Annotated in this window: 52 protein-coding genes, 3 tRNA genes, 1 other RNA gene and 1 pseudogene (2 of these 57 only partly in view); 27 read left to right on the plus strand and 30 right to left on the minus strand. The window is 69.9% G+C overall.

All coding sequences use genetic code 11. The annotated features are described in order from the left end of the window. Window positions 1-279, plus strand: the final stretch of a protein-coding gene (locus BCF44_RS40725) for a tyrosine-type recombinase/integrase (RefSeq protein ID WP_116179843.1). Its footprint begins 1,125 nt before the window's first position; only the last 279 of its 1,404 coding nucleotides appear in the window; its start codon lies off the left edge, out of view; the stop codon is at window positions 277-279. A 109-nt stretch (window positions 280-388) separates the two neighbouring features. On the opposite strand, the gene BCF44_RS40730 is transcribed toward BCF44_RS40725, so the two are convergent. From BCF44_RS40730 to BCF44_RS40740, 3 genes are all read right to left on the minus strand, one after another. After that, window positions 389-461: transfer RNA gene (locus tag BCF44_RS40730), tRNA-Ala, on the minus strand. A gap of 153 nt (window positions 462-614) precedes the next feature. Continuing rightward, on the minus strand, window positions 615-1,454 hold the full coding sequence (locus BCF44_RS40735) for a DsbA family protein (protein ID WP_170218023.1): 840 nt from the start codon (window positions 1,452-1,454) through the stop codon (window positions 615-617). Window positions 1,455-1,532: 78 nt separating this feature from the next. Beyond that, complete coding sequence (locus BCF44_RS40740) at window positions 1,533-2,432, minus strand: alpha/beta hydrolase (RefSeq protein ID WP_211353454.1); 900 nt, start codon at window positions 2,430-2,432, stop codon at window positions 1,533-1,535. Window positions 2,433-2,500: 68 nt separating this feature from the next. Between BCF44_RS40740 and BCF44_RS40745 the strand changes: the two genes are divergently transcribed. From BCF44_RS40745 to BCF44_RS40770, 6 genes and pseudogenes are all read left to right on the plus strand, one after another. Beyond that, on the plus strand, window positions 2,501-3,223 hold the full coding sequence (locus BCF44_RS40745) for a VIT1/CCC1 transporter family protein (protein WP_246016092.1): 723 nt from the start codon (window positions 2,501-2,503) through the stop codon (window positions 3,221-3,223). 4 nt (window positions 3,224-3,227) lie between these two features. Continuing rightward, window positions 3,228-5,593: pseudogene (hrpB, locus tag BCF44_RS40750) on the plus strand (ATP-dependent helicase HrpB). 19 nt (window positions 5,594-5,612) lie between these two features. Next, complete coding sequence (locus BCF44_RS40755) at window positions 5,613-6,113, plus strand: DUF2127 domain-containing protein (RefSeq protein ID WP_116179845.1); 501 nt, start codon at window positions 5,613-5,615, stop codon at window positions 6,111-6,113. 131 nt (window positions 6,114-6,244) lie between these two features. Then, a complete protein-coding gene (locus tag BCF44_RS40760; protein ID WP_116179846.1) occupies window positions 6,245-7,078 on the plus strand; it encodes a glutamate ABC transporter substrate-binding protein in 834 nt (277 codons plus the stop codon). A 209-nt stretch (window positions 7,079-7,287) separates the two neighbouring features. After that, window positions 7,288-8,121 (plus strand): glutamate ABC transporter substrate-binding protein, encoded by an 834-nt coding sequence (locus BCF44_RS40765; RefSeq protein ID WP_116179847.1) that lies wholly within the window; start codon window positions 7,288-7,290, stop codon window positions 8,119-8,121. Between the two features lie 19 nt (window positions 8,122-8,140). Beyond that, window positions 8,141-9,103 carry an NAD(P)-dependent oxidoreductase gene (locus BCF44_RS40770; RefSeq protein ID WP_116179848.1) on the plus strand — a complete coding sequence of 321 codons (963 nt, stop codon included), beginning with the start codon at window positions 8,141-8,143 and terminating at the stop codon, window positions 9,101-9,103. On the opposite strand, the gene BCF44_RS40775 is transcribed toward BCF44_RS40770, so the two are convergent. Further along, complete coding sequence (locus BCF44_RS40775) at window positions 9,071-10,528, minus strand: glycosyltransferase family 39 protein (protein ID WP_246016093.1); 1,458 nt, start codon at window positions 10,526-10,528, stop codon at window positions 9,071-9,073. The two genes, BCF44_RS40770 and BCF44_RS40775, sit on opposite strands and share 33 nt — an antisense overlap. Before the next feature lie 192 nt (window positions 10,529-10,720). Between BCF44_RS40775 and BCF44_RS40780 the strand changes: the two genes are divergently transcribed. After that, entirely contained in the window at window positions 10,721-11,905 is a 1,185-nt protein-coding gene (locus BCF44_RS40780) for a sensor histidine kinase (protein WP_246016094.1), read from the plus strand. A 1-nt stretch (window position 11,906) separates the two neighbouring features. Beyond that, window positions 11,907-12,557 (plus strand): response regulator, encoded by a 651-nt coding sequence (locus tag BCF44_RS40785; protein ID WP_116179850.1) that lies wholly within the window; start codon window positions 11,907-11,909, stop codon window positions 12,555-12,557. On the opposite strand, the gene BCF44_RS40790 is transcribed toward BCF44_RS40785, so the two are convergent. Then, window positions 12,547-13,080, minus strand: a complete 534-nt coding sequence (locus BCF44_RS40790; protein ID WP_116179851.1) for a TetR/AcrR family transcriptional regulator — start codon at window positions 13,078-13,080, stop codon at window positions 12,547-12,549. The two genes, BCF44_RS40785 and BCF44_RS40790, sit on opposite strands and share 11 nt — an antisense overlap. Window positions 13,081-13,158: 78 nt before the next feature. Between BCF44_RS40790 and BCF44_RS40795 the strand changes: the two genes are divergently transcribed. Further along, a complete protein-coding gene (locus tag BCF44_RS40795) occupies window positions 13,159-14,007 on the plus strand; it encodes a TIGR03620 family F420-dependent LLM class oxidoreductase (protein ID WP_116179852.1) in 849 nt (282 codons plus the stop codon). Here BCF44_RS40795 and BCF44_RS40800 read toward each other — a convergent pair. Next, window positions 13,985-15,586, minus strand: coding sequence for an ABC transporter permease (locus tag BCF44_RS40800; RefSeq protein WP_116179853.1), 1,602 nt, complete (start codon window positions 15,584-15,586; stop codon window positions 13,985-13,987). The genes BCF44_RS40795 and BCF44_RS40800 overlap by 23 nt on opposite strands. Continuing rightward, window positions 15,583-16,470 carry an ABC transporter ATP-binding protein gene (locus BCF44_RS40805; protein WP_116179854.1) on the minus strand — a complete coding sequence of 296 codons (888 nt, stop codon included), beginning with the start codon at window positions 16,468-16,470 and terminating at the stop codon, window positions 15,583-15,585. The genes BCF44_RS40800 and BCF44_RS40805 overlap by 4 nt, the downstream gene beginning before the upstream one ends. Before the next feature lie 69 nt (window positions 16,471-16,539). Here BCF44_RS40805 and BCF44_RS40810 point away from each other — a divergent pair, with 69 nt between their 5' ends. Further along, window positions 16,540-17,010 (plus strand): GbsR/MarR family transcriptional regulator, encoded by a 471-nt coding sequence (locus tag BCF44_RS40810; protein ID WP_246016095.1) that lies wholly within the window; start codon window positions 16,540-16,542, stop codon window positions 17,008-17,010. A gap of 51 nt (window positions 17,011-17,061) precedes the next feature. Continuing rightward, window positions 17,062-17,490, plus strand: a complete 429-nt coding sequence (locus tag BCF44_RS40815) for a DUF3761 domain-containing protein (RefSeq protein WP_116179855.1) — start codon at window positions 17,062-17,064, stop codon at window positions 17,488-17,490. Window positions 17,491-17,548: 58 nt separating this feature from the next. Here BCF44_RS40815 and BCF44_RS40820 read toward each other — a convergent pair whose 3' ends face one another. Together BCF44_RS40820 and BCF44_RS40825 are read right to left on the minus strand one after the other, a co-directional pair. Next, window positions 17,549-18,001: a DUF309 domain-containing protein gene (locus BCF44_RS40820; RefSeq protein ID WP_116179856.1), complete on the minus strand. Its 453-nt coding sequence runs from the start codon at window positions 17,999-18,001 to the stop codon at window positions 17,549-17,551. Between the two features lie 10 nt (window positions 18,002-18,011). Then, window positions 18,012-19,592: an FMN-binding glutamate synthase family protein gene (locus BCF44_RS40825; RefSeq protein WP_342775704.1), complete on the minus strand. Its 1,581-nt coding sequence runs from the start codon at window positions 19,590-19,592 to the stop codon at window positions 18,012-18,014. A gap of 86 nt (window positions 19,593-19,678) precedes the next feature. Here BCF44_RS40825 and BCF44_RS40830 point away from each other — a divergent pair, with 86 nt between their 5' ends. Further along, window positions 19,679-20,068 carry a helix-turn-helix domain-containing protein gene (locus BCF44_RS40830; RefSeq protein WP_116179858.1) on the plus strand — a complete coding sequence of 130 codons (390 nt, stop codon included), beginning with the start codon at window positions 19,679-19,681 and terminating at the stop codon, window positions 20,066-20,068. Here the strand turns inward: BCF44_RS40830 and BCF44_RS40835 are convergent. Further along, on the minus strand, window positions 20,065-20,433 hold the full coding sequence (locus tag BCF44_RS40835) for a VOC family protein (RefSeq protein WP_116179859.1): 369 nt from the start codon (window positions 20,431-20,433) through the stop codon (window positions 20,065-20,067). The two genes, BCF44_RS40830 and BCF44_RS40835, sit on opposite strands and share 4 nt — an antisense overlap. A 16-nt stretch (window positions 20,434-20,449) precedes the next feature. Continuing rightward, the gene (locus BCF44_RS56055; protein ID WP_170217994.1) at window positions 20,450-20,653 is read right to left on the minus strand and encodes a hypothetical protein; all 204 of its coding nucleotides are present in this window, start codon (window positions 20,651-20,653) and stop codon (window positions 20,450-20,452) included. An 82-nt stretch (window positions 20,654-20,735) separates the two neighbouring features. Here BCF44_RS56055 and BCF44_RS40840 point away from each other — a divergent pair, with 82 nt between their 5' ends. Genes BCF44_RS40840 through BCF44_RS40850 form a run of 3 tightly spaced genes read left to right on the plus strand, consistent with a single transcriptional unit; the run spans window position 20,736 to window position 23,551 of the window. Further along, complete coding sequence (locus tag BCF44_RS40840; RefSeq protein ID WP_116179860.1) at window positions 20,736-21,656, plus strand: hypothetical protein; 921 nt, start codon at window positions 20,736-20,738, stop codon at window positions 21,654-21,656. Beyond that, window positions 21,643-22,884, plus strand: a complete 1,242-nt coding sequence (locus BCF44_RS40845) for an adenylosuccinate synthetase (protein WP_116179861.1) — start codon at window positions 21,643-21,645, stop codon at window positions 22,882-22,884. Before BCF44_RS40840 ends, BCF44_RS40845 begins: the two co-directional genes overlap by 14 nt. A gap of 4 nt (window positions 22,885-22,888) precedes the next feature. After that, window positions 22,889-23,551, plus strand: coding sequence for an NUDIX hydrolase (locus BCF44_RS40850; protein ID WP_116179862.1), 663 nt, complete (start codon window positions 22,889-22,891; stop codon window positions 23,549-23,551). A gap of 327 nt (window positions 23,552-23,878) precedes the next feature. Here the strand turns inward: BCF44_RS40850 and ssrA are convergent. The 7 genes from ssrA to BCF44_RS40885 form a co-directional block, all read right to left on the minus strand. Beyond that, window positions 23,879-24,253: a transfer-messenger RNA gene (gene ssrA / locus BCF44_RS40855) on the minus strand. A gap of 58 nt (window positions 24,254-24,311) precedes the next feature. After that, the gene (locus tag BCF44_RS40860) at window positions 24,312-25,166 is read right to left on the minus strand and encodes a DMT family transporter (protein WP_246016104.1); all 855 of its coding nucleotides are present in this window, start codon (window positions 25,164-25,166) and stop codon (window positions 24,312-24,314) included. A 302-nt stretch (window positions 25,167-25,468) separates the two neighbouring features. Next, the gene (smpB, locus tag BCF44_RS40865) at window positions 25,469-25,948 is read right to left on the minus strand and encodes an SsrA-binding protein SmpB (protein WP_116179863.1); all 480 of its coding nucleotides are present in this window, start codon (window positions 25,946-25,948) and stop codon (window positions 25,469-25,471) included. A 33-nt stretch (window positions 25,949-25,981) separates the two neighbouring features. Then, the gene (gene ftsX, locus BCF44_RS40870; protein WP_116179864.1) at window positions 25,982-26,884 is read right to left on the minus strand and encodes a permease-like cell division protein FtsX; all 903 of its coding nucleotides are present in this window, start codon (window positions 26,882-26,884) and stop codon (window positions 25,982-25,984) included. 63 nt (window positions 26,885-26,947) lie between these two features. After that, window positions 26,948-27,637 carry a cell division ATP-binding protein FtsE gene (ftsE, locus tag BCF44_RS40875; protein ID WP_043718920.1) on the minus strand — a complete coding sequence of 230 codons (690 nt, stop codon included), beginning with the start codon at window positions 27,635-27,637 and terminating at the stop codon, window positions 26,948-26,950. Between the two features lie 107 nt (window positions 27,638-27,744). Beyond that, the gene (gene prfB, locus BCF44_RS40880; protein ID WP_211353462.1) at window positions 27,745-28,848 is read right to left on the minus strand and encodes a peptide chain release factor 2; all 1,104 of its coding nucleotides are present in this window, start codon (window positions 28,846-28,848) and stop codon (window positions 27,745-27,747) included. 143 nt (window positions 28,849-28,991) lie between these two features. Further along, window positions 28,992-29,492 carry a PadR family transcriptional regulator gene (locus BCF44_RS40885; RefSeq protein WP_116179866.1) on the minus strand — a complete coding sequence of 167 codons (501 nt, stop codon included), beginning with the start codon at window positions 29,490-29,492 and terminating at the stop codon, window positions 28,992-28,994. 269 nt (window positions 29,493-29,761) lie between these two features. Between BCF44_RS40885 and BCF44_RS40890 the strand changes: the two genes are divergently transcribed. The 4 genes from BCF44_RS40890 (at window position 29,762) to BCF44_RS40905 (ending at window position 35,794) form a co-directional block, all read left to right on the plus strand. After that, window positions 29,762-30,742, plus strand: coding sequence for an ABC transporter permease (locus tag BCF44_RS40890; protein WP_116179867.1), 981 nt, complete (start codon window positions 29,762-29,764; stop codon window positions 30,740-30,742). Window positions 30,743-30,756: 14 nt separating this feature from the next. Next, on the plus strand, window positions 30,757-31,704 hold the full coding sequence (locus BCF44_RS40895; protein ID WP_116179868.1) for an ABC transporter permease: 948 nt from the start codon (window positions 30,757-30,759) through the stop codon (window positions 31,702-31,704). After that, window positions 31,701-33,875: an ABC transporter ATP-binding protein gene (locus BCF44_RS40900; RefSeq protein ID WP_116179869.1), complete on the plus strand. Its 2,175-nt coding sequence runs from the start codon at window positions 31,701-31,703 to the stop codon at window positions 33,873-33,875. Before BCF44_RS40895 ends, BCF44_RS40900 begins: the two co-directional genes overlap by 4 nt. Before the next feature lie 224 nt (window positions 33,876-34,099). Then, complete coding sequence (locus BCF44_RS40905) at window positions 34,100-35,794, plus strand: ABC transporter family substrate-binding protein (protein WP_246016096.1); 1,695 nt, start codon at window positions 34,100-34,102, stop codon at window positions 35,792-35,794. A gap of 208 nt (window positions 35,795-36,002) precedes the next feature. Here the strand turns inward: BCF44_RS40905 and BCF44_RS40910 are convergent, their stop codons facing one another. Beyond that, the gene (locus BCF44_RS40910; RefSeq protein WP_170218024.1) at window positions 36,003-37,694 is read right to left on the minus strand and encodes an ABC transporter family substrate-binding protein; all 1,692 of its coding nucleotides are present in this window, start codon (window positions 37,692-37,694) and stop codon (window positions 36,003-36,005) included. A 123-nt stretch (window positions 37,695-37,817) separates the two neighbouring features. Between BCF44_RS40910 and BCF44_RS40915 the strand changes: the two genes are divergently transcribed. Both BCF44_RS40915 and BCF44_RS40920 read left to right on the plus strand, forming a co-directional pair. Next, window positions 37,818-38,729 carry a hypothetical protein gene (locus BCF44_RS40915; RefSeq protein ID WP_170218025.1) on the plus strand — a complete coding sequence of 304 codons (912 nt, stop codon included), beginning with the start codon at window positions 37,818-37,820 and terminating at the stop codon, window positions 38,727-38,729. Window positions 38,730-38,956: 227 nt separating this feature from the next. Further along, window positions 38,957-39,145 carry a hypothetical protein gene (locus tag BCF44_RS40920; RefSeq protein WP_246016105.1) on the plus strand — a complete coding sequence of 63 codons (189 nt, stop codon included), beginning with the start codon at window positions 38,957-38,959 and terminating at the stop codon, window positions 39,143-39,145. Between the two features lie 338 nt (window positions 39,146-39,483). On the opposite strand, the gene BCF44_RS40925 is transcribed toward BCF44_RS40920, so the two are convergent. The 4 genes from BCF44_RS40925 to BCF44_RS40940 form a co-directional block, all read right to left on the minus strand. After that, window positions 39,484-39,557, minus strand: a tRNA-Met gene (locus BCF44_RS40925). A 36-nt stretch (window positions 39,558-39,593) separates the two neighbouring features. Further along, entirely contained in the window at window positions 39,594-41,105 is a 1,512-nt protein-coding gene (locus BCF44_RS40930) for a purple acid phosphatase family protein (protein ID WP_116179874.1), read from the minus strand. A 545-nt stretch (window positions 41,106-41,650) separates the two neighbouring features. Further along, window positions 41,651-41,724 (minus strand) — tRNA-Met (locus tag BCF44_RS40935). 68 nt (window positions 41,725-41,792) lie between these two features. Next, entirely contained in the window at window positions 41,793-44,759 is a 2,967-nt protein-coding gene (locus tag BCF44_RS40940) for a UPF0182 family protein (RefSeq protein WP_116179875.1), read from the minus strand. 155 nt (window positions 44,760-44,914) lie between these two features. On the opposite strand from BCF44_RS40940, the gene BCF44_RS40945 reads away from it, so the two are divergent. Continuing rightward, window positions 44,915-45,466 carry a PPA1309 family protein gene (locus BCF44_RS40945; protein ID WP_116179876.1) on the plus strand — a complete coding sequence of 184 codons (552 nt, stop codon included), beginning with the start codon at window positions 44,915-44,917 and terminating at the stop codon, window positions 45,464-45,466. Between the two features lie 69 nt (window positions 45,467-45,535). Here the strand turns inward: BCF44_RS40945 and BCF44_RS40950 are convergent, their stop codons facing one another. After that, entirely contained in the window at window positions 45,536-46,630 is a 1,095-nt protein-coding gene (locus tag BCF44_RS40950; RefSeq protein ID WP_246016097.1) for a YlbL family protein, read from the minus strand. 277 nt (window positions 46,631-46,907) lie between these two features. Here BCF44_RS40950 and BCF44_RS40955 point away from each other — a divergent pair, with 277 nt between their 5' ends. Further along, window positions 46,908-48,254: a zinc-dependent metalloprotease gene (locus BCF44_RS40955; RefSeq protein WP_116179878.1), complete on the plus strand. Its 1,347-nt coding sequence runs from the start codon at window positions 46,908-46,910 to the stop codon at window positions 48,252-48,254. A gap of 160 nt (window positions 48,255-48,414) precedes the next feature. On the opposite strand, the gene BCF44_RS58110 is transcribed toward BCF44_RS40955, so the two are convergent. Continuing rightward, window positions 48,415-48,945, minus strand: coding sequence for a M48 metallopeptidase family protein (locus BCF44_RS58110; RefSeq protein WP_116179879.1), 531 nt, complete (start codon window positions 48,943-48,945; stop codon window positions 48,415-48,417). A gap of 327 nt (window positions 48,946-49,272) precedes the next feature. Here BCF44_RS58110 and BCF44_RS40965 point away from each other — a divergent pair, with 327 nt between their 5' ends. From BCF44_RS40965 to BCF44_RS40975, 3 genes are all read left to right on the plus strand, one after another. Then, window positions 49,273-50,361 (plus strand): TOMM precursor leader peptide-binding protein, encoded by a 1,089-nt coding sequence (locus BCF44_RS40965; RefSeq protein WP_147328827.1) that lies wholly within the window; start codon window positions 49,273-49,275, stop codon window positions 50,359-50,361. Between the two features lie 63 nt (window positions 50,362-50,424). Continuing rightward, on the plus strand, window positions 50,425-51,735 hold the full coding sequence (locus tag BCF44_RS40970; RefSeq protein WP_116179881.1) for an ABC1 kinase family protein: 1,311 nt from the start codon (window positions 50,425-50,427) through the stop codon (window positions 51,733-51,735). A 120-nt stretch (window positions 51,736-51,855) separates the two neighbouring features. Continuing rightward, on the plus strand, window positions 51,856-52,812 hold the full coding sequence (locus BCF44_RS40975) for a hypothetical protein (protein ID WP_246016098.1): 957 nt from the start codon (window positions 51,856-51,858) through the stop codon (window positions 52,810-52,812). 44 nt (window positions 52,813-52,856) lie between these two features. Here BCF44_RS40975 and BCF44_RS54930 read toward each other — a convergent pair whose 3' ends face one another. The 5 genes from BCF44_RS54930 to BCF44_RS41000 all read right to left on the minus strand — a co-directional run. Beyond that, window positions 52,857-53,042 carry a hypothetical protein gene (locus BCF44_RS54930; RefSeq protein WP_147328828.1) on the minus strand — a complete coding sequence of 62 codons (186 nt, stop codon included), beginning with the start codon at window positions 53,040-53,042 and terminating at the stop codon, window positions 52,857-52,859. A 744-nt stretch (window positions 53,043-53,786) separates the two neighbouring features. Continuing rightward, entirely contained in the window at window positions 53,787-54,020 is a 234-nt protein-coding gene (locus tag BCF44_RS40985) for a hypothetical protein (RefSeq protein WP_116179883.1), read from the minus strand. Beyond that, complete coding sequence (locus BCF44_RS40990) at window positions 54,017-54,400, minus strand: WhiB family transcriptional regulator (RefSeq protein ID WP_116179884.1); 384 nt, start codon at window positions 54,398-54,400, stop codon at window positions 54,017-54,019. Before BCF44_RS40990 ends, BCF44_RS40985 begins: the two co-directional genes overlap by 4 nt. A 169-nt stretch (window positions 54,401-54,569) precedes the next feature. Continuing rightward, window positions 54,570-54,791, minus strand: a complete 222-nt coding sequence (locus tag BCF44_RS40995) for a hypothetical protein (protein WP_116179885.1) — start codon at window positions 54,789-54,791, stop codon at window positions 54,570-54,572. A gap of 145 nt (window positions 54,792-54,936) precedes the next feature. Next, on the minus strand, window positions 54,937-56,616 hold the 3' portion of the coding sequence (locus BCF44_RS41000) for an ATP-dependent DNA helicase UvrD2 (protein ID WP_116179886.1). It continues 411 nt past the right edge of the window; 1,680 of the gene's 2,091 nt are visible here — the last part of the coding sequence; its start codon lies off the right edge, out of view; the stop codon is at window positions 54,937-54,939.

Below are 56,616 nucleotides of genomic sequence, written 5' to 3' on the forward strand. Positions count from 1 at the left end.
CGCCGCTGGCACAAGGCCAGGAGCCTCACCGAGCACACCACCCCGCCACTGCCACGAGCAGCAAGCACCGTCGCTCTGTCTGACCCCCACCGCGCCGAAGTGGTGGGAAACCAGGCGGGATCACCGCGACATGTGCAATGTTCGCTCCAGCACTCAAAAAGCGCTGAGCCAGGGTCCAAAGAGTGCTCAGCGAGGCGCGCTAACACGCCCACTATCGATCACCACCACGATCCGGCAGCAAGATCGATCCTCCAGAAATCCTCCACCCCAGCAACCTGAATCGGTTCCGAGACGATCGCCAGCGATCAACAACCATTAGCAGCCAAATACAATAAAATCCTTGGGGCCCAACGGAAATTCCGTTGGGCCCCAAGGATTTGATCACGCGTGGAGCTGAGGGGACTCGAACCCCTGACCCTCACACTGCCAGTGTGATGCGCTACCAGCTGCGCCACAGCCCCGAAACGAGAGTCGAAACCCGGGTTGGTAGGTCCCTCATCTCGTAGGGCAAACACTACACGATGGGTCCGCGGGAAGTGAAATCGGGGGGTGGGGTTGGGCGTTGCCGCAGGTCAGGCCCGCCGCGCCGGGGCGGCGCGGCGGGCCGGGGGTGATCAGTTGAGGAGCTTGTCGAGCCACTGGGGGTCGGCATTGGTGTTGATGGTGGTGTTCCCGTTGCGCACGGTAGGCGTCCCCTTGAGGGACAGCGGCGGATTGAACGCGGCGTTGTACTGCTGCTGCACGAGCTTGCCGTACGCGTTGTTGTTGACGTCGCTGGTGAACTGCGGCGAGGTGATGCCGAGGCGCTTGCCGAGGCTGAGGAGCTGGGCATTGGTGTAGCCGGGCCCGCCCTCCTCGGGCTGCTGGGCATAGAGGCTGGCGTGGAAGTCGGCGAACTTGCCCTGCTTGGCGGCGGCGATCGCAGCATTGGCGGCCTGGGTGGAGAACCCGGGCGGCACGCTGTGGGAGTCGAGCAGGTTGACCAGGTGGTACTTGATCTGGAGCTTGCCGTCGGCCATGGCCTTGGCGGTCTGCGCCCCGGTGGCCTGCTCCAACTGGTCGCAGTACGGGCAGAGGAAGTCCTCGTAGACGTCCAGCTTGACCTTGGCGGTGTCGGGACCGGCGACCACGGTGCCGTCGTCGAGCACGGTGGCGGAGTACTCGCTGGGGGCCTTGGTCACGGCGATGGCGTCGGCATTGCTGGTGTTGACGGGCGGCTTGGCCTGATTGGTGTTGCCGCTGGTCACGATCACGGCGACGATCACGGCGACCGCCACCACGATCACGACGGCGACGCCGATGGCGATGTTGCGCCGGTCGTTGCTGGCGCCGCGGGCGGCGGCGAGCGTCTTGGCGGCGTTGGCCTTGCTCTGGGTCCGCTTCTGCTGAGTGCTGGGCGTCTTGGGCGCGTCGGCCCTGGTGTGTGTCCGCTTCTTGTTCTGGGCCGCGCCCACTGAACCGTCCTCCTCGTCGCGGGGCCGGCCAACTCGGCGGCCGAGTCCTGGCGAAATGCTACCGACGGACTCTTAGCGTCAGCTGAGAAGGCCTTTTCGCAACGCCGAGAGGCACTGCTCGAGCGCCTCCGACGCCGCCGGGACCAAGGGGGCATAACCGGCGAAGGAATGCACGAGGTGGTCGAACCGGACGACTTCGGCGGACTCGAGGCGGCGGCCGTAGTCCTCGGCCTCGTCACGGAGGGGATCGCGCCACACGGTGGCGATGAACGCGGGCGGTAAGCCGGTGAGATCCGGGGCGAGCGCGGGGTAGAGCGTCGAGGGGCGGCCAGAGACGTCACCGGCGTAGTACCGCAGGTAGGTGGCGAGATCGGCGGCGCCGAGCACGGGCGCGTCAGCCTGCTCACGTTGCGAGGGGAACTCACCACCGAGGGCGGGATAGAGCAGCAGCTGGAACCGCAGCGCCGGCCCACCAGAGTCCCGAGCCAGCTGCGTGAGCACGGCGGCGAGGTTGCCGCCGGCGCTGTCCCCGGCGACGGCGATGCGCGACGGATCCCCGCCGATCTCGGCGGCGTGCGAGCCGACCCACCGCAGCACGGCGAAGGAGTCCTCGACGGCGGCGGGAAAGGGGTGCTCGGGCGCCAACCGGTAGTCGACGGCGACGACGACGGCCTGCACGGAGCGGCAGATCCGCCGGCACAGGTCGTCGTGGGTGGCCAGCCCGCCGGTGCACCAGCCGCCGCCGTGCATGAACACCACGACCGGCAGGTCGACGGCCCCGGCCACGGGTTTGTAGACCCGCACGGGCACCGGTGTTGTCATGTCGATCACGTCGCCGACCTGGATCACCGGCCGCATCCGCTGCCACCGCCGGTTCAGGTCGTCGCGGACCGCGACCACGTCGACGCCGGGATCGGAGACCCGGGCGACCGGGAAAGCCTCGAGGAACTGGTTCAGTTCTGGGTCGATGTTCGGCACGCCTCTAAGGCTAGGCAACACTTCGCAAGGCTTTCCTCAGTCCATGGTGAATCTATTACCCTCCGAACGTGACCCAGGTTGACGAAACTGCGCAGAGCGAGGTCGGCCACACCCACAACGACCTGTCGGGCGGCTGGCTGCGGCCGGCGGTGTTCGGCGCGATGGACGGCCTGGTGACCAACATCTCACTGGTCGCGGGGGTCGGCGGCGGCGGCGCGAGCGCGCACGTCATCGTGCTCACGGGCATGGCGGGCCTGGTCGCCGGCGCGTTCTCGATGGCCCTCGGCGAGTACGCCTCGGTGCAGACGCAGAACGACTCGGTGCGGGCCGAGGTGGCCACGGAGCGCCGGGAACTGCGCGAGAACCCGGCGGCCGAAAAGGCCGAGCTGGTGCAGATGTTCACCGAGATGGGCCTCGCGGAATCGACCGCGCGCCAGGTGGCGGAGGAAATCCACGCGGACGAGGAATTGGCGGTCCGCGTGCACATCGAGCAGGAACTGGGCGTCAATCCGGACGACCAGCCGTCGCCGGTGGTGGCGGCGATCTCCTCCTTCCTGTGTTTCTCGGTGGGCGCGCTGTTCCCGCTGCTGCCGTTCCTGTTCGGCTGGGAGTCGCTGCTGGCCGGCCTGGGCGTGGGCGGCGTGGGCCTGTTCGCGGCGGGCGCGGTGGTGTCCCGCTTCACGACCCGCCCGTGGTGGTCGAACGGCCTGCGCCAGTTGCTGTTCGGCGCGGTCGCGGCCGGCGCGACCTACCTGGTGGGTCTGCTGATCGGGGTGGCTGCGGCAGGCTAGCGGGGTGCGACTCCCCGATCTGCCGGTACGCGCGGTACTCGATGAGCTGACCGACGCCCTCGACCGTCACGGCACGGCGGTCCTGGTGGCCCCTCCCGGCACCGGAAAGACGACTTTGGTGCCGCTGGCGCTACGAGGGCGGGTAGTGGTGGCGGAGCCGCGCCGGCTGGCGGCGCGGGCCGCGGCGGCGCGGATGTCGGAGCTGCTGGGCGAGCCGGTGGGCGGCACGGTCGGCTACGCGGTCCGCGGCGACCGCCGCACCTCGAAGCAGACCCGGGTCGAGGTCGTCACCTCGGGCCTGCTGCTGCGGCGCCTCCAGCACGATCCGGAGCTCGCCAATGTCGACACGGTCCTGTTGGACGAGTGCCACGAACGCCACCTGGACGCCGATCTGCTGCTGGCACTGCTGCTCGACGCCCGCGCCGGCTTGCGACCGGACCTCAAGATCCTCGCCACCTCGGCGACTGTTGCCGCGCAACGACTCGCACAGCTGCTCGGCGACGACACCCCGGTCATCGAGGCCAAGGCGCGCATTTTCCCCGTGGAGACAACGTATGTCCCGCCGGCTAGAGGCGAACGCCTGGAGCAGCACGTTGCCAGAACAGTCCACAAAGCACTGTCCGAAACAGACGGTGATCTGCTGGTCTTCCTCCCCGGCGTCGGCGAGATCCGACGGGTCACCGAGCGACTCAAGGGCCTGAACGTGCTGCCGCTGCACGGAAGGCTCAGCGCCAAGGCCCAGGACGAGGCGTTGAAACCCGGGCCCCACCAAAGGATCGTGCTCGCGACGGCAGTCGCGGAGTCCAGCCTGACGGTGCCGGGCGTCCGGGCGGTGGTCGACGCCGGCCTGGCGCGCTCGCCCCGGGCCGACCACCGGCGCGGCCTCTCCGGCCTGGTCACCACGCGCGTGTCGGCGGCGGTGGCCGATCAGCGGGCCGGCCGCGCGGGCCGCGAGGCGCCGGGCCGGGTGTACCGGTGTTGGCCGGAGCACGAGCAGGCGACGCTGCCCCGCTATCCGGAGCCGGAGATCCGCACGGCGGAGCTGACCCGCCTGGCGCTGGAGCTGGCCTGCTGGGGCACCCCGGACGGCAGCGGCCTCGCCTGGTGGGACCAGCCGCCGGCGGGCGCCCTGGCCGCCGGCCAGAGCACGCTGAAGGCCCTGGGCGCCCTCGATGCCAACGGCGTCACCGATCGCGGCCGCCGCATCGCCGAGCTGGGCCTGCACCCGCGCCTCGGCCGCGCCCTCCTCGACGGCGCGCAGGAGCTCGGCGCACGGCCCGCCGCCGAGGTGGTCGCGCTGCTGGACGACGACTCCGTCGCCAGGTCCAGCGATGTCGACACGGCGCTCCGACAGCTCCGCCAGGACCGGCCGCACAGCTGGCAACGCGAGGTCCAGCGGCTCACGAAGCTCGTCACCGGCCCCGACGCGACGCGGGACGACCCTGCGCTCGTCGTCGCCCTGGCCCACCCCGAACGACTGGCCAAGCGCAGGGAACCGGGCTCCCGCAGCTACCTGATGGCCGGCGGCACCGCCGTCGAGACGGACGGCCCGAACGACAGCGAGTGGCTCGCGGTCGCCGTCGCGGACCGTGAACCTGGCCGCGCGCACGGCAAGGTCCGGTTGGCGGCCCGAGCGGACCAGGAGTTGGCCGAACGGGCCGCGCCGGCGCTGTTGTCCGAGGCGGACGAGGTGATCTGGGCCACTGGCGACATCGTCGCCCGCCACGTCCGACGGCTCGGCTCGATCGTCCTCGTCGAACGTCCGATCGCCAGGCCCGATCCCGACCAGCTACGTGAGGCGCTGACGGCCGGCCTGCACAGGGAAGGCGTCGGTCTCCTGCGGTGGACGCAGGACGCGACCCGGCAGCGCCAGCGCATGGAGTTCCTGCACGCCCACCTGGGCGATCCCTGGCCGGAGGTTTCGGATGACGCCATCATCCGAAACCTCGACCTGAGCGCCGCGCGGAAACGGGCGGATCTCGCCAACATCAGCGCCCAGCACGTGCTCCAGACGATGCTGCCCTGGCCGGCGGCCGCCCGCCTGGACGAGCTGGCCCCGGACCGGCTCGAGGTGCCCTCCGGCTCGAAGATCCGCGTCGACTACACGGCCGAGGGCCCGGTCCTGCCGGTCAAGGTGCAGGAGGCCTTCGGCTGGACCGAGACGCCCCGGATCGCCGACGGCCGCGTGCCGGTGCTGCTGCACTGCTCTCCCCCGCCGGACGCCCCGTGGCCGTCACCGGCGATCTGGCGAGTTTCTGGCGGCAGGGCTACCCGCAGGTGCGCTCCGAGCTGCGCGGCCGCTATCCGAAGCACCCCTGGCCGGAGGATCCGGTGACCGCTACGCCGACTCGCCGGACGAAACTCCGTTGACCAGGGCATCCTGGTGCGCATGTCGAACTCGACCACCACCGACAAGCTGTTCAAGGTCGCCATCGCGATCAAGGGCCTCGACGGCCTGGGCCAGCTCGTGCTGGGCATCGTGCTGATCTTCGTCCCGCCCACGCTGATCACCGGCCTGGCCAACGAGGTGGTCACGCGGGACCTGCTCGGCGACCCGAGCGGCACGCTGTCCACGCACCTGGAGACCGCCGCGCACAACTTCGCCGACGGCAGCAGCCGCGCGTTCGCCATCGGTTACCTGCTGTTGCACGCCGTCATCAAGCTGGGCCTGGTGGCGGCGCTGCTGCGCAAGATCATGCCGCTCTACCCGGTGGCCGCGGTGGTGCTGGGCGCCTTCGTGGTCTACGAGGTCTACCGGGCGATCAACACCCACTCGATCGCGCTGCCGATCTTCGCCGCGATCGACGTGGTGATCATCATCCTGGTCATCCGCGAATACCAGCAGTTGCGGCGCGAGCGCGCGGAGTCCTCGACGGACGCTCACATGTGATCAAGAACGTCGAACTGTCAAGGATCCTGGCGCGTACTGGAGTGTGACGAAGTCCGGGTCTGCCCGATTGGACTTCGCCACCTCCGGTTTGTTAGGCAGTGCAGGCCGCCTCGACCTTAAGGGGACCTCACATGCGCCTGCGGGGATCATTACGAGCGACCGCCGCACTCGCCGCCCTCGCACTGCTCGCCGCCTGCGGAACCGGCGACGGACCCGCCGGCTCGCTGACCGCGGCCGCCGGCCAGGGCAAGCTCACCATCGGCATCCGGTTCGACCAGCCGGGCATCGGCGAGAAGACGCTCAACGGCCAGTACACGGGCTTCGACGTCGACGTGGCGCGCTACGTCGCCAACGAGCTGGGCGTGGACCCCTCGAACATCACCTGGAAGGAAGCCCAGCCGGCGGACCGGGAGACGTTGCTCACCACCGGCAAGGTCGACATGGTGGTGGCCGCGTACACGATCAACGACAAGCGCAAGAAGCTCGTCGACTTCGCCGGCCCCTACTTCACCGTCGGCCAGGACCTGCTGGTGCGGATGAGTGACGACTCGATCACCGGGCCGCAGTCGCTGAACGGCAAGAAGCTCTGCTCGGTCGCCGGTTCCACGTCCGCGCAACAGGTGAAGGACAAGTTCGCACAGCAGACCACTCTGGTCGAGTACGGCCGGTATTCGGACTGCGTCACGGCGTTGCTGGCCAACATTGTCGACGCCGTCACCACCGACGACGTCATTCTCGCTGGTTACGCCGCGCAGAACCCCGAACTACTCAAGGTCGTCGGCAAACCGTTCACCAAGGACTCGTACGGAATCGGCCTGCGCAAAGGCGACGAAGGCGGCCGCGAAAAGGTCGACGCGGCGCTGCAGAAAATGGTTTCCACCGGGGCCTGGCGCTCGGCTCTCCAGAGCAACGTCGGCAGCTCGGGCTACCAGTTGCCGTCGCCGCCGGCCATCACGGAGCGCTGACCGGCGATTACTCCGGCACGACACCCCCGCCCGCAAATAGGCATGTTGATCTTCCAAAATTAACCTGGAAATTCCGGACACCGCCGTCCGGAATTTCGCTCTGGCGCGCAGAGATCTGCTGTGACAAAGTTCAAGACCCATTCGAAGGGTTCGACAGTTTCGCTTTGTCACAGCAGGCAGTCCCGACTCGACCTCGAGGGGGCCCGATCATGCGCCCGCGAAAACTATTACGAGCGGCGGCCGCACTCGCCGCGTTGGCCCTGTTCACGACGGCCTGCGGCGCGGACGGCCATCCGGGCTCGCTGAGTGCGGACGCCGCCGCCGGCAAACTCACCATCGGAATTCGCTACGACCAGCCCGGACTCGGCGAGAAGACGCTCAACGGGAAGTTCCAGGGCTTCGACGTCGAGGTGGCCAGGTACGTGGCCGGCGAGCTGGGCGTGAAGCCGGAGAACATCACCTGGAAGGAAGCCCAGCCGGCCAACCGGGAGAAGCTGCTGACCGGCGGACAGGTCGACATGGTCGTGGCCGCCTACACCATCAGCGACGAGCGCAAGAAGCTCGTCGACTTCGCCGGCCCGTACTTCCATCTCGGCCAGGACCTGCTGGTGCGGCTGGACGACAACTCGATCACCGGGCCGGAGTCGCTGAACGGCAAGCGCCTGTGCACGACGGTCGGCACCACCTCGGCCCAGGCGGTGAAGGACCAGTTCGCGCACGAGGTGACGCTCGTCGAGTACCCGCGGTACACCGACTGCATCACCGCGCTGCTGGCCGGCCTCGTCGACGCGGTCACCACCGGCGACGTGATCCTCGCCGGCTACGCGGCGCAGAACCCCGAGCTGCTCCGGGTCGTCGGCAAGCCGTTCACCAACGACTTCTACGGCATCGGCCTGCGCAAGGGCGACCCGAACGGCAAGGCGCGGGTGAACGCCGCCATCGAGAAGATGGTCTCCACCGGCGCCTGGACCGCGGCGGCGAAGGCCAATCTCGGCGCCTCCGGCTACCAGCTGCCCAAACCGCCGGCCATCACCGAGCGCTGAGCGTCGGTAGCGTGGCGGCATGCGCCTGCTGATCGGCTTCGACCAGTACCCGCTCGACCCGTTCCACGACCTGCTGCCCGGTTGGGACGTGGCCAGGACCACGCCGGACCGGTTCGCCGAGCTCGGCGTCGACGCGGACGTGCTGTGCCCGATCGCCGCGCGGGTGGACGCCGGCCTGATCGCCGCCGGCCGGTGCGGGCTGGTCCAGCAGTTCGGCGTGGGGCTGGAGAACGTCGACATCGACGCCGCCACCGCGGCCGGGGTGCTGGTGTCGCGGCTGCCCGGCGACGTCACCGGCAATGCCGACAGCGTCGCCGAGCTCGCCGTGCTGCTCGCGCTGGCGCTCAGCCGCCGGCTCGACGGGGCGCGGCAGGCCCTGCGCGACCGGCAGTGGGCGCAGCCGGTGGGGCGGGCGCTGTTCGGCGGCACGATGGCGATCGTCGGGCTGGGCGCGATCGGCGCGGCGGTGGCGAAACGGTTGGCGGGCTTCGATGTCCGACTGCTCGGCGTGCGCGAGCATCCGGAGCTGGGCGGGCCGCCGGAGGTCGGGCAGGTGGTCGGGACAGACCGGCTGCTCGACGTGCTCGGCGAGGCGGACGTCGTCGTCAGCGGCCTGACGTTCGGCGAGCACAACCGCAACTTCTTCGACGCCGCGGCGTTCGCGGCGATGAAGCCGGGGGCGCTGTTCGTGAACGTCGCGCGGGGCGGCCTGGTCGACGAGGCCGCCCTGCTGGCGGCGCTGGAGTCCGGGCACATCGCCGGGGCCGGGCTGGACGTGCACGCCGTGGAGCCGGCCGACCCGGCGAGCCCGTTGGTCAATCACCCCAACGTGATCGCCACCCCGCACGTGGCCGGCGTGACCGAGCAGATGATGCAGCGCTCGGTCATCGCCTTCACGGACAACCTCAAGCGGTACGAGGCCGGTGAGCCGCTGCTGTGGACGGTGAACTCAGAGGGTGCGCAGCGCCGGCCACAGCGCTGACCACGGCTCGTCACGGTCGGTGCACAGGTAGATCGGCGCGCCCTGGTAGCCGTTCTGGATGCCGAGCTTGTTATCCACTGTGGACACTCGGGCGACGGTGCGGAAGTGTCGGCGCATCAGGTCGGAGTTGTTGTCGCCCACGTACAGCACGTTCGTCGCGCTCTCCGGCGGCACGCCGAAGTACCAGTAGCCGCGGTTCGGACCGTAGGGCTCGGGCAGGCCGCGTTCGGGGCCGTACATGGACATCACGCTTGCCGACCAGTAGGTGTCGCCGACGATCGCCGTGTGCGCGCGGACATCATCGGGCAGCGCGCGGTAGGCGTCGGCGACCTCGTCGGCCATCTGCGGCCAGCCCACGCTCTCGAAGTCGATGAAGGACGAGACCTCGTCGGAGCCCCGGAGCGACTCCACCGGCCGGGTCGGCAGCGCAAAGACCACCAGCGCGACCGAGGCCAGGAACGCCGGCCACGCCACCCACGGCACCCACCGCTTCCGCCCCTCCAGGCCGACCGCGCCGACCGCCCACAGCACGGGCAGGATGCCGGCGGCGTAGTACGGCCGGCCGCCGGTCGCGATGAACACCACGATCAGGCCGATGGCGGTGATGCCGAGAAACCTGAGCTGCGGCAGCCGGAACGTGCGCCACAGGCCGTACAGACCGAGCGGCACACCGACGATTCCGCTGTAGAGGGCCAGGACCACCAGGAAGCCGCCCGCGCCGCCGATGTTCGCGTGCTCGTCGGCGGCGATCACGCTGCTCATCTCCAGCTGCGGCCAGCCGTTGCGGGCCTGCCAGAGCAGCGCCGGCACGGACGTCAGCACGGCGATCGCGGCGCCCAGCCACAACATGGGCCGGCGCAGCAGGTCCCGGGGCCCGGCGAGGAGGATCGCCGCGGCGGCGATCAGCCAGAAGAAGACGATCAGGTACTTGCCCTGCGACGTGACCGCCGTGACCAGGCCGGCCCAGAGCAGCAGGCGGTCCTCCCGCACCCGGATCCACCGGACCAGCAGCCAGGTGATCACCGCCCACAGGAATGGGTCCACAGTGGACGTGGCGAGCAGATGCCCGCCGCCGGCGAGGAAAGGCGCGACGGCGTAGGCGGCGGCCGTGATGACCTGGGCCCGGCGCTCGCCGCCGAGCTCCCGGGCCATCAGCGCCGCGACGAAGACGCCGGCCACCGTGGCCAGGATCGCCGGAATCCTCAGCACCACGAGGTTTCCCGGCGCAATGGTGTCCGCGATCAGCGCCAGGAACGGCACCAGCGGCGGCTGGTCGACGTAGCCGAAGTCGAGATGGTGGCCGGCGGCGACGAAGTACAGCTCGTCGCCGAAGTAGCCGTAGCGGCCGGCCGTGGCCAGCAGCGTGATGCCCAGTAGTCCAGCGATGATCGCGACCGGCCGCACGGCAAGTGCGGCAACGTCCACGGCGCTGCTGGGGACAGTGGTCGTGGTTCCCCCGGATTGCCGCACTTGCCGTTCCCCCCTCGTTTTCCCAACGAGGACCATCCAACCCGGACGGCCGCCGCCGCCGACAGCGCGGAAAGTGCCCGGCGGCTGATACTTTCGTAGGTGCCGGCGCTACCTAAGGCGGATTGTCGGACTGGGTAGGGTCGAGAGGTGACCCGACCGCGTTGGCGCGACGCCTTCTTCCTGCTGTCGCCGTTCGCCACCGTGCTCGGCGTCATGATGGTCATCTGGGCGGTCTACGGGCCACCGGAGACGTTCCACGAGTGGACCCAGACGTTCATCCAGCTGCCGTCGGCGGTCGCGCTGCTGTGGCACCGCAAGGCGCCGCTGCTCCTGCTGGCGCTGTGCGCGGCGTCCGCCATCGCCATGACGGTGTCGGCGTACACGGATCCGCAGCTGTTCGTCGGCGACCTGAACACGAACCCGCAGTGGGTGCCGCTGGCCACGCCGTTCGCGGTCGGCGTCGCGTTCAAGCGGATCCCCGGATCGTGCCGGATGTGGGCGTGCACGGCGCTGCTGATCGTGATCTCCACCCGCTGCTGGGCGCCGTCGTTCGACGCCGTCACCGGCGGCGCGTTCTTCACCCTGTTCCCCGCTCTGTTCGGGCTCTACATCGGCAACCGGGCCAGCCTGATCCGGGCGCTGACCGATCGGGCCGAGCGGGCGGAGCGGGAGCAGGAGCTGCTCGCCGAGCAGGCCCGCGCCGACGAACGCGTGCGGCTGGCCGGGGAGATGCACGACGTCGTCACGCACCGAGTGAGCCTCATGGTGCTGCAAGCGGGCGCCCTGCGGATCACCGCGCCCGACGACGCCACCCGGACCGCCGCCGAGGAGCTGCGGGAGGCCGGCTGCCAGGCGCTCGACGAGCTGCGGGATCTGGTCGGCGTGTTGCGGGCGCAGTCCGGGGCGGACGAGGAGGAGCAGACCGACGCCGTGCGGCTGCCCGATCTGGCAGAGCTGGTCGCGGAGTCCCGGGGCGTCGGCATGTCGGTGGAGCTGATCGTGGACGGCAATCCCCTGCTGACCGCGCCGGTGGTCGGCCGCACCGCGTACCGGGTCGTGCAGGAGGCGCTCACCAACGTCCGCAAGCACGCGCCGGACGCCCGCACCCGCGTGCACGTCCGCTACGGCGCCGATCGCGTGCGGCTGACCGTGCGCAACGGGCCGTCGCAGCGGACCGGCGAGCTCGGCGACAGCGGCTCCGGCACGGGCCTGCTCGGGCTGCGGCAGCGGGTCGAGCTGGTCAGCGGCCGTTTCACCGCCGCCGCGCGGCCCGACGGCGGGTTCGAGGTCGATGCGATACTGCCCGCGTTCGTGCCGACGACGGAGAGCTGACGTGATCAAGGTCCTGGTCGTGGACGACGAGCCGATGGTGTGCGCGCACCTGCGGACGATCCTCGGCTCCGCCCCCGACATCACCATCGTCGACGCCGCGCACGACGGGGCCGCCGCCGTCGAGGCCGTCGTCCGGCACCAGCCGCACGTCGTGCTCATGGACCTGCGGATGCCCGGCGTCGACGGGCTGACCGCCATCGAGCGCATCGCCGGCCTGCCGTCGCCGCCGACCGTCGTCGCCCTCACCACGTTCGACGCCGACCAGTACGTCATCCGCGCCCTGCGCGCCGGCGCCGCCGGCTTCCTGCTCAAGTCCACGCCGCCCGAGGACCTCATCAGCCTCGTCCGCGTCGCCGCCGACGGGCACACCGTGCTCTCCCCCGCCGCCGCCCGCCGCCTCGTCGCCGCCTCCGCCACCGAGCAGGCCGCCCGCGACAAGGCGTCGTCGCTGATCGCCGACCTCACCGAGCGGGAGATCGACGTGGTCACCTGCCTCGGCGAGGGCCTGTCCAACGCCCAGATCGCCGCCCGCCTGCACCTGTCCGAGGCCACCGTGAAGGGCTACGTGTCGCGGATGCTCGTCAAGCTCGACTGCGCCAACCGCACCCAGATCGGCCTGCTCGCCTACGACGCCGGCCTCGTCACCCGCTGAGCCCGGCCAGCACCACCGACAGGAGCGTGTCGAACAGCTCCGGGTCGTCCTCGGTAGCCAGGATCAGGCCCTGGACCAGGGCGACGAGGTGGGCGCGGGTGATGTCGGGGCGCACCGCGCCGGCCTCCTGGGCCCGTACGAGCACGCGGTCGCCGGCGGCCTTGGCGGCGGCGCAGGCGTCGTCGAACTCGGTGCGGTCGCCGAGCACCATCGACATGACGCCGATGGCGATGCCCCGGTAGGTCTTGCCGTGCTCGCAGCTGGCCCGGACCCAGTTGGCGAAGGCCTCGGCGGGTTCCTGGCCGGCGAGCTCGTCGATGTACGTGGTCAGCCCGCGCAGCCGCGCGGACAGCAGCGCCACGAGCAGGGCCTCGCGGTTGGGGAAGTGCCGGTAGAGGGTGCCGATGCCCAGCCCGGCGCGCCGGGCGATGTCCTCCAGCGAGGCGTCGGCGCCGTGCTCGGTGAACGCCTCGTGGGCGCAGGCCAGCAGGCGCTCGTAGTTGCGTCGGGCATCGGCGCGCATCGGAACTCCCTCGACAAACGGAGGTAGCCTCCGTATGGTCGTCGATATCCGGAGGCGACCTCAGCTTAGGGGAGAGGCATGGACACCATCGGCATCTGGACGTTCGCGTTCGACGGCCAGCCGGCGGCGCAGGTGCGGGAAGCGGCGGCTGAGCTGGACGAACTCGGCTACGGGGCGCTGTGGTTCGGCGAGGGCTTCGGTCGGGAGGCGCTGACCCAGGCGGCCCTGCTGCTGCACGCCACGAGCCGGCTCACGGTGGCGACCGGCATCGCGCAGACATCACTGCGCAGCCCGCGGGCCATGGCGATGGCCCACCACACGCTCATTGAGGCGTTCCCGGAACGCTTCCTACTCGGCCTCGGCGGCCACCGGTCGCCGGGACAACCGGGCGCCCCGACCGACGCGCGGCCGCTCGACACCATGCGGGACTACCTCGACGCGATGGACCAGGTGCCGGGGTTCGGCGTGCAACCAAGGCGGGCCCTGGCGGCGCTGGGGCCACAAGCGCTGAAACTCGCGGCGGAGAAGACCGAGGGCGCGCACTCGTACTTCGTGCCGGTCGAGCACACCGCGAAGGCCCGGGAGCTGCTCGGCCCGGAGCCGCTGCTGGCCGTCGAGCAGGCGGTGGTGCTGGGTGGCGACAAGGACGTGGCCCGCCAGCACGTCACCACCTACATGGTCGCGAAGCACCAGACGAACAACCTGCGCCGGTTCGGCTACACCGATGACGACTTCGCCGGCAGCGACCGGCTGGTCGACGCCATCACGGTCACCGGCGACGTGGACGCGGTCGCCAAGCGCGTCCAGGAGCACCTGGACGCCGGCGCGAACCACGTCTGCATCCAGGTGCTCACCTCGGACCCGGGCCGCATCCCGCTCGCGGAGTGGCGCGAGCTGGCCGACCTCATCCCACGTCACGCCGCCTGAACCCGACCAGCCCGGCGGCGGTCAGCGCGATCGTGATGGCCACCAGCCACACCAGCGGCGTCGCGGTGAACTCGCCGCCGGGCAGCTTGGGCAGGTGCGTGAACGGCGAGATGTCCAGCGCCCACTGCTTGAGCTGGAACAGCGGGCCGAGCAGCTCGATCAGCAGGAACACGACCAGCGCGGCCCACGCCAGCGAGACCAGCTTGGGCAGCAGGCCGAACAGCGCGGTGGCGATGCCGGCCAGCACCCACACGGCCGGCACCTGCACCATCGCCGCGCCGAGCAGCCGCGGCAGCTGGGCGCCGACATCGCCCTGGCTGAGCCCCACGGCCAGACCGGTCACGGTGCCGGCGACCGCCAGCAGGAAGGCGGTGCCCAGCAGCGCGAACAGCAGATGGCTTGCGGCCCAACGGATTCGCGCCACGGAACCGGCCAGCACGGGCTCGGCGCGCATCGTCGTCTCCTCGCTGCGCAGCCGCAACGCCGCCTGGATGGCGTACACGGACACGGCCAGGCCGATGATGTCCAGGATGGCCGCCATGAACGAGTCCACAAGGGACTGCTGGCCGCCGATGTGTTGCAGCGCCTCGGCAAGCTGCGGGCTGCTGTCGAGAATGCTGTTCAGGCTCTTGGAGATCCCGCCGAGCGCGCCGCCCATCACGGCGAGGCCGACGGCCCAGCCGATCAGGATTCCCCGCTGCAACCGCCAGGCCAGCCCGAGCGTGCCGAGCAGGGCCGGGCTCGCCGTGGCCCGGCCGGCCCGTTCCGGCAGCATGCCGGCGCCGATGTCCCGGCGGCCGACCAGACCGTACGCGACACCCAGCAGCACAACGGAAATCGCGACGTACAGGGCCGGCACCCACCAGCGCTCGTCGGCGAACGGACGCATCTGCTGCGACCAGCCGATCGGGCTCAGCCACGACAGCCACCGCGGCCCGTCGGAGGCGGCCGAGTCGCCGGCGGCCCGCAGCAGGTACGCCGCGCCGATGACCACGCCGCCGATCCCGTTGGCGGCACGGGAACTCGAGCTCACCTGGACGGCGACCGCGGTCACCGCCGAGAAGAACCACACGCTGCCGCCGATGCCCAGCCCCATCGCGAACGACCCGGCGGCCGGAAGCCCTTGGCCGGCAAGGGCGAGGCCGATCAGCAGCGCGTACACCACGCCCGCCCCGAAGACCACGATCAGCGTCGCGGTGAGCTTGGCGTGCCGGCCGACGACGCCGGCGCCGAGCAGCTCGTGCCGGCCGGTCTCCTCGTCGGCCCGGGTGTGCCGGACGGTCGTGAACACCGCCATCAGCCCGACCAGCACACACGCCACAGCCCCGTATTTCCACTCCGTCATGCCGCCGACGGTGTCGAGTCCCTGTGCCGGGCCGCTGAGCGCCAGCACCGACGGGTTGTTGGCGATCGACGCGGCGAACTCGACCCGTGACTGCACGGTCGGGTAGAGCTGGGCGAAGCTGGCCGCGGTGGCGGCGACGATGCCGGTGATGGCCAGGATCCACACCGGCAGCTGGATCCGCTCCCGGCGCAGCACCAGCCGCACCAGGGAACCGGTGCCCACCAGGGTGTTCACGCTTCCACCTCGTAGTGCCGCAGGAACAGCTGCTCCAGCGTGGGCGGCTGGCTGACCAGGCTGCGCACCCCGAACTCGGTGAGCTTGCGCAGCACCGCGTCCAGCTCGGCGGTGTCCACCTCGAACTGGACCTTGTTGCCCTGCGCCGAATAGTCGTGCACGCCGGTCATGGTGTCCACACCGGACAGTGGCGAGCCCAGCTCGGCGGTGATCGAGGTCCGGGTCAGGTGCCGCAGCTCGGCCAGCGTGCCGGACTCCACGGTCCTGCCGCTGCGGATGATGCTGACCCGGTCGCACAGCGCCTCGACCTCGGCCAGCACGTGGCTGGACAGCAGCACGGTCCGGCCGTCCTGGCGCTCGCGGGCGATGCAATCCCGGAACACCTCCTCCATCAGCGGATCCAGGCCCGAGGTCGGCTCGTCCAGGATGAGCAGCTCCACGTCGGAGGCGAGCGCGGCGACCAGTGCGACCTTCTGCCGGTTGCCCTTGGAGTAGGTCCGGCCCTTCTTGGTCGGGTCCAGGTCGAAGCGCTCCAGCAGGTCCTTGCGGCGCTTGGGATCCAGCCCGCCGCGCAGCCGGCCGAGCAGGTCGATCACCTCGCCTCCGGACAGCGTGGGCCAGAGCGTGACGTCACCGGGCACGTAGGCCAGGCGGCGGTGCAGCTCGGTGGCGTCCCGCCAGGGGTCGCCGCCGAGCAGCTCGGCGCGGCCGCCGTCGGCGCGCAGCAGACCGAGCAGGACGCGGATGGTGGTGGACTTCCCGGCGCCGTTCGGGCCCAGGAAACCGTGCACCTCGCCAGTGGTCACGGTGAGATCGAGTCCGTCGAGCGCCTGGGTCCGGCCGAACGCCTTGCGCAGGCCGGACACCGAGATGGCGGTTGTCATGGCGCCAAGCTACACTCATTTCACAAATTCGTGAAGACAGTGAACTCGACCGGGTGAGAGGATGATCGAGTGACCGAGCGCGACGACGAGGCCGTGTCGAAGTTCATCGAACGGTTCGCCCTGATGCTGGCCGAGGCGGGCATTCCCCGCATGCCGGCGCGGGTCTTCGTCGGGCTGCTCGCGTCCGAGAGCGGCCAGCTCACCGCGGGCGAGCTGGCCGAACAGCTGTCGGTCAGCCCGGCCGCGATCTCCGGCGCGGTGCGCTATCTCACGCAGGTGCACCTGGTCGTTCGGGAGCGCGAGCCCGGCGAGAAGCGGGACCACTACCGGGTGCGCGGCAGCAGCTGGTACGAGTCGGCGGCGGACCGGGAGCGCCTGCTCGTGCTGTGGTCCGAGGCGCTGACCGAGGGCGTCGCCGCGGTCGGCGAGGACAGCGAGGCCGGCGCCCGGCTGCGCGAGTCGGTCGAGTTCTTCGACTTCCTCCGGGTGGAAATCCCCTTGGTCCTCGACCGCTGGCGGTCACGTAACGTCGCGAACTGAGGCGGCGATCATGCGGTGGTCCACCCCGTCGAGTGGGAGAGGCCACCCCGGATGCCACGTCTTGTCGCCGCCGCCGGCGCGTTCCTGCTCGGCGCCGCCCTGCTGTCGGGCTGCGACCCGAACCCGCAGGTCACCAATACCGGCAACGGCACAGCCGCGATCACGTCGAGCGTAACGCCGGCCCCGGTCACGACGACTAGTACCACCGAGGCGACCACCACGACGACCGTCGCACCGCCACCGACGACCACCGTGGTGCCGCCACCCGCTGTAATCACGCATGCCGCCGCTGCGCCCCCGCAGACGGCGTGCGGCGCCGACCAGTACCGCAACGTGGACGGTGTCTGCGTGAACCGTCCGGTGGCCGCGCCCGGTCCCCCGCCCGGCGCGACCGCGAAGTGCAACGACGGCACGTACAGCTTCAGCCAGCACCGGTCGGGCACCTGCTCCGGCCACCACGGCGTCGCCGTCTGGCTGTAGGACCATCGAACAAGCGAGGGGCCGGTTCCCGCCCCCAGGAACCGGCCTCTCGCGCCCATCACGTCAACTTCGGCGGCGTGGCGTCTTCCCCGCCGCCGTCCGCCACCCGGTTCGCCCAGCCGACCAGGCCGGCGATGTCGATCCCGTACGGGTCCGAGTCCCGGTACGGCTCGATGTTGCCGGCTCCCCGGCGCAGCAGGCTGATCGCGCCGGCGCGGTTGCCGCGGGCCGCGTGCGTGAGGCCGACCGCCAGCTGGGCCATGCCCCGCCAGAGCTGGCGATCCGGCTCGTTGGCCGCCTTCCAGGCGTCCTCCAGCACCTCGTGGGCGTGGAACGGCCGTCCGCGATCCAGCAGGTCCTGAGCCTCCGCAAGCGTTTGCGAGGGGGTGCGGACGATGCCCTCCGGCTGTCGCTCGACCCCCGGCGCGCCGTGCGCCATCGGCCGGCCCAGCCCGTCCCGCGGCCGCGCGTTGCGGGCCTTGCCGTTCGCGTCCCTGTCCCGGTCGGCCATGGTCCGATTCTCACACGGTGAAGCGGTCGGGATCGGCCTGCGCCCAGTCGACGGCCCAACTCCGCGGCGGCTCCGCCAGCAACTGGCCCGGCGCCAGCCACTCGTACAGGTCGGCGTAGGTCTGCACGGTGACCGGATCCGTGCGGCGGCACAGCATGTGCGGGCGCAGCTCGTCGGGATGGCCCACGCCCATCGACGCCATGATCTGCACCGCGCTGTGCACCGTCGACTGCTGGAAGCGCTGCACGCGCAGGGATTTGTCCCCGACGTCCAAAGCCCGGGCCCGCTTCGCGTCCTGGGTCGCGACGCCGACCGGGCAGGTGTTGGTGTGGCAGCTCTGTGCCTGGACGCAGCCGACCGCGAACATCATCGCCCGCGCCGCGTTGGTGTAGTCCGCGCCCTGCAACAGCCTCTTGACGATGTCGCTGCCGGTCGCGACCTTGCCGCTGGCGCCGATCCGGATCCGGTCCCGCAGGCCGGTGCCGACCAGCGCGTTGTGCACGGTGATCAGGCCCTCGGTCAGCGGCGTGCCGAGGTTGTCGGCGTACTCCAGCGGCGCCGCGCCGGTGCCGCCCTCCGCGCCGTCCACGATGATGAAGTCGGGAGCCGTTCCCTCCTCCAGCATCGCCTTGCACACGGCGAGGAACTGGCGGCGCGATCCCAGGCACAGCTTGAAACCGGCGGGCTTGCCGCCGGCGAGTTCCCGCATGTGCGCGATGAAGCGGACCAGTTCCCGCGGCGTGCCGAAGACCCGGTGGTACGGCGGGGAGATCACCGTCTGGCCGACGGGAACGTCCCGCACCGACGCGATCTCCGCGTTGACCTTGCTGCCCGGCAGCACACCGCCGACGCCCGGCTTCGCGCCCTGCGACAGCTTCAGCGACACGCAGCGCACGCTGTCGTGGGCCGCTTTGTCCGCGAACTCCCTTTCGTCGAAGCCTCCATCCTTGGTGCGGCAACCGAAATACGCCGTGCCGACCTCCCACACCAGGTCGCCACCGTGCCGCAGGTGGTACTCGGACAGGCCGCCTTCGCCCGTGTCATGGGCGAATCCGCCGAGCTTCGCCCCTTTGTTCAGCGCCAGCACCGCGTTCGCCGACAGCGAGCCGAAACTCATCGCGGACACGTTCAACAGCGACATCTCGTACGGCTTCGTGCAATCCGGGCCGCCGATCCTGATTCGCGGCGCGTCGTCGGGGACCGGCAGCGGGGCCATCGAGGCGGCGAGGAACTCGTGCCCCGTCGCGTAGACGTCACGTTCCGTGCCGAACGGCTCCTCCGCGTCCGTGCCCTTGGCACGCTGGTACACGATGCTGCGGACGTCCCGGTCGTACGGGCGGCCGTCGAAGTTGCGTTCGATGAAGTACTGCTGCAACTCCGGGCGCAGATCCTCCAGCAGGAAACGCAGATGCCCGAACACCGGGTAGTTGCGCAGCACCGAATGCCGGCGCTGGATCAGGTCGTACGCGCCCAGGGCCGCCACCGCCAGCAGCGGGACCGTCAGGAAAAGCCACCACGGCGAGACCGCCACGACGAGCGTGACCGACGCCAGCGCCACCAACCACAGCACCGCCACCACAGTGATCCGCACGGGGAAAGTCAACACCGGACGCCGCCGCGACGCACGCCCTGGTGGAATGGTGCCCGGCATGCCGATGAAGACCGCGGCGGGCCGAGGTGCTCGACGAGACGCACACCCAGATCCGCACGCTGGGCATGGCCGCCGTGCGGGTCGCCGACGCGGCCGAGGCAACCGGCGTCAGCCCCGCCTTGATCATCTACCACTTCGGCACCAAGGAGAACCTGCTGTCGGCGGCACTCCTGCGCGCAGGATCTCTCCACTTTGGACGCCATTGTCGGCGGCGGTCTCGGCGTCGCCGCCGTGCCGTACTGCATCACCCCCGCCAACCAGCAGCGGATCCGGGCGGGCCTGGTCGTGGAGGCCGCCAACCTGCCCTTCTCACCACCGTCTTCGACCTGTCCCGCGACAGCGGCCACTCCCTCCGGCGGTCCGCGCTTGCCTTGACGACCCGCCAACTGGCCGCTGTCGACGGGTTGGCGGGCTAGGCCGACGGGCCGGCGACGCCGACGACGTTGCCCTCCGGGTCGGCGAACCGGCCGACGGTGAAGTCGCCCGTGGCCGGCTCGGGGCCGAGCAGCCGCTTGCCGCCGAGGCTCTCGGCGGTGCGCAGGGCGGTCTCCACGTCGGGCACGGCGACGTAGAACAGCACCCGCGGCTCGAACCCCTCGCCGCCACCGACACCGCCGTTGATGCCGGCGCCGGTCGCGAAGTGGTACTTCCCGGGCTGCGACACGTTCGGGCTGACGGCGTCGCCGGTGTCGAACGTCCAGCCGAACAGGCCGGCGTAGTAGTCGCGCAGCGCGTCCGGCTCGCCGCCGATGATCTCGAAGTGCACCACGGGCTGCCCCATGCCTGGCTCCTTTCGCTCACCCGGTGGTCGGAGCCGCCAGCAGCTTCTCGACATCGGCCCGGCGACCGGCCCAAGGATGGGCGAGTTCGAGCTCCCGCGACACCTGGAGCAGCAGGTCCTCCCGCCACGGCGCGCCGACGAGCTGCACGCCGACGGGTAGGCCGGTGGTGGATCGGCAGCGAGATCGCGGGCTGACGCTCCCGCCATCGTGCCCGGACACCTGGCCGGAGCCGACACACGCTTGCCCGTCTAGTTTTAGTCATCTAGACTAAAAGTACGTTGACGACCGAGGGGAGACCGACATGGGATACGGCCGGTGGGATGACGACGCCTTCCAGGCGGCGCGGACGTTCCGCGCCAGACGGGGACTCGACGACTTCGGCTACACCGCCGACATGCACGGCCAGGCCCGCTCGACGTGGCGGGCGCACCAGCGGCTCGACCCTCGGGACGCGTTCCGGGAGAGCCGCGACAGCGCTGAGCACGCCAACTCGCTGCCGATCGCGGTGCTGTTCGACGTCACCGGCTCGATGGGCACGGTCCCGCGCATCATGCAGGGCAAGCTCGGCCGGCTGCACGGCCTGTTGCGCAGCAAGGGATACGCCGAGGACCCGCAGGTCCTGTTCGGCGGCATCGGCGACGCCGAGAGCGACCGGGTGCCGCTCCAGATCGGCCAGTTCGAGTCCGACAACCGGATGGACGAGCAGCTGCGGCTCATCCTGCTGGAGGGCGGCGGCGGTGGGCAGAAGTCGGAGAGCTACGAGCTGGCGGCGTACTTCATGGCCCGCCACGTGGCCACCGACGCGTGGGAGAAGCGCGGCCGGAAGGGCTACCTGTTCCTGATCGGCGACGAGCTGAACAAGCCTCGGCTGGCCGCGCAGCACATCCGCGAGGTCATCGGCGACGACGTGCGTGAGGACGTCTCGGTCGCGTCGGTGTACCGCGAGCTCTCCCAGCGGTGGCACGTCTTCTACATCCTGCCCAACCAGTCGAGCTACTACCACGACCCGGACATCGCCGCGCACTGGGCGACGCTGCTGGGCGAGCGGTTCCTGCGCCTGGAGGATCCCGCCGCGGTGTGCGAGTTGATCGCCCTGATGGTCGGCGTCGGCGAGGGCCGGATCGACGTCGGCGGCGGGCTGGCCGACCTGAGCGACATCGGCTCACGTGCCGAGGCGGCCGCGGTCCGCCGCGCGCTGGAGACGGCGAATGGCCCTCGCTGATCGGCACGTGATCGTCGTCGACCTCGGCTTCGGCGACGCCGGCAAGGGCGCGACCGTGGACTGGTTGTGCGCCAACGGATCCGTCGCCGCCGTCGTGCGATTCAACGGCGGCGCCCAGGCCGCCCACAACGTCATCGCCGACGGCCGACACCACCGGTTCTCCCAATTCGGCGCCGGCACCCTCACCGGCACTCCGACCCTCTTGTCACGGCACATGCTCGTAGAACCCATCGCACTCGCAACGGAATCCGTCGAACTCGCCCGACTCGGAGTCCCCGACCCCTTGGGCCTACTGCACATCGACGGCGACGCATTGCTCACGACCCCCATCCACGTGGCGGCGAACCGGGCGCGGGAGGACGCCCGGGGCGCCGCCCGCCACGGCTCGTGCGGCAAGGGCATCGGCGAGACCGCCGCCTACGCCCTGACCCACCGCGCCCCCACCGTCGCCGACTGCCGCGACCCGGCAGAACTCGCCCGACTACTGGACGCCCTCGCTCGCCACTACGAACCGCTCATCGGCGACCGCTTCGACTCCGTCACCGCCCTGGTCACCCTCTACCGCGACTTCGCCGCCGCCACACGAATCGTCACCCAGGACGCACTGGCCACCTTCGCCGCCCACGGCCGCCTGGTTTTCGAAGGCGCCCAAGGAGTCCTACTAGACGAATGGCGTGGCCTACACCCCCACACCACATGGTCCACAGTGGAACCCCGCTACGCCCGCGCCATGATCGCGGCCCTGGGCGAACGCCCTTACGTCCTAGGCGTAACCCGCACCTACCTCACCCGCCACGGCGCCGGCCCCTTCCCCACCGAGGACAAAGACCTACGCCTACCCGAACCCCACAACGCCACCGGCGAGTACCAGGGCGCCTTCCGCGTAGGCCATTTCGACCCCATCCTGCTCCGCTACGCCATCGAGGCCTCCGGCGGCATAGACGGCCTAGCCGTCACCCACCTCGACCAGCACACCAACGTCCGCTCCGCCACCGCCTACAACACCCCCGACGGCATCATCACCGCCCTCCCCTGCGGCCCTTGGCAAGACCTCACCCACCAGGCCCACCTCACCCGCCTACTTGCCACGGCCCGCCCCATCCTCGAAGACCTCCCCGACCCCGCCACCACCATCCCCACCCACCTACAAGTCCCAGTCGTCCTCACCTCGCACGGCCCCGACCGCCTCGACCGCAGGCTCCCCACCACCGCAGGTGCGGCAAGATAAACCGGTGCCACCAGAGGACACCGCGCTACCACCCCAGTCAGCCGTCTCCATCGACGTGCTCACCCTGCGGTTCTGGCCCGACGACGACACCGTCCACCTCGGTGTCGCCCCTCGCGCGCATCCCCCCTTCCTCGGTGACCTCGCCCTCCCCGGCGTCCTCCTCACCCGCGGCGCCCGCCTGGCCGACGACGCCCGCCGCGCCGTAACCACCAAACTCGGCGTCCCCACCCCCTCGATAGCCGCCGTCGGCCAACTCATCACCTTCGACGAACCCAACCGCGACCCCCGCGGCCCCACCCTCTCGATAGCCATGTGGGCGGTCTGCACTCAGACGGACGCAGACAACACGCAGACCGTCTGGCCCCCTCTGACCGCCGTCCCCACACTGGCCTTCGACCACACCGCCATCCTCACCCACTGCCGCCCCCTCCTCGCCGCCAAACTCTGGTCCGACCTCCCCTTCACCAGGGCCCTCCTCGGCACCCGCTTCTCCGCCACCCGCGCCGTCACCCTCACCGCCGCCCTCCGCGGCGAACGCCCCGACCCCGGCAACCTCAACCGCCTCATGGCCGGCATCCCCACCCTCCACCGCACCCCCGACCGCGTCCGCTCCCACCCCACCGGCCGCCCCGCCGCCATCTGGACCTTCGAAGACGAGGGAAACTGAGGACGAGCAACAGACGAGGCCGAGGCAGGCACAACAGAGGTGACAGCAGAGCGAAGGCGAAGCCGAGCGACAGACCAGCACACCGGCCAGGCGAAGGCGAAGCCGAGCGGCAGACCAGCACACCGGCCAGGCGGAGACGAAGCCGAGCGGCAGACCAGCACACCGGCCAGGCGAAGGCGAAGCCGAGCCCCCGAGGGCGATGCGAAGCGAGCCCGAAGGGGGGTGCAGGGGGGCGAAGCCCCTCCTGCCTTGGGGTGTGGGGCGAGAGCCCCACAAGTGGCCGGAACGAGAACGGCCCGCGCCCTCCGCGGGCACGGGCCGTCCAACGAGTGGAGGTGCCGGGAATCGAACCCGGGTCCTCTGTCGCCTCATCAGGGCTTCTCCGTGTGCAGTCCGCTGTGTCTCTGCTCGGCCCCACCGTTCACGCGGACGAGACGGTGTGACGGGCCCAGTCGCTGTGGTTGTCCCGCAGTCCCCCGCGACCGGGTTCTGCGGTTTAGCCTCCTAGCTGATGCCGGCTACCGGGTCGGAGGCGCTCCCGGGCCGACAGCGTTGCTCAGGCTGCTCAGGCAGCGAGAGCGAACGCGCGCTGACTGTTCGTCTTGGCGCTTATTGGTTTGCGGCGACGCTTGAAGGTGGTCTCTCGCCTGCACCTACACGCTTCCCCTGACTCAACGTCCAAAGTCGAAACCGTTCACCCCCTGGTCGTGGGTCTGACATCCGCAAGCATAACGCGTGGGCGATCTCGGTTCATCCCGGTTCACGCGGCGGCGGAGCCGCCGGCGATGAGGGTGACGGAGACGGCGGCCAGCGCGAGGCCGACGCGTTGGACGCGGCCGGTGCGTTCGCCGAGGACGAGGCGGGCCATGAGCACGGTGGCGGCGGGGTAGAGCGAGGTCAGGACGCTGACGACGGCGAGCAGGCCGGTGCGGAGCGCGAGGAGGAACGCGGTGTTGCAGACGGCGTCGAGCAGGCCGGCGGTGATGGTGAGGGCGATGGCCGAACGTTCCGGGATACGGAATTGGCCGCCGACGAGGGCGGCGGCGAGGACCAGGGCCGTGGCGGTGCCGCGGGACACGACGAGCGGCCACAGTCCGCTGTCGGCCGGTAGCTGGTCGAGCAGCACGAAGTAGACGGCGAAGGCGGCGCCGGAGCCGACGGTAAGCCAGCCGACGCGGGCGGTGAACCGCACGGGCCCGGCTTCGTCGACGGCGGTGCGTTCTTCGCGGCTGACGAGCACGACGGCGATGACGGCGAGCAGCGCGCCGCCGATGGCAATGGCACCCAGCGACTCGCCCGTGACGAGCCCGAAGATCAGCGGCAGGCCGGCGACCAGCAGCGCGGTCAGCGGGGACACGACGTTCATGGGGCCGGTGGCCAAAGCGCTGTAGAACCAGATGATGGCCAGGCCGTTGGCGGCGCCGGCGATCATGGCGATGACCAGGTCGACGCCGCCGAGCTGGCCGCCGGCGAACGGAGCCGCGAGCAGCAGCCCGGCGAGACCGACGGGGTAGGTGACGAGCACGACCCGCAGCACGTGGGTGCGTCGGGACGCGAGCCCGCCGACGAAGTCGCTCAGCCCGTACCCCAGCGCCGCCACCAGCGCGAACACCATCGATCCCACGGCCATATTGTCCATCAACGGCGATATTTGCGGAATCCTTACCCGGATGCCGGACAGATCACACCAAAGCTACTCCATTCGAGTGAATCCCGCGACCTGGGCGTCAGACTTGGCCCCGGAACCCCTCCATCACGGTGAGGTCGTCCACTCCCGCACGACGGCCCCACCCGGAGGCCCCCGTTCACCCCCAGGCTTGAGGACGGGGGCTTCTTTACGCGAAAAAACAGCCGGGCAGACCCCAGAACTGGGTCTTCCCGGCTGTTCTCACGTCATCGCGGCGAACCGCGAACTGCTCAGTCCCGACGGCCCTTGGCCCAGCGGCCCATGGCGCGGACGGTCTCGCGCTCGGCGTCCCGCTTGGCCAGCGTCTGCCGCTTGTCGTAGGCCTTCTTGCCCTTGGCCAGCGCCAGCTCGACCTTGACCTTGCCGTCCTTGAAGTACATGGACAGCGGCACCAGGCTCAGGCCGCTCTCCTTGGTCTTGCCGATGAGCTTGAGGATCTCGCTCTTGTGCAGCAACAGTTTCCGGTTGCGGCGCGGCTCGTGGTTGGTCCACGTGCCCATCTCGTACTCGGTGATGTGCAGCCCGCGCAGCCACACCTCGCCGTCGTCGACGGTGGCGAAGGCGTCCACAAGGGACGCCCGCCCCGCCCGCAGGCTCTTCACCTCGGTGCCCATGAGCACGACACCGCACTCGTAGGTGTCCACGATGGAGTAGTCGTGGCGCGCCTTGCGGTTGGTCGCGATGGCCTTGCGGCCCTGTTCCTTGGGCATGATCCGATTTTACGTCCGCGCGACAACCGGTTACTACAGCCGCACGTACAGGCGGAGCGTCACGTAGCCGGTGATGGCCGAGATGACCGCGGCGACACCGACCAGGATCGGCGAGATGGCCACCACGTCCAGCAGGTCCAGCCGCGGCAGCACGCCGGAGGCGATCGGCCCGGACAGCGCCGAGTCCAGGAAGAACACCTTGGCCGCGCCGAGCCCCACGATGCCGAGGATGGAGCCGATGATGCCGGCGACCACGGCCTCGATGAGGAACGGCAGCTGGGTGTACCAGCGGGTCGCGCCGACCAGGCGCATGATGCCGACCTCGACCCTTCGGGTGAACGCCGACACCTGGATCGTGTTGGATATCAGCAGCACCGCCGCCGCGGCCTGCACCAGCGCGATCAGGAACGTCGCGTAGCGCACCGAGTCGAGGATGCCGAAGAAGCGCTGGAGGAACACGCCCTGGTCGTCGACGGTCTTCACGCCGGGCTTGCCGGTGAACGCCTTGACCAGCGCGTCCGCCTTGCTCGGGTCGGTCAGCTTGACCTGCAGCGTCGCCGGCAGCGACTCGGGCCGGGTCAGCCGCAGCAGCTCCGGCTCGGCCTGGAACAGCTGCTGGAACCGCTGGAAGCTCTGGTCCCGGTTCTGGAAGGTGACCGTCTCGACGTTGCTCGAGCCCTGCAGCTGGCGCTGGAGGTCGGCGCAGATCGACGTCGAGCAGTTCTTGTCGTTGGCGCTGATGTCGTCGGTGAGGCTCACCATGACCTGCACCTTGTCGGAGTAGATCAGCTGCATCTTGTCGATCATGCGGACGATGAGCAGACCACCGCCGAGCAGGCCGAGCGAGATCGCCGTGGTCAGGATCATCGCGACGGTCATCGTGATGTTCCGGCGCAGACCGGTGATCACTTCGCTGAAGACGAAACTGGCACGCATCGGGGTTGACGTTCCTTGGCTCGGGGATTCGGCCCGCGGGGGACGGGCAGGGCTGGTGGGCTGCTAGCGGCCTACTCCGTAGACGCCCCTGGCGTCGTCACGGATGACCTTGCCGTGGTCGAGCTCCACCACCCGGCGGCGCATCGAGTCGACGATGGAGTGGTCGTGCGTGGCCATCAGGACCGTCGTGCCGGTGCGGTTGATCCGCTCCAGCAGAAGCATGATGTCCTGGCTGGTGTCGGGGTCCAGGTTTCCGGTCGGCTCGTCGGCGATGAGCACCAGCGGCCGGTTCACGAACGCGCGGGCGATGGCCACCCGCTGCTGCTCGCCGCCGGACAGCTCCGTCGGCATGCGGTCGGCCTTGCCGTCCAGGCCGACCAGCTGCAGCACCTCGGGCACGACCTTCTGGATGGTGTGCCGGGGCTTGCCGATGACCTCGAGCGCGAACGCCACGTTCTCGGCGACGGTCTTGGTCGGCAGCAGCCGGAAGTCCTGGAAGACGCAGCCGATGGACTGGCGCAGCCGGGGCACCCGGCGCCGGGCCATCTTGGCCACGTCGAAGTTGGAGACGTAGACGCGTCCCTTGCTCGGCACCTCTTCGCGCAGCAGCAGGCGCAGGAAGGTCGACTTCCCGGAGCCGGACGGGCCGATGAGGAACACGAACTCGCCCTTGCCCATCTCGACACTCACGTTGTCGAGCGCGGGCCGGGTCGAGGTCTTGTAGACCTTGGTCACGTGTTCAAGCCGGATCACGGTCCAGGAGCGTACCCGCGACCGTTACCGGGTCGACATCTAGCCCCGTCCGGGTGACATTTTCCCAGGTTCGGCTCACGCCGATTTTACGAACACCCGGGGTTTCGTCACTGCCCGGAGCTGCGCCGCCACCGAATGCCGGCCTCCAGGAAGCCGTCGATGTCGCCGTCGAGCACCGCCGACGGGTTGCCCACCTCGAACTCGGTGCGCAGGTCCTTGACCATCTGGTACGGGTGCAGCACGTACGAGCGCATCTGGTTGCCCCAGCTGGAGCCGCCGTCGCCCTTCAGGGCGTTGATCTTGGCCTGCTCCTCCTGCCGGCGCCGCTCGAGCAGCTTCGCCTGGAGCACGGCCATCGCGGACGCCTTGTTCTGCAGCTGCGAGCGCTCGTTCTGGCAGGACACCACGATGCCGGTCGGGATGTGGGTCAGCCGGACCGCCGAGTCGGTGGTGTTGACGCCCTGGCCGCCGGGGCCGGAGGAGCGGTAGACGTCGACGCGCAGGTCCTTCTCGTCGATGTCCACGTGGTCGGTCTGCTCGACCACCGGCACCACCTCGACGCCGGCGAACGACGTCTGGCGGCGGCCCTGGTTGTCGAACGGGGAGATGCGCACCAGCCGGTGCGTGCCCTGCTCCACCGACAGCGTGCCGTAGGCGTACGGGGCCTTGACCTGGAACGTCGCCGACTTGATGCCCGCCTCTTCGGCGTAGGACGTGTCGTAGACCTCGGTCGGGTAGCCGTGCCGCTCGGCCCAGCGCAGGTACATCCGCATGAGCATCTCGGCGAAGTCGGCCGCGTCCACGCCGCCGGCCTCGGAGCGCACGGTGACCAGCGCCTGGCGCTCGTCGTACTCGCCGGACAGCAGGGTGCGGACCTCGAGCTGGGCGATCTCCTCGCGCAGCTTGGCCCGGTCGGCGTCGGCCTCGGCCACGCTGTCGGCGTCCTCGGCGTCCTCGGCCAGCTCGTAGAGCACGGCCACATCGTCCAGCCGCTGGCGGACGCCGCTGACGCGGCGCAGCTCGCCCTGCTTGTGCGAGAGCTGGCTGGTGACCTGCTGCGCGGTCTCGACGTCGTCCCACAGATCCGGACGGGCCGCGTCGGCCTCCAGCCGCTCGATGTCCGCGCGCAGCTTGTCCAGGTCCATGACGGCCTCGACACTCGCCAGGGTCGCGGACAATTCCTTGAGGTCGGCTTCGACGTCCGGGTTCACAATCCCCAAGATTACGTCAGCCATGGCTAACGCTGCGCGCTCGGGTCGGGGGTGCGGGGGCGAAGCCCCCGCAGGACTCTGAGGGCGACGTGGTCCACGCTTTCCGCGGACACACGTGCCCCCGAGCCCTCGCTCTTCCCTATTCAGCTGGTCGGAATGCTCTCCAGAAGCTTGAGCACCGCCTTGGCGTGGGCGAGCGCGAACTCGGCCACCGCCTTGGCGTACGGGTCCTCCGCGGTCTTCGCGGCGCTCCGGTGGGTCTCCTGCTCCGCCCCGTAGACCACCTTGGCGGAATCGACCAGGCCGGCACGCTGCTTGGGCGTCAGCGAGCTGGCGTGCACGAGCCGCAGGATCAGCGGCGAGCGCAGGTGGTCGGGACCGGGTTCGGTGGTCAGCCAGGTCTTGAAGGCCTTCTTGCCGGCCGCGGTGATCACGTACTGCTGGCTGGAGCGCGGGCCCTGCTTGCCCAACTTGAGCAGACCCTGCTCGGCCAGCGCCGGCAGTTCCCGGTAGACCTGGCTGCGGGTGACGCTGAAGAACGCGCCGAAGCGCTCACCGGCCGCAGTGACCAGCTGCCCGCCGGTCTTGGGACCGTCGTGCAGCAATCCGAGCAGTGCAGCGGCAGTTGCGTTCAGTTCAGACACACCACTACGGTGCCACGCCCGCGCGCGGCTGTCCACAATGGTCTGCCGTTCAGTCCACAGTGGCTGATCACCGAATGGCCTTGTCGTTGCGCCGTCCGGAGCAGCGTGTATGCCCTTCGTTACCCAATCGGCGCAAGAATCCGGCCGGAGGAGGGTGGCGGGAACTGGGAGTAAGCCGCAGAATCCCCCGGGTGACCGCTCCGACCACCACTGTCTCATCCTTCCACCGACGGGCGCGGATCCGTTCCGCCGTTGGGAGGAGCTAGCCGATGTTCGGCTTCCTGGTTCGCCGACTGATCAATTACATCGTGCTCTGCGTGGTGGCGACATTCCTGTCCTTCACGCTGTCCTCGGTCTCGTTCGACCCGTTGAGCCTGCTCAGGCAGCACAACCCGCCGCCGCCCGCCGCGACGATCGAGGCCAAGCGCGCCGAACTCCATCTGGACCAGCCGATCCCGCAACGCTTCCTGACCTGGGGCGAAGGCGTGCTGCACGGGGATTTCGGCACGACCACCACCGATCACCAGATCACCGACGAGCTGTGGCGCCGGGTCGGCGTGAGCCTTCGGCTGTTTCTGCTGGGCATCACCATCGGCATCCTGCTGGGCGTGCTGATCGGCGTCGGCAGCGCGATCAGGCAGTACAAGCTGTTCGACTACATCTCGACCTTCTTCTCCTATGTGATCCTCGCAACCCCGGTGCTGGTGCTGGGCCCGCTGGTGAAACAGGTGGCACAGGCCATCAACAACGCCACCGGCAGCGAATGGCTCCAGTTCACCGGTGAGTACAGCGGAACTCTCGATCCCAATGCCGGCTGGCTGGCCTCGTTCGACGAGCGGCTGCGCTTCCTGATCGTGCCGACGGTGACCATCGTCCTGGGCCAGATCGCCTATTACAGCCGTTATCAGCGCAGCGCCATGCTGGACGTGCTGGGCAGCGACTTCCTCCGCACGGCGCAGGCGAAGGGCCTCACCCGGCGGCGCGCGCTGTTCAAGCACGGCCTGCGCACCGCGCTGATCCCGATGGCCACCTTGTTCGCCTTCGGTTTCGGCCTGCTGGTGGTGGGCGGCGTGTTCACCGAGACCATCTTCAACTGGCAGGGCATGGGGGCCTGGCTGGTGCAGGGCATCAACGACCAGGACACCAACGTGACCGCGACGGTCACGCTGTTCGTCGCCGTCTGCGTGCTGCTGTCGGGCTGGCTGTCCGATGTGCTGTACGCGCTGCTCGACCCGCGGATCCGGGTGTAGGAGGCCAGAGACACATGAGCACCACCGTGAACCCGGCCGCCGCCGACGAGGCCGCGGCCGACGTCCCGCAGAGCAGGCCCGTCTCGCGCGGCGCCCTGGTGCGCCGCCGGTTCATGCGCAACCGCTGGGCGCTGGGCGGCATCATCGTGATCATCGTGCTGTACATCGTGGCGTTCAGCTATCCGCTGTTCTCGCCGTACAGCTACGAATTCCACGACACCACCAACACCTACGACCCGCCGTCGCTGACGCACTGGTTCGGCACCGACAACATCGGCACCGACATGTTCGTGGCGTGCATGCGGGGTCTGCAGAAGTCGCTGACGATCGGCCTGCTCGTGGGCGTGATCTCGACCGCGTTGTCGGCGGTCGTCGGCGCCACCGCCGGCTTCTTCGGCGGCATCACCGACCGCGCCATGATGTGGATCGTCGACCTGCTGCTGGTGCTGCCGTCGTTCCTGATCATTTCCATCGCCAGCCCCATCTTCAAGGGCTCCAGCTGGCTGATCCTGGTCGTGCTGCTGGTGCTGTTCCAGTGGATGATCACCGCTCGCATCGTGCGCGGCATGACCCTGACCCTGAAGACCAGGGAGTACGTGAGCGCGGCCCGCTTCATGGGGCAGTCGCCGTGGCGCACCATCTTCAAGCACATCGTGCCGAACATGTCGTCGCTGCTGATCGTGGACGCGACCATCAACGTCGGCAGCGCGGTGCTCCAGGAGTCGGGCCTGAGCTACTTCGGCTTCGGCGTGCAGCCGCCGGACGTCTCGCTGGGCACGCTGATCGCGACCGGCACCGGCTCGGCGCTGACCTTCCCGTGGCTGTTCTACGCGCCGGCCGTGCTGCTGGTGGTGGCCCTGCTGTCGGTGGCCGTGGTCGGCGACGGGCTGCGGGACGCGCTGGACCCGACGTCGTCCCGAGCGCGCCGCCGGGAGAAGAAGCGAAAGGACAAGTTGGCATGAGCGCCTCGGAGATCACGCTGGACGAGAGCGTGCTTGACGGCGCGGGCGACGGACCGGTGCTCGAGGTCGCGGACCTCGACGTCTCCTTCCCCAGCGAGGCGGGCCGCGTGCACGCGGTGCGCGGCCTGACCTACGAGGTGGCCCGCGGCGAGGTGCTCGGCATCGTCGGCGAGTCCGGCTCCGGCAAGTCGGTGTCCTCGCTGGCTGTCATGGGTCTGCTGCCCGAACAGGCGCGGATCAGCGGTTCCATCCGCTTCCAGGGCCAGCAGCTGCTGGGCCTGTCCGACGTGCAGCTGTCCAAGATCCGGGGCCGCCGGATCTCGATGGTGTTCCAGGACCCGCTGTCCGCGCTGACGCCGGTGTACACCGTCGGCGACCAGATCGCGGAGGCGCTGCTGATCCACGGCAGGGGTCGGCTGTCCAAGGCGGCCGCCGCCAACCGCTCGGTGGAGCTGCTGGACCTGGTCGGCATCCCGAACGCCGCGGCGCGCGTGAAGGCGTTCCCGCACGAGTTCTCCGGCGGCATGCGGCAGCGTGCGGTGATCGCGATGGCCATCGCCAACGACCCGGACCTGATCATCGCCGACGAGCCGACGACCGCGCTGGACGTGACCGTGCAGGCGCAGGTGCTCGAGGTGCTCAAGACGGCCAAGGAGGTGACCGGCGCCGGCATCGTGATCATCACCCACGATCTCGGCGTGGTCGCCGGCTTCTCCGACCGGCTGTTGGTGATGTACGCCGGCCGCGCGGTGGAGTCCGGCAACGTCAACGAGGTCTACCAGCAGCCGCGCATGCCGTACACGCTCGGCCTGCTGGGGTCGCTGCCCCGGCTGGACGCCGCCGAGAAGCTGCCGCTGGTGCCGATCCACGGCCAGCCGCCGTCGCTGGTGGACCTGCCCCAGGGCTGCCCGTTCGCGCCGCGCTGCCCGCTGGCCGTGGACGACTGCCTCACCGCCGAGCCCGAACTGTCCGAGGTGGACAGCACGAGCGGGCACCGCGCCGCGTGCATCCGCAGCGCCGAACTGGCCGCCACCGAGGCCGAGGTGGAGGACAGCATCGACGGCGTCGAGGCCAGCAACGCGGCCGCGATCGAGGCGGCCGTCGAGGTGTTCGGCGCGGAGCTGGTCGAGGAGCCCAAGGCCGCGCTGCGGCCGCGCGCGGAGCGCCCCGTCGTGCTTGAGGTGGACTCGCTGGTCAAGCATTTCGCCGTGACCAAGGGTGTGGTGCTCAAGCGCAAGGTCGGCACCGTGCACGCGGTGGACGGCGTCAGCTTCGAGGTCCGCGAGCAGGAGACGCTCGGCCTGGTCGGCGAGTCCGGCTGCGGCAAGACCACCACGCTGATGCAGATCCTCGGACTGGAGCGGCCGGCCGGCGGCTCCATCTCGGTGCTCGGCCGCGATGTGTCCACATTGGACGGCAAGGCGCGCAAGGCGATCCGCCGGGACATGCAGGTCGTGTTCCAGGACCCCTTGGCGTCGTTGGATCCGCGGATGCCGATCGGCGACGTCATCGCGGAACCCATGCAGGTGCACGGCTTCGACGCTACCCACATCCGCAAGCGAATTCCGGAGCTGCTGGACCTGGTGGGGCTGCGGGCCGAGCACGCGGACCGCTACCCGGCCGAGTTCTCCGGCGGGCAGCGCCAGCGCATCGGCATCGCCCGGGCGCTCGCGCTGGAGCCGAAGCTGCTGGTGCTGGACGAGCCGGTGTCCGCGCTGGACGTGTCCATCCAGGCGGGTGTGATCAACCTGCTGGACAAGCTGAAGGCCGAACTGGGCCTGTCCTATCTGTTCGTGGCGCACGACCTGTCCGTGGTCCGGCACATCGCCGACCGGGTGGCCGTGATGTACCTGGGCAAGATCGTGGAGATCGGCGCCGTGGACGCGGTGTTCGGCGAGCCGAAGCACCCGTACACGCAGGCGCTGCTGTCGGCGATCCCGATCCCCGACCCGGTCAAGGAGCGCCAGCGTGAGCGCATCATCCTGTCCGGCGACCTGCCGAGCCCGGCCAATCCGCCGTCGGGCTGCCGGTTCCGGACCCGCTGCTTCCTGCACGCAACACTGTCCGATTCGGACAAGCGCAAGTGCGTGGAGGTGGAACCGCCGCGCGAGTCGCAGGGCGACGACCACGAGGTGGCCTGTCACTTCGCCCGCGCGAAGCAGGTGGTCTGAGATGCGCGCGACGGCTACGGCCGTCACGCTGACATGAACGACCGACACGAGCAGTGACGGTCTGGCCCGGTGACTCCACGTCGCCGGGCCAGCGCCACAACTGGGGAGGTATCACCGTTGGTGCACACCGGGGAACACGCGGTGACCGGATGCGACGGGGCCCCAGCCACAGACCCGAGCGACAACGTCGTCATCGGTGCCGAGTAACAACGGAGGTCAGTTCGATGGGCAGAAGGAAGGTGCTGGCGCTGGCTGCGCCGGCCCTCGCGTTGGCGCTCACCCTGAGCGCCTGCGGTGGCGGCGGTGGCGGCGGTCAGCTGCCGAAGGCCGACACCAAGGCCGGTGTCAACGACATCAACCCGCAGCCGGAGAGCAACATCAAGAAGGGCGGGACGCTCCAGTTCCCGATCGACTCGCCGTCCGCGAACTGGAACCAGAACGAGGTCGACGGCAACGACGTCGCCAGCGCCCGGCTGTCCAACACGGTCGAGCCCTGGGTCTTCACCGAGAACGCGGACGCGTCGCTCACGGCCAACAAGGACATCGTGACGTCGGTCGAGCAGACCTCGACCAGCCCGCAGGTGATCGAGTACAAGATCAACCCGAAGGCCAAGTGGTCCAACGGGCGCGCCTTCTCCTGGGAGGACTTCCAGGCGCAGTGGAAGGCGATGAACGGTTCCAACAAGGCCTACCAGGTCACCGGCACCGTCGGCTACGAGAACATCGGCAGCGTGGAGAAGGGCTCCGACGACCAGGACGTCAAGGTCACCTTCTCCAAGCCCTTCGGTGAGTGGAAGTCGCTGTTCAGCCCGCTGTACCCGAAGGAGCTCAACTCGGACCCGACCGAGTTCAACACCGGCTGGGTGGACGCGCCGAAGATCACCGGCGCCGCGTTCAAGATCGGCAAGATCGACCAGACGGCGAAGACCGTCCAGGTCGTGGCCGACCCGAACTGGTGGGGCGACAAGCCCTACCTGGACGCCATCCTGTTCAAGGTGATGAGCCGCCCGTCGATGCCGGACGCCATGGCCTCGGGCGCGATCGACGTCGCCGACACCAACGCGCTGCTGGACGCGATCACCCGCTACAAGTCCATGCCGAACGTGACGCTGCACCAGGCGGTCGCCCCGGACACCGCGCACCTGACGCTCAACGGCGGCCAGGGCCGGATCCTGGCCGACCAGAAGCTGCGCCAGGCCGTGTTCAAGGCCGTCGACCGGCAGTCCATCGCCAACGCGGAGATCGGCAAGATCACGCCCAACCCGCCGGCGCTGAACAACCACATCTACGCGCAGGGCACCAAGGAGTACCAGGACAACGCCGGTGACCTGAAGTTCAACCTGGACCAGGCCAAGAAGGACCTGGACGCGCTGGGCTGGAAGCAGAACGGCCAGTACCGGTCCAAGGACGGCAAGGAGCTCGACCTGACCTACGTCAGCTCCAGCACCCCGGCCTCCGAGGACACCGGCAAGATCCTCCAGCAGCAGCTGGGCGCGGCCGGCATCAAGGTCACCATCAACGCGGTGCCCACCGCCGACTTCTTCTCTAAGTACGTCATCGTCGGCAACTTCGACCTGACCACGTTCCGCTGGACCGCGGGCAGCACGCCGATGTCGGGCAGCAAGGGCATCTACACGCTGGACTTCAAGGACCCGACCGACACCCAGCAGAACTACGGCCACGTCGGGAGCCAGGCCATCAACGACGCCTTCGACAAGGCCGTCGGCGAGCTGGACGACACCAAGCGCGCCCAGCAGGCCAACGACATCGACAAGCAGCTCTGGGAGATCGCCGGCGAGCTCCCGCTGTACCAGCTGCCGGGCGCGGTGGCCACCAAGAAGAACGTCGCGAACTACGGCGCGATGGGCTTCGCCACCAACCCGATCGACTACGCCAAGATCGGCTTCACCAACAGCTGATCGGGTCTGACACGGCGGCGGCCCGGGCGATTCTCGCCCGGGCCGCCGTTCTTCATGTCCGTGGGTGCCGGGCGGGCGGTTTCCGCACCGCGCAGACCCCCAGTTGGTCAGCGCGGGGTGGCGCGCCGCCCGGCCCGGCGGGGTCCATCACACACAACGCCACTGTCGCCTCGCTGTCTCCGCGCGGCGGCACCCCGCTGACCAGTCATTACTTGGCCCAGCCGATGTCCTGGTAGCGGATGCTGGCCAGGCCGGTGTCGCCGAAGTTGGCCAGGCCGTTGCGACAGGCCACGATGGACGGCCGCTGGTAGAGCGGCAGCGAGTGCCCCAGCGCCCACACCTGCTTGTCGATCTCGTTGACCAGCGCGTAGCGCTTGTCCTGGTCCAGCTCCGAGGACGCCTGCTTGAGCAGGTCGTTGATCTTCTGGTCGCCGATCCGGCCCACGTTGCCCTGCTGCTGGTCGCCGCTGATGAACCAGCTCTGAGCATTGGTGACCGGCGGCGCGCTGTCGCCCATCTGCGCGAAGTTGGCGATGTCGAAGTCGCCGGGCGTGATGTGCTGGTCGAAGAAGGTGTTCGGGTCGTCCTGCACGATCTGGAGGTCGACGCCGATCGCGGCGAGCTGCTGCTGCACCAGCTGGGCCTCGTCCAGCGAGGACTTCACGCCGCCGGCGATGGCGTCCCGGATGGTCAGCTGCTTGCCGTTCTTGCTGCGGAACTTGGCCCCGGCCGGCTGCGTCCAGCCGTCGGCGTCGAGCTCCTTGCGGGCCTCGTCCGGGTTGTACAGGTAGCCGGCCGAGTTGTCCTGGTAGCCGGGGAAGCCGGGCAGGAAGATGTGGTTGCCCAGCGGCTTGGCGTCCGGGATCAGCTGGCCGATCTCGGCCTTGGCGATCGGGTCCCGGTTGATGCCCTTGATGACGGCGACCCGCAGCTTCTGGTCGTTGAGGATGGAGTTGCCGGCGCCGTTGAACACGATCTCGCGGTAGTTGGGCAGGTTGGCCCGCCGCAGCGTCACGTTCGACATCGCCGAGGTGCGCTTGAACGCGTCGATGTTGGAGGCGACGCTCGCGAAGTCGAACGCGCCGCTGGCCAGGCCGTCCACCTCGACGTTGGCGCTGGAGTAGTACTTGAAGACGATCTTGTCCAGCTTGGGCTTGTCGCCCCACCACTTGTCGTCGGGCACCACGGTGACGTTGTTGCCGGTCTTGTCCAGGTTGCCGACCTTGAACGGGCCGGCGGTGACCTTCGGCGTGTCCTTCCAGCCCTTGTTGAACTCGTCGACGCTGGAGGTCATCGACTTCGGGTAGAGGACGTTGAACAGGTCCTGCCATTCCGCGAGCTTCGGGTCGTAGGTGACGGTGAAGTCGTAGTCGTCACTGCCCTTGCTGATGTCGGAAATGCTGGAGTACCCGGCCGAGCTACCGATCTCGTAGGCGGTGTTCTTGCCGCTGAGCGCCTGCCACTCGGACTTGTAGTCCTCCCAGGTGATCGGCGTGCCGTCGCTCCACTTGGCCTTCTGGTTGAGCTTGTACTCGACCTTCTGCGGGTCGGACGAGACGAGCTTGAACGACTCCACGTAATCGGGGTCGGGTCCCCAGTCGCCGCTGGCGTCGGCGATGGCCGGGGTGGGCATGAACGACTCGACGACCGGGGGCGTGTCACCGCTGCCGGAGTCGATGGCGAACATGTTGAAGTTGCTGGGGTACTGCTCGATACCCCATTGCAGAATGCCGCCGTCCTTGACCTTGTCCCGCGACATCGCATTGATGTCGTTCTGCCCGATCTTCTTGGTGGGCGGCGGCGCGGAAGAACCTGCCGATCCCCCACAGGCCGACAACAGCAGCGCGGACGCGGTCACCGAAACGGCGATCGCGAGCAGCGCACGTGGCGTTCGACTCACTCGCTTGCCTTCCCCTGAAGCCCCCAGTTCCCAGTTTCGCCACCCTATGCAGGCGACAGCCGAGTCTTGCGCGTTTCCCACCCTGCGGGAACCTACGGACGGAGGTCTGGGCAGGATGTGCCCATGGGCATCCGGACGCGAGCAGTGCGACACGGGCTGGCCGCCACCGTCCTGGTGCTGGTCGTGTGCGGCGTGGTGGCCGCCTTCAGCGCCGCCACCCTGGCCGACGCCCGCGCCGGGCTGGCCCCGCTGACGTCCCGGTCGACCGCGCACGTCGACCGCGTGGACCAGGATGCGGACACCGCCGACGTCAGCTGGCCGCAGGGTCACGCCACCGTTCAGCTGGACGGCCCGCCGCCCAAGGTCGGCGTGACCGTGCCCGTCGGCTACGACCCCGAGTCCCCCTCGCATGCCGTCATCCCCGGCGCCGAGCTCCTCGTCGCCGCCGACCGGGCGAGCGGCGAGCTGCTGTTCGTCGTCATCGTCGCCGTGCTCATGCTGCTGGTCACGGCGGTTCGCTTCGTGACCCGAGTTGGCCTGCCGCGCCGCCCGACCGTGCAGATTCCCGTGCGCAGGGTCCGCATCCAGTCGGGTCTGTTGGCCCGTTCGTGGTTGGAAACCGAGGATCTCCCGCGCCGCTGGATTCCCGTCTACTTCGATCCGGTGCTGGTCACCCTGCCCACGCCCAGCACGATCGCCCTTTTCGGCGATCCGCGCCACACCCGCTGGGTCGCCGCCCGGGTCGGCGACACCGTCGTCTATCCGTCCGGTCGCGTCGTCAAGGAGGACCCGCGGGGCCGCCGGACCGACAACCCGTCCGAGATCGACGATTCGGTGCGGATACGGGCCGTGACCACCTCCGGCTGGCTGCGCCAGCTGCGCGCCGATGCCGTGCTGATCGTGCCGGCCCCGATCATCGGCCTGCTCTGGGCGTATCTGGACGGCGGCGCGGTGTGGAGTTGGCTCGGCGCCACCGTGATCACCGCCGCCCTGGCGTTGTGGTTGGCCGCGTTGCGCGGCTCCGACCCGTCGTGATGCCCACCACAAGTGGCCTTCCAGCCGTCGGTTGCGGTGTTCCGGGGGCACCGGATGGGCTGGATCGTCACGGTGTGTGCCGAGGTACGCCCATCTCAGTGTTCGGATGATCCTCCGAATCGGTGGAGTTGGGCTTGCCCTCTTCGGGGCGGGCTGGTGTCACGGGACCATTCCGGCGGGTGGGCGGTTGTCCACCGGAGTTGATGGGCGGAGGTGCCGCTGTGGGCATGAAGTGGATGGAGCACAAGGTTGTGCAGCACGCGCGTGCGTGGGCCTCAGGGGGCATTCCCGGTCAGGCCGGCAAGGACGAGTGTGTGGTGTGTGGGAAGCAGATCCGCAAGCACCGGAAGGTGACCGGCGAGGGCCGTGTGTGTTCGGTGGCCTGCGCCCACTTCTGGGTGGAGAACATGAGCTGACCCCACTTTCCACCACATCCCCACGTGCGCCGGCCACCACCGGCGCACCCCTTTTCCCACCCACAGGCATTTCCGCCACACGCATCCACACCTGCCCCACCCCATGCAGGCGAGCGAAGCGAAGCCGACCCCCACCACCACAACGCAACCCAGCCAACCCACCCAAACACCACCCCCACCACCACGCACGCAACCCACCAACCCGGGGCCGAGCGAAGCGAAGGCCCGAAGGGGGCGTGGGGGCGAAGCCCCCACATCGGGGGTCTGGGGGTCGCCCCCAGATACAAAAGCGGAAAATCCCCGCCCGCGCTTTCCGCGAGCAGGGATCTCCCAATTTGTAGCGGGGACAGGATTTGAACCTGCGACCTCTGGGTTATGAGCCCAGCGAGCTACCGAGCTGCTCCACCCCGCGTCGGTAGTTATTACTCTAGCCGACGCGGGCAACCCATTACAAATCGCCCCCCACTACACCGTGCGACCTGCGCTTTTGCAGCGTGAACCGCTCGTAGGGCACGAGCTTGTCGCGGCCGGATCCGAGCGAGTCGTAGTACGTGACGTTGATCCGGGTGTATCCGCCAGGGTGTCCCGGCTCGACCTCGAATCCGGCGAACCCGTAGGCGTGGTCGTGGTCGCGCACCGCCGACCACGGCGCTTCTTCGTACGCGAACACCGAGGGCCGTTTCCCGGTGGTCGGGTTGGCCGCCCCCACCCCCGTGATGATCTTCGCCTTGATCGGCGTGAACAGTGTCTGGTTGGACGGCGCCGACGTGCCGCCGCCACCGAGGATCATGTGCACCGTCCCCTTGGACGTGTCGATCACCTGCGTGTCCGTCGCCACCGGGTTCGGCGTGAGGGTCGCCGATCCGCCGACCACGCCCCGCACCGGATGGGACCGCTCGTAGTGGTGCTCGTGTCCGCAGAGCACCAGGTCCACCCCGTACCGGTCGAACAGCGGCACGAATTCCTCACGGACGCCTTGGTCCGCCCCGTTGAAGTCCGCCGACGAGATGACCGTCTGGTGCATGCACACCACGATCCAGTCGATGTCGTGCCTCCTGCTGCTGGCGGCGAGCTCTCGCTCCAACCACGCCCGCTGCGCCCCACCGCTGTAGCCGCGGACGTAGCTGCCCCCGCCGTCCTGGTACGCCACGTCGTCGTTGGCGAGGTGCACGAACCGCACCGCCCCCACCGTGTACGCGTACCAGAGCCCCCGCATCTCGTGGTCCCTGGTTCCGCCGCCCGGCAGCCGGAAGTACGCCTGGTACGCCCCGTACCCGATCGGCCCGTTCCCGAGCTCGTTCTCGTGGTTTCCCGCCGCCGGCATCCAGGGCCGGTTCCGCAGCGACCGAGCATTCGTCGTGAACCAGTCCCCCCACACCTTCACCCGATCGGGGTTGATGTTGGCGTAGCAGAGGTCCCCGTTCATCAGGTGCAGCAGCGGGTCCACCGCTTCCACCTGGTCGACGATGTCCCCCGCGTGCGGCGACCAGAGCGTGTCTCCCTGCACTGCCGTCGACTGGTCCCCGAAGCTCGTGAACGTGAAAGCCGCCCGCCCTCTCGGCGCGGTCCTGAACGTCCCTTCAACCGGCGCGGCGTCCCCTTGCTCCACCCGGTACACGTACCGCTCCCCCGCCCGCAGTCCCGCCAGCCGCGCGTGATGCACCCACACCACCCGCCCACTCACGGAGTCCCGGTAGCTCTCCCCCTCCGCCCCCACCACGCATCCGTAGCCGCCGCCGACCGTCCCCACTCTCACCCGCGGCCGGCTCACCGCCCCTTCCGACATCCACGACACCGTCATCTCCGCCGCCGGGTCTTCCCCGAACGTCAGGTGCACCCCCTCCACCCCCGGCGTCCCCGCAACCGCCGGCTGTTCCCACAGCCACGCTCCTCCCGCTCCCCACGCGACAACCCCCGCGCCCGCCGCCTTCAGCACCCGCCGCCTGCTCACCTTCTCCATGTCCCCGACCCTCTCGCCCTCCCCGCCCCGACACCACCCTCCACAAGTCCCGTGCCCCCACGAAGACAGCTCAGCCGCAGCGCCACCGACCCAACGGCGCAACACCAGCAGACAACCGACCCGCACCTAGACAAGGCGCCAGACAACGCAGCCAGGTGCCACACCCCAAACGGGCATCACCCCACGACAGCCCAAGCGATCACGCAGCACCGCAACGGCAAGGTGAGGTGAGGTGAGGTGAGGTGAGCCAACCACCCATCGCCACAGGCGGCGGTGGCGGTGGAGCCAGAACACCGATCCCAAGCACCCACCCCATGCAGGCGAGCGAAGCGAAGCCGACCCCCGCCACCACAACGCACCCAGCCAACCGACCAAACGGCAACCCCACCACGAACGCAACCCACCAAACCGGGGCCGAGCGAAGCGAAGGCCCGAAGGGGGCGTGGGGGCGAAGCCCCCACATCGGGGGTCTGGGGGTCGCCCCCCAGATACAAAAGCGGAAAATCCCCGCCCGCGCTTTCCGCGAGCAGGGATCTGCCAATTTGTAGCGGGGACAGGATTTGAACCTGCGACCTCTGGGTTATGAGCCCAGCGAGCTACCGAGCTGCTCCACCCCGCGTCGGTAGTTATTACTCTACGGGGTGGTTGCCACCTGATGCAAATCAGGTGTCGCTCATGTGTCGGAGGTCATCGTCCGCCGGTGGTTGTGGTGGGTGTGCCGGTCTGGCTCTGGGCGGCGGCGAACTCCTTGGTGGCGTCGTCGAGGGCCTTGTAGGCGTTGCCGAGGGCTTGGAAGTCGCCGCTGGCTTGGGCGTTCTTGATCGCCTGGATGGCCGCGTTGATGTCGTTGACGGCCTTGGTGAGGTTGGGGCTGGCGCCCGGCCCGCCGCTGCCGGTGGTGCTGGTGGGCGGGGTGCTGGTGCTGGTGGTTCCGCCGCCTCCGCCGTTGCCGCCGCCGGTGGCGGGGGTGGCGCCGCTGAGTGCTTGGTTGAGGGCGTCGGTGAAGCTGTTGCCGAAGCCGACGCCGCCGTTGTAGCTGACGAGCACTCGGGACAGCTGTGGGTAGGACGTGTTGGAGTTGCTGCTCTGTTCGACGTAGACGGGTTCGACGTAGAGCAGGCCGCCACCGACGGGCAGGGTCAGCAGGTTGCCGTACTTGATGTTGGTGGTCTGCTGCCGGAACAGGTTGAGCGCGTTGCCGTTGGTGGTGATGAACTGGGTCTGCATCAGCTTGGGACCGGGTGTCTGGGTGTCGGTCGGCAGCTTGAGCACGGTTATCTTGCCGTAGTTGGGTCCTGGGTCCGATGCGACGGACACGTAGGCGGACATGAAGTCACGGCCGAGGAACACGAGCGGGCTGGTGAGCTGGAAACTCGCGTTGGCGCCGGGGCTGGCCGGGTTGCTGGACATCACGTAGTACGGCGGCTGCGGCGAGGTCTGCGCCTGGATGGCCTGCACGTTGGTGGGGTTGTCGACCGCGGTGGGGTCGCTGGGCACGCTCCAGAACCCGACGCTGGAGAAGAAGTTCTGCGGGTTGGTGACGTGGTACTTGGCGAGCAGCCCGCGCTGCACCTTGAACAGGTCTTCCGGGTAGCGGAAGTGGGCCCGCAGGGAGTCGCTGATGGCGCTGCTGGGCAGCACGGTGCCGGGGTAGATCGCTTCCCACGCCTTGAGCACGGGGTCGGTGTCGTCGACGGAGTAGAGCTTCACCTGTCCGGTGTAGGCGTCCACTGTGGCCTTGACGGAGTTGCGGATGTAGCCGACGCCCTGGTTCTGCTGGCGGGCCGCGCCGTTGCTGTTGAGCGAGTCGGCGGTGGCGTCGCCGAGCTGGGTCTGCTGCGAGTACGGATAGTTGGTGAGCGTGGTGTACCCGTCGATGATCCATTCGATGTTGCCGTCGACGACGGCCGGGTACGGGTCGCTGTCCAGGGTGAGCCAGGGGGCCACGTTCTTCACGCGGTCCGCCGGGTCCCGGTAGTACATGATCTTCGAGTTGTCGGTGATGGCCGAGTTGAACAGGATGTTCCGCTCGCCGTAGTACGCCGCGAACACGAGCCGGTTGAACCAGTTGCCGATGGAGACGCCGCCGCTGCCCTGGTAGGTGTACTTGGTGGAGTCGGTGTCGTATTCCTGGCCCTGGCTGGGGCTCTGCCCGGACGGCGCGCCGACGATGGCGTAGTCGTTGGCGTCGCCCTGGAGTTCGCCGTAGTAGATGCGGGGCTGCTCGACGTTGATGGCGCCCTCGCTGACCTTGCCGTCGGAGTTGAGCTCGCTGACGGTGAAGTCGGGGTAGCCGGTCGGCGTGACGTTGCTGGCCTTGGCCGCGACGAAGCCGTTGCCGTGCGTATAGACGAGGTGCTCGTTGATCCAGTTCTTCTGGCTGTCCGCGAGCCCGTTGGTGTTCATCTCGCGGGCGGCGACGATGTAGTCGCTGGTGACGCCGTTGACCTTGTAGCGGTCGATGTCGAGCTTCTGCGGGAAGTCGTAGAAGTTGCGGCCCTGGCGGAACTGCTTGAACGTCGGGTAGAGCACGCTGGGGTCGAGCAGCCGGGCGTTGGACACGGTCGGCACGTCCGACTTGATCTGGTCGGAGGTCGCGGTCGGGGTGTTGCTGTAGTCCTTGTAGCTGACCTTGTCGTCGCCGAGGCCGAACGCGTCCTTGGTGGCCGCGATGTTGTACGAGATCGGCACCGATTCCTTCTCGTTCGCGTTGGGCGCGACGGAGAACTGCTGGAGCACCGCCGGCCAGGCGACGCCGATCAGCAGCGCGGACAGCACCAGCAGCGCGGTGGCGATGGCCGGCAGCTGGAGGTTGCGCAGGAACGCGCCGGCGAAGAAGGCGAGCGCGCAGAACACCGCGATGCACAGCAGGATCAGTTTGGCCGGCATGACGGCGTTGAGCGCGGTGTAGGTGGCGCCGAACGCCTGCGGGTTGCTCTGCGCGGTCAGCAGGTCGTACCGGTCGAAGAAGTAGGCGACGGCCTTGAGCAGCACGAAGACGCCGGCGATCACGGAGAGCTGGACTCGGGCCGGGCCGGAGAGCTGGCCGCCGCGGCCGGCGAGCCGGATCGCGCCGAACAGGTAGTGGGTGATCAGCGCGCCGAAGAAGGACAGCGCGGTCGCGACGAACAGCCAGTTCAGCACCCACTCGTAGAAGGGCAGCGTGAACACGAAGAAGCCGATGTCGATGTTGAAGATCGGGTCGGTCTTGCCGAAGCTGGTGCCGTGCAGGAAGAGCTGGGCCTCCTGCCAGTCGTTCATCGCGGTGACCGCGCACAGGAAGCCGATCACCAGCGGGATGCCCAGCCCGAACAGCTTGAGCCGGCGGCTGACGACCATGCGGTAGCGGGAGACCGGGTCGTCGGGCCCGGACAGCGGCACGAACACCGGCCGGGTGCGGTAGGCGACGAGCAGGTTGGCCCAGACCAGGCCGCCGAGGACGACGCCGACGACGAGGAACAGCACGAGCTTGGTGAGCAGCGTCGTGGAGAACACGGACCGGAAGCCGACCTCGCCGAACCAGAGCCAGTCGATGTACGTCGACAGCACCCGGGAGCTGAGGATCAGCCCGATCAGGACGATCACCCCGACGATGATCAGGATGCGGCTGCGTCGGGACAACGTGGGTAGTCCGACGGGAGGCCGGTTTGCCACGGGGCACGCTCCTACGGTTGCGGTCGGCGTAACGCGGACGCGACCCTGCCGGGCCCCGCCACCTGTGACAACTCTACGGACGGTGTCCTGAGTTCCACGGGCGGGACACCCGCGTGGGCGGGCGGTCGCCGGAAGTGTCGGGGCCGGATGGGACGATGGGGGGCGTGCCTTCTGTTGACGACACCGACGAGACCCGGCCGACGCTGCTGCCCGCGCTGGCCCGCGAGGTCGAGGAGTTCGTCTCGGCCGCCGGCTGGGACCAGGCGCCGCAGCTGTTCGCGCTGGTCCCGACGGCCGAGCTGATCGCCCAGCAGCCGGAGCTGCGGATGCAGCTGGATCCGGCGGCCGCGCTCACGCCGATCGCGCAGGAGGAGCTGCCCGGCGAGGACCTGGGCGACGCGCTGGCCAGCATCGTGTGGCCGGAGGCCGTGACCGGCTGCGCCGTCGCGCAGGAGATCGTCGTGCTGCCGCCCGACGCCGAGGCGGAGATCGACTCGGTCGCCGGCGACTCGAACGTGCTGCACCGGGTGGCCGCCGAGCACCCGCAGCGCCGGGAGGCCCGGCTGGTGGCCGCCGTGCTGCGGGACGGCACCGCGGCCTGCGTGCTGCGGCTGCGCGGCGACCAGACCCGCCCGGACGAGATCGTCGAGCACCCCGAGCTGGCCCCCAACCTCACCGGCGCCCTGCTCCAGACCCTCCGGCCCTGACCGCGACTGCCACGAAGGCCGCATTCGTCCCGTCCCGCGGGATGAATGCGGCCTTCGTGGCATCCGGGTTCAGCAGCCGGTGGTGGGCTTGCCTGCCTTGAGCGCCTGGAGCGAGCTGACGGCGTCGGACAGCGTGCCGACCTTGATCAGCTTCAGGCCGTCCGGCGCGTGCTCCTTGGCCTCGGTGCAGTTGTCGGACGGCACGAGGAACGCCGTGGCGCCGGCCTCCTTGGCGGCGATCATCTTGAACGGGATGCCGCCGATCGGCTTGACGTTGCCCTGGTCGTCGATCTCGCCGGTGCCGGCGATGACGCCGCCGTTGTCCAGGTTGTCCGGCGTCAGCTTGTCGATGATGCTCAGCGCGAAGATCAGGCCGGCGGACGGGCCGCCGACGTCGGCGAGGCTGATCTTGACCTGGAAGTTCACGTCCGGCCGGTCGATCGGGCCGATGCCCATGAAGCCCCAGGCCCGGTCGTCGCTGTGCCCGAGGGTGATGGTCGCGGTCTGCTCGGCGGCGTTGTTGCGCTGGAAGGTGACCGGCACCGCCTGCCCGGGCTTGGTGTTCTTGAGCGCGTCCTGCACCTGCTGCGAGGTGGTCACCTTGGCGCCGTTCACGGCCAGCAGCCGGTCGCCCGCGTTGAGCACGCCGGTCACCGGGCTGCCCTTGGTGATCGAGCCGACCAGCACCTTCATCGGGTAGCCGAGGTAGCGCAGCGCCGCGACCTGGGCGTTGGACTGCGAGTCGGTGAACTGCTGCACGTTCTCCTTCTGCACGTCCTGCTGCGACTCGCCGGGCTTGAAGTACTCCTCGCGCGGCGCCAGCGAGTAGCGGCCCGACGCCCACAGCCCCAGCGCGCCGAACAGCGTGACGCTGTCGGTCAGCGACACCGTCGTCATGCGCAGCTGCCCCTTGGTGGGGAACGTGTTCTGGCCCTGCACGGAGATCACCGTGGTGCCGTCCACGCTGCCGAGGGTGTTGAAGGTCGGGCCGGGGCCGATCGCCACGTACGGGATCGACACCACCCCACCGAGCAGTCCGATGGCCGCGACGAGCACGAAGCTCCACACCAGAGTCCAGGTCCGGCGGCCGGGGCCGCCGCGGCGCGGGCGTGGGAGCTGCGGCTCAGCGGTGTCCTGATCGGGCCGCTCAGTTTGCTGACTCACGACCCGACAGGGTACGGGCTCGCCTGTGAGAGGCTTGTAGGTGTGGTTGTGGCCGTGTCCATGCCGCCCGTTCCGGGCGGGGCTCGGCCGCTCGTGACCGGTGCCTTCCCTGACCGGATTTCGACCGCTCGCGTCGGCTCGGGCGGTGGGTGCGTCGGGTGGCGAGCGATCAAAATCCGGCGACGGTCCAGGCACCGGCGCGGCCTCGCACACCGGGTGGTTCGGCGTTCGCCCAGCGCGCAGAGTCTGGCCCCGGGCGGCCGCGTACCGTGGAGACATGACCGATCTGCCGTTCGGGTTCAATCCGTCACCGAACCCTGACGACCGCGGCGAGGGCTCCTCCGGCGGCGGCAACACACCGCCCGGGGGCATGCCGCCCGGGGGCGTCCCCTTCGACATGGGCCAGCTCGGCCAGATGCTCAGTCAGCTGGGTCAGATGCTCAGCCAGGCGCAGTCATCGGGCGGTGGGCCGGTCAACTACGAGCTGGCCAAGCAGATCGCGCTCCAGCAGCTGGCCCAGTCCGGCGGCGCCGCCGGCGCCGACCAGTCCAAGGCCGTCGCGGACGCCGTGCACCTCGCCGAGATGTGGCTCGACCCGGTGACGTCGCTGCCGGCCGGCACCCGCGTCAGCAAGGCGTGGTCGGCCACCGACTGGGTGAACGAGACGCTGTCGACCTGGCAGCGGCTGTTCGACCCGGTGGCCCAGCGGGTGTCCGGCGCCTGGGTGGACGCGCTGCCCGAGGAGGCCAAGGCCGCGGCCGGCCCGATGCTGGCGATGGTCGGCCAGATGGGTGGCATGGCGTTCGGTTCCCAGCTCGGCAACGCCCTGGCGCAGCTCGCCGCCGAAGTCCTCACCTCGACCGAGGTCGGGCTGCCGCTCGGCCCGGAGGGCACTGCCGCGCTGCTGCCGGCCAACATCGAGAAGTTCACCGGCGGCCTGGAGCGGCCGGCCAGCGAGGTCCTCGTGTTCCTGGCCGCCCGCGAGGCCGCGCACCAGCGGTTGTTCGCGCACGTGCCGTGGCTGCGGCAGCGGCTGATGGCCACCGTCGAGGAGTTCGCCCGGGGCATCAAGGTCGACACCGGCGCGCTGGAGCAGCTGGCCACCCAGGTCGACCCGAGCAACCCGGCGAGCATCGAGGAGGCCATGAAGTCCGGCCTGCTCGAGCCGCAGACGACGCCCGAGCAGAAGGCCGCGCTGACCCGGTTGGAGACGCTGTTGGCCCTGGTCGAGGGCTGGGTCGACGTGGTCGTCGCCGACGCCGTCGGCGAGCGGCTGCCGGGCGCCGAGGCGCTGCGCGAGACGCTCCGCCGCCGCCGGGCCAGCGGCGGACCGGCCGAGCAGACCTTCGCCACCCTCGTCGGCCTGGAGCTGCGGCCCCGTCGGCTGCGGGCCGCGGCGGCGCTGTGGCGGCTGGTCGGCGACCAGCACGGCATCGAGCGCCGGGACGGCATCTGGGCGCACCCGGACCTCGTGCCCACCGCCGAGGACCTCGACGACCCGATGGAGTTCGCGGAGCGCCTGGGCGGCGGCGCCGAGCTGGGCGACGATCCGATCGCGGAGCTGGAGCGCACCGAGCGCGAGGAGAAGGAACGCGGCGAGGGCGGCTCCCCGCAGGAGAGCTGACCCCGCAAGAACGGACTGCAAGCGATGGCCCGGCCTCGTGCCGGGCCATCGCCATGTCCCGACCGGTGGGGCCGGCGGAGCCAGTCGGCTCGGCACCGAATGCGTGATGCCTGGCCGCTGGCGCCGCGAATGCGGCATTCGTGTCACCTGAACGCCGCCCTCAGTCCTCCTCGGTGATGCCCCAGCCCGCCGCCGCCGACAGGCCCTCCAGGTAGCCGACCGCCCGGTCGGTCCGGGGATAGTCGCGCACCAGCTTCCAGAAGTTGGGCCCGTGTCCGGGCACCAACAGGTGCGTCAACTCGTGCACCAGCACGTAGTCGAGCACCCAGGACGGCACCTCACGCAGCCGCTCGCTCACCCTGATCGTGCCGTCGGCCGGAGTGCAGGACGCCCATCGCGTCCGCATCGGCGGCACCCATCGCACGCTCTTGGGCGTCGCCCGGTTACCCAGATGTCGCGCCGAGAGTTCGGCGCACCGCGTCAGCAACGCCTCGTCCGACGTTCGTGCCGGCGACCTGCGGCGGGTCTCGCTCCGCTGTAGACGCGCCAGCATCTCAGCCACCCAGTGCTCCTCCTCGGCCCTGGTCATCTGGGCCGGGAGCAGCACGATGACCGTGTCACCCTCCCGATATGCCGTCACCGTGCGACGACGTCGCCGGCTGCGGCGAACCTCCACCTGTGGATCAGCCACGCGTTCACGGTAAGGCCATGCACTGACAATTCGACCCGACTCGTGGCGGTCCGCACTGCGACCCGCCCTCGGATCCCTCTCCGGGGTGGTCGGGAGGTACCGACCCGGCACCCCGGGTTTCCGCAGCTGGACAGGGCTGTTCGGGCCACCGCCCGGACACTCGGAACGACCTCGGGCGGGCGTGTCAAGTGCGGTAAGCGAGCGGCGAACGCGATAAATAGTCCGATTCCGACGCCCTGTCAATCGACCGATCGTGAACTGTGGACTGCCCACCCGGCCGGTGGACAACCGTTTGTCGGCCATCGGCGTCCCTGCGAGCCTGCGGCTATGGACGAGACACCGGAACAACCCGCCCCCGAGCTGCCCAGACGGCCCCGGGTGCTGCCCGGGCTGGCGGTGCTGCGGCGCACCGAGCACGAGGTGCAGATCGGCATCGACCCCCGCCACGGCGTGCTGATCGACGGCATCAGCGAGGACCTGATCGCGCTGCTGCCGGCCCTGGACGGCCAGGCGACCGTGCCGGAGCTGCTGGACCGCTTCGGCACGGACGAGCGGGCCCGGCGGGCGGCGACGGCCATGCTGACGTCGCTGGCCGACGCTGGCCTGCTCGATGACGCCTCGCCGGCCGATGGCGGTGCCGCCGCACACACGCCGGCCCGCCTGTCGGCGGACGCGACGGCATGGGCGCTGCGGACCGGCAACCCCCGACGCCGGCTCGCGGCCGGCCGGCGGCAGGCCGCCGTCGTGGTCCGCGGCGAGGGACGGCTCGGCGTCGCCATCGCCTGCCTCCTGGCGGCCGCCGGCGTCGGCTGGGTCGACTTCGGCGCGGTCGGCAAGGTACGGGCCGAGGACACCGGCACCGGATACCTCGACACCGATGTCGACATGCCACGTCAGGAGGCGGGCGTGGCCGCCATCCACCGGTCGGTCTGCGACGCGAGGACCGGCCCGCTGCCGCCCGCCCGCAAACCCGACCTCGCCGTGCTCACCGACCTGGTGGTGCCGTCGCCGAGCATGATCGCTCCACTGCACGCCGAGGGCGTGCCGTACATGCTGGTCCGGATGCGGGACGGCACCGGCGTGGTCGGCCCGTTGATCGTTCCGGGCCGGACGAGCTGCCCGCACTGCATGGATCTCCAGCGCGCCGACCTGGACCCGGCCTGGCCGGCGTTGGCGCTCCAGCTCGCGGGCCGGCTGCAACCCGCCGAACTGGCCGCCACGCACGCGGCCGCCGGCCTCGCGGTGGCGCAGGCGCTGCAGACGCTGGACTGGTGGCTGACCGGCGAGGGCGTGCCGGCGCTGTGGAACACCAGCGTGGAGATCGACCCGGTGGCCGCCACCATGACCAACCGACCGTGGGATCCGCACCCCGACTGCCGCTGCGGCGCGGCGCGGGCGGAGGAGGCTAGCGTGTAGGACGACAGCCGGGGTGGACGAGATCACTCACGCCCACCCCCAGCTCAAGGGGAGAATCACTGGGTGAGCGAGATCCCGCGCAACGCCGTCCAGCGGACCGCCAAGCTGGCCAGCCTGCCGATCGGCGTCGCCGGTCGGGTCGTCGGCGGCTGGGGCAAGCGGCTGATCGGCCAGAGCGCCGAGGAGGTCAGCTCGCAGCTGAACGCCAAGACGGCCGAGCAGCTGTTCGCCGTGCTCGGGCAGCTCAAGGGCGGCGCGATGAAGTTCGGCCAGGCGCTGAGCGTGTTCGAGGCGGCGGTGCCCGACGAGCTGGCCGCGCCGTACCGGGACGCGCTGACCAAGCTCCAGGCCGCCGCGCCGCCGCTGGAGGCGCGCAGCGTGCACCGGGTGCTCGCCGAGCAGCTCGGCGCCTCGTGGAGCAAGCGGTTCCAGGAGTTCGACGACGCGCCGGCGGCCGCCGCGAGCATCGGCCAGGTGCACCGGGCGATCTGGCACGACGGCCGCGAGGTCGCGGTCAAGGTGCAGTACCCGGGAGCCGACGAGGCGCTGTTGTCCGACCTCAAGCAGCTCCAGCGGTTCAGCCGGCTGTTCCAGGCGCTGGTGCCCGGCGCCGAGATCAAGCCGCTGCTGGCCGAGCTGCGTGAACGCATGGTCGAGGAGCTGGACTACCGGACCGAGGCCGCCAACCAGCGCACCTTCGCCAAGGCCTTCGACGGCGACGGACACGTCTTCGTGCCGAAGGTGGTGGCCAGCGCGCCGATGGTGATCATCTCCGAGTGGGTGACCGGCCGGCCGCTGGCGTCGATCATCCGCGAGGGTGACCAGGAGACCCGCGACCACGCCGGCACCCTGCTGTCGGAGTTCCACTTCTCGTCGCCGGCCAAGACCGGCCTGCTGCACGCCGACCCGCATCCCGGCAACTTCATGCTGCTGCCGGACGGCCGGCTGTGCGTGATCGACTTCGGCGCGGCGGCCCGGCTGCCCGACGGCCTGCCCCCGACGCTGGGGCTGATGACGCGGCTGTCGCTGGACCACCGCTCCGAGGAGCTGCTGGACCTGCTGCGCAAGGAGCATTTCGTGCGGCCGGACAGCGAGGTCGCGCCGGACGACGTCGTCGGGTACCTGAAGCCGTTCGTCGAGCCGCTGCGGACCGAGCGCTTCAAGTTCACCCGGAAGTGGCTGCAAGCGCAGGCGGAGCGCATCGGCGACCTGCGCGGGCAGGACTTCCGCACCGGGCGTTCGCTGAACCTGCCGCCGCAGTACCTGCTCATCCACCGGGTGACGATGGGTGCGACCGGCATCCTGTGCCAGCTCGGCGCCGAGGTGCCGGCGCGCGCGATCGTCTCCCAGTGGCAGCCGGGCTTCGCCGACTGACCAGCGCGTTACCCGAGTTGTCCACAGGCCGACCGCCGAAACTGGGGACAACGCGGCCAGTTGTCCACAGATACAGAACCGGTATTCCGCCGCGCCCTGCGAGGTCCGACCATCGAGGGCGTGACCGCAACCACGCCGCCCAACCTGGCCTCGCTCGCGCGCACCGTGCCCGACGGCGTGGTCCGCGTCGCGGACCTGCGCGCGAACGGCGTCTCCGGCTCCGCCATCATCGCCCGGTGCCGGCCCAACGGGCCCTGGCAGCGGCTGCTGCCGGGCGTGGTGTTGATGTCCGGCTCGGCACCCAGCCGCCGGCAGCGCCTCCGTGCCGCGCTGGCCTACGCCGGTGCGGGCGCGGTGATCACCGGTCTGGACGCCGCCAACCTCGATCACGACTTCGGGATTCGGGTCGGTGAGGAGGTGCACGTGCTGGTGCCCGCGTCCAAGCGCACCACCACCAACGGCTACGTGCTCATCGAGCGCACCACGCGGATGCCCGCCCTGGTCGAACGGGACGGTCTGCTGTTCGCATCGGTCCCTCGGGCCGTAGTGGACGCCGCCCGCCGCGAACGGGACGCCATGCGCCTTCGGGCGCTGCTGTCCGGGCCCGTGCGTTGCGGCGCGTGCAGCGTGTCCGACCTTCGCGTCGAGCTCGACGCCGGCAGCCAGCGCGGCTCCGCTGCCCCTCGGGCCGCCCTGCGTGCCGTCCCCGACGGCGTCGTCTCCCTGACCGAAGGCCTCGCGCGCCGGGTCGCGCGGAGCACCACCCTGCCCTTGCCGCGCTGGAACGTGCCCATCCGCGATGTCACCGGTGCCCTGCTCGGTGTCGTCGACGCGTGGTGGGACGACGTCGCCCTCGCGTGGGAGGTCGGCACTCAGCAGTTCCGGCACGGCACCGACTCCACCCGCCACGCCCGCCTCGCCGCCGCCGGCGTGATCACCCTTCGCACGTCACCGGAACGCCTCCGGGACGATCCCGGCGTCGTTCGCAAGGACCTCATCCAGGCCTTCCGCCGCGCCGCCAACCGCGTCCGCCCACCCGTGCACGCCCTGTCCGAGCACTGCCCCGCCACCCACTGACCGCGGCTCACACCCCGGCAACCAGGAAGTTGCACCTATCGGGATCACCAGTACTCGGCCGGCAGCTTCCCCTCGATGTCGCGGACATGCGCGCGGGCGCAGCCGGGGCACAGCCAACGCTGCCCGCCCCGCTCCCGCTCGGACACCCACGTCAGCGCCTCGGCAGGCGCCGCGGCCAGATCGCGGCGGCGGCCGCAGATCGAACAGCTCACCAGTTCGTTGTCTGCCACGCCGACGACGCTAGGACAGTTCCTGCCATCGCGGGCGAGCAGTTGCAGGTCCGTGCGGACGTACCCCTGGCTCAACGCCGACGACCCGCGAGACTCCGCCACTACGAGTCCATGCGAACACCGCCAAACGCTCGACGCCGCCGCCCGGCAGGCAACGCCGCTGTGGGTCCGTACGGACGCATCCCCTCGGCTCACCCCACGAACCTCGAGGTAACACCACTGCCGGCCCACGCGGACGCAGCCTGGCCGCTCGACACGCTCGACCCACACGGCAAAGCACCGCAGGTCTGCGCGGAGGTAGCCCACTGGTTCGACACCGCCGAACCACAAAGCAACAGCGCCACGAGTCCATCCGGACGCAGCCCGCTGCCTCGACACCTTCAAACCACATGGCAACAGCACTGCCGGCCTGGGCAGCCGCAGCCCGTCGGCTCGACACCATGAACCCACGAGGCAACACCACTACGGACCAGACGGAAGCAGCCCGCTACTTCGACACCGCCGAACCGCATGGCGACAACACTGCCGGCCCACGCAGGCACAGTCCGTCGGCTCGACACCGCCGAACCGCAAGGCATACCACTACGGACCAGACGGAAGCAGCCCGTTGGCTCGACACCGTCGAGCCAACGGGCAACGTCACTGCGGGTCCGTGTGGGGCGCAGCCCTTTAGGGCGACGCGCGTCCGGCCGGCGCACCACCCCGAGGGGCGGTACGCCGGCCGAACCGGATCTTGTTGTCGTGTCAGGCGGTGTGGCGGGCCGCGGCCCGCTCCGCACGCCTGGCGGCCCAACCGGCGACCTTGCGCCACCGCGCGGTGGCGCTCAGCCGGCGGGCCAAGCGTTGCTCCTCCGCTACCAGGCGTACTTCATGCAATCGGATCCGTGCGAGTTCTTGGTCGAGCAACATGACCGAGGTCCCCTCAGGTTTGTAGTCCGAAATCATCGGGATGTCTGCGGTGTATCGAACGGTGTTCACGCGGCTGCCTCCTGGTTTCCTGTGGTCCCGGCGCCCGCCTCGGCGAGGCGGTCGCTCTTGCGCGGGCGGCCACGGGGCCGCTTGCGCGGGATCACCGCGCCACGCTCGAAGATCTCGCCACCCCACACGCCCCACGGCTCACGCCGGGCCAGCGCAGCGGCAAGGCACTCCGTCCGCACGGGGCAGGAGGTGCACAGGGACTTCGCCTGCTCCAGCTCGGCGGGAGCGTCGGCGAACCAGAGGTCCGGGTTGTTGGCCCGGCAGGGCAGGTCGAGCCCGGCACCAGGTGCGGTGTCGAGCAGCTCCGCGACACCGGCGCCCGTGGGCGCGGCGAAGTCGGGCAGCACTGTTCCGTCTATCGGAACGGTGGCGGTGAACATGGTGGACTTCCTCCCGGATTCGGTGGTGCTCATGCAGGTGTTGGCGGTGGTGCTGTCGTACGTCGGGGCGTGCATGTCCCTGCCGTTCGAGTTGTGCCGAAAAAACACGAAGGCCGCGGTCCCGTTCCCGGGTCCGCGGCCTTCGTGAGCCGTAGTCCTGACACTGCTGTCAGGTACTTCGCTCCTGCGCGGACCAGAGAAGAACGTGCTTGCGGACCTTCACGAACGCCGGCTGACCATTGGTCAGGGCGCGCTCGACCGAGCCGGCCGTCCACGGCCGCGGCTGATCGACGGAAACGAGAGAACTGGTGCTTCCCTTGCCGCACATGGCAGGGGCCCCGGCGAGCGGATAGGCCGGTGCGACCAGGATGTTGATGCCGTTGCTGCCCATGCCGTCCGCCTCCCAACCAGGGTCTCGTCGTGGTGTGTGGTCTCGTCTTTGTTCGGGCGTCTCGCGCCCTGCCTATGCAGGCTATTGCCCCTGCGCAGGGGCGTGCAACCGGTTTTTAAAAAGTTCCGCCGAAACTTCTCACGGATCAGGTTTGCCGTGCACCCGCGTCCCCCTGGACCAGGGCGAGCACGTCGGCGCCGTACTTGTCGAGCTTACTCGGGCCGATGCCGGAGATCGCCACCAACCCGCTGGTGTCCAGCGGGCGCTGCTCGGCGATGGCGGTCAGCGTGGTGTCGGTGAACACCACGTACGGAGGAACCCTCAGCTGCCCGGCCTTGGCCTTGCGCCACTCCCGCAGCCGCTCGAGCAGCTCTTCGTCCACATCAGACGGACAGTCGGGGCACCGCCCCAACTTGATCGCGGGCGTGCTGACCAGCACGTCCCCGCACACGCGGCACTCGACCCGGATCGAGCGCCGCGCCGGCGCGGCCTCCCGCTGGGCGCCGCCGACCGGCCGCGCGGCCGGGTGATCCTCCGGCAACAGCCCGTACAGGAAGCGGCTGCGTCGGCGGGTCCGGCGGCCGCCGGCGTTGCGCGACAGCGCCCACGACAGCCACAGATGTTCACGTGCCCGGGTGACGCCGACGTAGAGCAGCCTGCGCTCCTCCTCGATCGCCGCATCGTCCGAGTCGGCGTGCTGGATCGGCATGGTGCCCTCGGTCAGTCCGATCAGGAACACCGCGTCCCACTCCAGGCCCTTCGCCGCGTGCAGAGACGCCAGCGTGACGCCCTCCACCGTCGGCGGGTGCTGCGCCTCGGCCCGCATCTCCAGCTCGGCGACGAACCGCGCCAGGTCCGCGCCCGGCACCACCGTGTCGAGCTCCTCCGCCAGCTCGACCAGTGCCAGCAGCGACTCCCAACGCTCCCGCTGGGCGCCACCAGTCGGCGGTTCCAGCGACAAGCCGTGCGGCTTGAGCACCTCGCGGACCACCTGCGGCAGCTCCGACTCGGGTGCGCCGGTGACGGCCGCGCGCAGCGACACCATCGCCTGCCGGATCTCCGGCCGCGCGAAGAACCGCTCGCCGCCTCGCACCTGGTACGGGATCTCGGCCTCGGCCAGCGCCTGCTCGTACACCTCGGACTGGGCGTTGACCCGGTACAGGATCGCGATCTCGCTCGCCGGCACGCCGTTGCGCAACAGCGCCCCGATCCGGTCCGCGACGGCCTGCGCCTCGCTCGGCTCGTCGTCGAACTCCGAGAACTTCGGCTCGGGCCCCGGCGGCCGGTGCCCGACCAGCCGCAGCCGCGACCCCGCCGGCCGGTCCCGCGCCGCCCCGATCACCCGGTTGGCCAGCGACACCACCTCGGGCGTCGACCGGTAGTCACGCTCCAGCCGCACCACCACCGCCTCCGGGAACCGCCGCGGGAAGTCCAGCAGCGGCCGCGGCGAGGCGCCGGCGAACGAATAGATGGTCTGGTTGGCGTCGCCGACCACGGTCAGGTCGTCCCGGCCGCCGAGCCAGGCGTCGAGCACCCGCTGCTGGAGCGGCGTCACGTCCTGGTACTCGTCGACCACGAAGCACCGGTAGCGGTCGCGGAACTCGGTCGCGACGTCCGGGTGCTCCTCCAGGATCGCGGCGGTGTGCAGCAGCAGGTCGTCGAAGTCGAGCATCCGCGCCCGGGTCTTGAGCTGCTCGTACCCCTGGTAGACCCGGCTGACCTGGTCGGCCGGCAGCGGGACGTCACGCTGCGTCCTCGACGCCGCCGCCGGGTAGTCGTCCGGCGCCACCAGCGACGCCTTCGCCCACTCGATCTCGCCGGCCAG

Origin of the sequence: Kutzneria buriramensis, assembly GCF_003387475.1 — a bacterium.
In the GTDB taxonomy this organism is placed as follows: Bacteria; Actinomycetota; Actinomycetes; order Mycobacteriales; family Pseudonocardiaceae; genus Kutzneria; species Kutzneria buriramensis.

What these genes read in the sequence shown, in the direction of transcription:
- BCF44_RS40755 (WP_116179845.1), top strand. Translation starts at nt 5,613, where the DNA reads ATGTCGAACTCGACCACCACCGACAAGCTGTTCAAGGTCGCCATCGCG.
- BCF44_RS40760 (WP_116179846.1), top strand. Translation starts at nt 6,245, where the DNA reads ATGCGCCTGCGGGGATCATTACGAGCGACCGCCGCACTCGCCGCCCTC.
- BCF44_RS40765 (WP_116179847.1), top strand. Translation starts at nt 7,288, where the DNA reads ATGCGCCCGCGAAAACTATTACGAGCGGCGGCCGCACTCGCCGCGTTG.
- BCF44_RS40770 (WP_116179848.1), top strand. Translation starts at nt 8,141, where the DNA reads ATGCGCCTGCTGATCGGCTTCGACCAGTACCCGCTCGACCCGTTCCAC.
- BCF44_RS40790 (WP_116179851.1), bottom strand. Translation starts at nt 13,080, where the DNA reads ATGCGCGCCGATGCCCGACGCAACTACGAGCGCCTGCTGGCCTGCGCC.
- BCF44_RS40795 (WP_116179852.1), top strand. Translation starts at nt 13,159, where the DNA reads ATGGACACCATCGGCATCTGGACGTTCGCGTTCGACGGCCAGCCGGCG.
- BCF44_RS40805 (WP_116179854.1), bottom strand. Translation starts at nt 16,470, where the DNA reads ATGACAACCGCCATCTCGGTGTCCGGCCTGCGCAAGGCGTTCGGCCGG.
- BCF44_RS40815 (WP_116179855.1), top strand. Translation starts at nt 17,062, where the DNA reads ATGCCACGTCTTGTCGCCGCCGCCGGCGCGTTCCTGCTCGGCGCCGCC.
- BCF44_RS40820 (WP_116179856.1), bottom strand. Translation starts at nt 18,001, where the DNA reads ATGGCCGACCGGGACAGGGACGCGAACGGCAAGGCCCGCAACGCGCGG.
- BCF44_RS40835 (WP_116179859.1), bottom strand. Translation starts at nt 20,433, where the DNA reads ATGGGGCAGCCCGTGGTGCACTTCGAGATCATCGGCGGCGAGCCGGAC.
- BCF44_RS40840 (WP_116179860.1), top strand. Translation starts at nt 20,736, where the DNA reads ATGGGATACGGCCGGTGGGATGACGACGCCTTCCAGGCGGCGCGGACG.
- BCF44_RS40845 (WP_116179861.1), top strand. Translation starts at nt 21,643, where the DNA reads ATGGCCCTCGCTGATCGGCACGTGATCGTCGTCGACCTCGGCTTCGGC.
- BCF44_RS40860 (WP_246016104.1), bottom strand. Translation starts at nt 25,166, where the DNA reads ATGGTGTTCGCGCTGGTGGCGGCGCTGGGGTACGGGCTGAGCGACTTC.
- smpB (WP_116179863.1), bottom strand. Translation starts at nt 25,948, where the DNA reads ATGCCCAAGGAACAGGGCCGCAAGGCCATCGCGACCAACCGCAAGGCG.
- ftsX (WP_116179864.1), bottom strand. Translation starts at nt 26,884, where the DNA reads ATGCGTGCCAGTTTCGTCTTCAGCGAAGTGATCACCGGTCTGCGCCGG.
- BCF44_RS40890 (WP_116179867.1), top strand. Translation starts at nt 29,762, where the DNA reads ATGTTCGGCTTCCTGGTTCGCCGACTGATCAATTACATCGTGCTCTGC.
- BCF44_RS40895 (WP_116179868.1), top strand. Translation starts at nt 30,757, where the DNA reads ATGAGCACCACCGTGAACCCGGCCGCCGCCGACGAGGCCGCGGCCGAC.
- BCF44_RS40900 (WP_116179869.1), top strand. Translation starts at nt 31,701, where the DNA reads ATGAGCGCCTCGGAGATCACGCTGGACGAGAGCGTGCTTGACGGCGCG.
- BCF44_RS40905 (WP_246016096.1), top strand. Translation starts at nt 34,100, where the DNA reads ATGGGCAGAAGGAAGGTGCTGGCGCTGGCTGCGCCGGCCCTCGCGTTG.
- BCF44_RS40915 (WP_170218025.1), top strand. Translation starts at nt 37,818, where the DNA reads ATGGGCATCCGGACGCGAGCAGTGCGACACGGGCTGGCCGCCACCGTC.
- BCF44_RS40920 (WP_246016105.1), top strand. Translation starts at nt 38,957, where the DNA reads ATGAAGTGGATGGAGCACAAGGTTGTGCAGCACGCGCGTGCGTGGGCC.
- BCF44_RS40930 (WP_116179874.1), bottom strand. Translation starts at nt 41,105, where the DNA reads ATGGAGAAGGTGAGCAGGCGGCGGGTGCTGAAGGCGGCGGGCGCGGGG.
- BCF44_RS40945 (WP_116179876.1), top strand. Translation starts at nt 44,915, where the DNA reads ATGGGGGGCGTGCCTTCTGTTGACGACACCGACGAGACCCGGCCGACG.
- BCF44_RS40955 (WP_116179878.1), top strand. Translation starts at nt 46,908, where the DNA reads ATGACCGATCTGCCGTTCGGGTTCAATCCGTCACCGAACCCTGACGAC.
- BCF44_RS40965 (WP_147328827.1), top strand. Translation starts at nt 49,273, where the DNA reads ATGGACGAGACACCGGAACAACCCGCCCCCGAGCTGCCCAGACGGCCC.
- BCF44_RS40990 (WP_116179884.1), bottom strand. Translation starts at nt 54,400, where the DNA reads ATGTTCACCGCCACCGTTCCGATAGACGGAACAGTGCTGCCCGACTTC.
- BCF44_RS40995 (WP_116179885.1), bottom strand. Translation starts at nt 54,791, where the DNA reads ATGGGCAGCAACGGCATCAACATCCTGGTCGCACCGGCCTATCCGCTC.